This window comes from Devosia salina (assembly GCF_019504385.1).
GTDB classification, from domain to species: Bacteria; Pseudomonadota; Alphaproteobacteria; order Rhizobiales; family Devosiaceae; genus Devosia; species Devosia salina.
The window spans coordinates 571,970-626,934 of sequence record NZ_CP080590.1 but is presented as its reverse complement, the minus strand read 5'-3'; the positions used below and the strand labels follow the sequence as shown (position 1 = coordinate 626,934).

The following is a 54,965-nucleotide window of genomic DNA, read 5'->3' as shown; positions in this document are numbered from 1 at the left end:
AAATCTCCAACTTGGCGGACACGACATCCTAATGCGGCTTTTGCCGGCGCGGTAGCCTAGACAGAAAAACTGACGCCGGAGCGACTCTCAGGTAACCAATGCTTACGAACATCATCGATCATCGCAGACGGCCATACCGATGGGCGGCGATCACCGCGATTGTTGAAGCCACTAGTCATGACAATTCTGTCCCCGATGCCGACCAAGCCACGCGCGGTGAGCACGACACCGTCTATGACGAAATGCCCGTTGGTTCTCTCGCCGAGGCGATAGCCTGGGCCGATAGCTTTCCCGGACAGACCACGCTTTACCTTTACGACTTGGGTGATGGAGTGGCCTGACTGAAACTCCGATCTTGTGCCTGCCGGCTCACTCGCCCACCAAGACACATTTCATCGATGTAGAGTCACGCACCGAGATTGACGCCCCGGTGAATCTCCACCATGGTGCGCTCGACTGCGGGAGAGACTGGCCTTGGCGCCAGCGCCGAAGGAGCAACCGCCCCGGAAACTCTCAGGCCAACGGACCGCAGTCAGGTCAAACACTCTGGAAAGCAGGCTTGATAGCCTCTCCGAAGGAGCAACCGGCGCTCAGCCGGGAAATCTCTCAGGGCAAGGACAGAGGGGGCACGCATTTTCCGCCATAGGGCGGAGCCTTGTCGTGTCGCCTTTGAACCCGAGTGGTGCCCATGGCCGAAGCCAGTTCCGAAGACCTCAAGCAAACCCCGCTCTATGAGCGTCATGTAACGGCCGGTGGCCGCATCGTGCCGTTCGGCGGCTATGCGCTCCCCGTGCAATATCCCAGCGGCATCATGGCCGAGCACAAATGGACCCGCGAACAGGCGGGCCTGTTCGATGTCAGCCATATGGGCCCGAGCTTTCTCAGCCTCAACGCCCCCAGCGGCGACCCGGAGGCGGACCACGCCGCGATCGCCGCCGTGATCGAGCCCCTGATCTGTGGCGACATTGCCGGCTTGAAGCCCGGACAGATGCGCTACACGCTGCTGCTCAACGACAAGGGCGGCGCTATTGACGACCTCATGGTCGGCCGGCTCGCCGACAGCCCCGGCACGCTTTATGTCGTGGTCAATGCCGGAACCAAGGACGGTGACTTCGCGCTGATCGCGGCGGCCGCTGGTGACAAGGCCGACCTGCGGCGCGTGGACGATGACGGTCTCCTGGCCCTACAAGGGCCAGAAGCCGTCGATGTCATGGCGACGCTGGTTCCCGACGCCACCCAGCTGGGCTTCATGCAGGTGCGTGAATTCGACTGGAATGGCGTGCCCGTTACCATTTCCCGCTCCGGCTATACCGGCGAGGACGGGTTCGAAATTCTTGTGTCCAACCACATGGCCGTGGCGCTGTGGGATGAATTGCTGGTCGATCCTCGCGTCAAGCCCATCGGCCTGGGCGCACGCGACAGCCTCCGACTCGAAGCGGGCCTGCCGCTCTACGGCCACGACCTCGACGAAACCACCTCCCCCATCGAAGCCGATCTCGGCTTTGCCGTCTCCAAGCGCCGCCGCGAAGCCGCCGACTTCCCGGGCGCCAGCCGCATCCTGGCCGAGCGCGAGGGCAAGCTTGCCCGCAAGCGTGTCGGCCTGATCGTCGACGGCGCTCCCGCCCGTGAAGGCGCCGAAATCCTCGATGCATCCGGCACGGCCATTGGCGTCGTCACCAGCGGCGGCTTTGCGCCCTCGTTGGGGAAGGCCATTGCGCTGGGCTTTGTCCCGCCCGACCATGCCGCCATCGGCAACAAGCTTCAGGTCTCGGTGCGCGGCCGCGCCCAGCCGGCCGAGATCGTGCCCACCCCGTTCGTCCCCCATCGCTATTTCCGCAAGTCAGCCTGAGGCCCTTCCCATGACCACCAAGTTCACCCCCGATCACGAATATATCCGCGTCGACGGCACCACCGGCGTTGTCGGCATTACCAATTATGCCCAGGAGCAGCTGGGTGACATCGTCTTTGTCGAACTGCCCAGCGTGGGCAAGGTGCTCAAGAAGGGCGACGAGGCCGCCGTGGTCGAAAGCGTCAAGGCCGCCTCGGAAATCTACGCCCCCGTGGCGGGCACCGTGACTGAGGTCAATGAGGCGCTGACCGGCGAACCGGGCCTCGTCAACGCCGACCCCGAAGCGGGCGGCTGGATGTTCAAGATCGCCATTGCCGATGCTGGCGAGGTCGATGGCCTTCTCGATGACGCGGCCTATGCGGATCTGACGAAATAATCATGCGCTACCTTCCCCATTCCGACCACGAACGCGCCGACATGCTCGGCGTGATCGGCGCCAGCGATATCGACGCGCTGTTCTCCGCCGTGCCGAAATCGGCGCTGAAGAGCTTCGAGCTCGACCTGCCCGCCCACAGCCCCGAATTCCTGGTCGAGGCGCATATGCGTGCCCTTGCCAACCAGAACCACGCGGCGGGCGATGGCCCGTTCTTTGTCGGTGCCGGCGCCTATCGCCATCACGTGCCGGCCACGGTCGATCACTTGATCCAGCGGTCCGAATGGCTGACGGCCTATACGCCCTATCAGCCGGAAATCTCGCAGGGCACCCTGCAGATGCTGTTCGAATTCCAGACCCAGGTGGCCAAGATCACCGGCATGGATGTGGCCAACGCTTCGCTCTATGACGGCTCGACCGGCACCGCCGAGGCGGTGCTGATGGCCCGGCGCCTCACCCGCCGCAACAAGATCGTGCTCTCTGGTGGCCTGCACCCGCATTATCGTGACGTGGTCAAAGCCTATCTCAAGGACGACCCGCATCTCGAATGCCTCTCCCCCTCGCCCGAGGGCCAGGGCGACATTCTCGACCATATCGACAGCGACACCGCCGCCATCGTCATCCAGACCCCGGATTTCTACGGCCATCTGCGCAATGTCGAGGCGGCAGCCGAAGCCGCCCATGCCAAGGGCGCGCTGCTGATCGTGGTCATCACCGAAGTGGTGTCGCTGGGGCTTCTGGAGGCTCCCGGTGCGCTGGGCGCCGATATCGTGGTGGCCGAGGGCCAGTCCATCGGCAATGCGCTCAATTTCGGCGGGCCGTATCTGGGGCTGATGGCGACCAAGAAGGAATTCATCCGCCAGATGCCGGGCCGGCTCTGCGGGGAGACCGTCGATGCCGACGGCAATCGCGGCTTCGTGCTGACCCTGTCCACCCGCGAGCAGCATATCCGCCGCGAAAAGGCGACGTCCAACATCTGCACCAATTCGGGTCTCTGCGCCCTGGCCTTCTCGATCCATATGGGTCTTCTGGGCGAGGCGGGCTTCGTCCGGTTGGCGCGGCTCAACCACGCCAACGCGATTCTGCTGGCCGATGCGCTCGAGGGCGTGCCGGGCGTCACGGTCCTCAACAAGACCTTCTTCAACGAGATGACCATTCGCGTCACCCAGCCGGCCGCCGCCCTTGTCGAACGGCTCGCCCAGCGCGGCATCCTGGCCGGCGTCCCGGCCGGCCGTCTCCTCCCCGGTGATCCGGAGGTCGAGAACCTCATCATCCTGGCGGCGACCGAGTTGACCACCGAGGGCGACATCGCGGCCCTCTGCGCCGCGCTGACGGAGGAACTGGCATGAGCATGAACAATCAAGGCCGCCCCACGGGCGTGGGCACTGCCGGCACCTCGGCCTCCGGCTCTGCCTTGCTGCCCGATGAGCCGCTGCTGTTCGAAATCGGCGACACCGAGCATTCCGGCGTCGATCTGCCTGAGGTCAAACTCGCTGCAGACCGTCTCGGCGGCTTTGCCCGCAAGAGCAAGCTCGATCTCGCCGGTCTCACCGAGCCCGAGGCGATGCGCCATTATGTGCGCCTTTCGCGCCTCAACCATTCGATCGACAGCGGCATGTATCCGTTGGGTTCGTGCACGATGAAGCACAATCCGCGCCTCAACGAGAAGATGGCGCGGCTGCCCGGCTTTGCCGATATCCACCCGCTGCAGCCGGTCTCGACCGTGCAGGGGGCGCTGGAGCTGATGAACCAGCTGTCCTACTGGCTGATGACGCTCACCAACACGGCCGCCGTCGCCCTGTCGCCCAAGGCGGGCGCCCATGGCGAACTGCTCGGTATGATGGCCATCAAGGCCGCACAGGAGGCCAAGGGCGAGGCACATCGCACCATCGTGCTCGTTCCCGAAAGCGCCCATGGCACCAATCCGGCGACCGCGGCCTTCCTCGGCTACACCGTCAAGCCGATCCCGGCCCGCACCGACGGGACGGTAGACGTGCAGGCGGTCAAGGACGCGCTGTCGCCCGAAGTCGCGGCCATCATGCTGACCAATCCGAACACCTGTGGGCTGTTCGAGCCGCAGGTGATCGAGATTGCTCAGGCCGTGCATGATGCGGGTGCGTTCTTCTACTGCGACGGCGCCAATTTCAACGCCATCATGGGCGTGGTCCGTCCGGGTGACCTCGGCATCGATGCCATGCACATCAACCTCCACAAGACCTTCTCGACGCCACATGGCGGCGGCGGGCCGGGCGCAGGCCCGGTCGTGCTGTCCGAGGCGCTGGCACCCTTCGCGCCGGTCCCCTTTGTCCGCAAGGGTACCGAGGGGCTGGAGTTCGTCGAACATATCGAGGGCAATGCCCTGGGCCGCGTCACCGCCTTCCACGGACAGATGGGCATGTATGTGCGCGCCCTGACCTATATGCTGAGCCACGGCGCCGACGGGCTGGCCCAGGCGGCCCAGGATGCGGTGCTCAACGCCAATTACGTCAAGGCGCGGCTACAGCACCTGTTCTCGGTGCCCTTCCCCGACTATCCGACCATGCATGAGGCGCTGTTCGACGACAGCTTCCTCAAGGGTACGGATGTCACCACGCTCGATTTCGCCAAGGCGCTGATCGACGAGGGCTTCCACCCCATGACCATGTATTTCCCGCTGGTCGTGCATGGCGCCATGCTCATCGAGCCCACCGAGAGCGAGAGCAAGCAAACGCTGGATCGCTTCTGCGATGTCATGGCCGAGCTCGCGACCGAAGCAAAGTCGGGCAATGCCGAGCGCTTCACAGCCGCGCCGATGAAGGCGCCACGACGGCGCCTCGACGAGACCCGGGCTGCCCGCCAGCCCATCCTCAAATGGGAACAGCCGGCCGATCTGCCCAAGGCGGCCGAATAAAGCAAAAAGGCCCGGAGCGCGCTCCGGGCCTTGTTCATCAAGAGGGTCCAGGACTAGCCCCGGGTGTCGAAGCCGACCCAGATGGTGATGGTCTCCCCGCCCAGATAGGGGATGGTAACGTTCTCCACCACCTTGACGAATTCGGCCGTCTGGCTGGGCGGCACGATCGGCACGGCGAGGGTGTATTTCTCCGAGAAGATGGCCTGGCCATCGCGCTCGACCGCAAAGCGGATGGGGGCATTAACCGAGCTCTGCGAGCCCGCCGGACCGAGCAGGACGCGGCCGGTAACGCCCATATTGACGGTGATCTGGCCGTTCGAGACCACGCAATTGCGCGACGTCTCGTCGATAACGCCCTGATATTGCAGCGCCTTTGGGTCACCCACCCGGCCACCGCCATAATAGTACATGGCCTCGCCGCCCAAGCGCACCTTGATGGGCGGGCATTCGGTGGCGATCACCGGCAGGGCGCTGGTCTGCGCCTGGGCGACGGCCTGCGGGGTTGCGGTGGCGTTCTGCAGGTCGGCATTGGTGGCGGTGCCGCCGCCGAACATCGAGCCCATGGAGCAGCCGGCCAGCAGCACAGCAAGCCCGGCCAGGGCGGAAAGGCGAAGGGTGGACGTCAGGGTCAGGGTCATGTGGCGATCGGCTCCTGGCGATTAGGCGGCGGCTTCGAGAGCCATGAGAATGGCAGGGGCGCCACTGGCCGTAACCCCCGGCGCATCCTCGACAAAAACGGCGTCGACAACGCCATCGCGGATGATCATGGCGGCCCGCGCGAAGCGCTTGCCCATGCCGGCACCCGAGAGGTCCTTGGCGATGCCCATGGCCTCGGCCAGGGCACCATTGCCGTCGGCGAGAAAGTCGATTTCGTCCAGCGCACCGGCCGCTTCGCCCCAGGCCTTCATCACGTGATGGTCATTGGTGGCGGCGCAGACGATCCGATCGACGCCGGCCGCGCGCAGCTTGGCGGCATTGGCCACGAAGCCCGGCAGATGGTTGACATGGCAGGTGGGGGTGAAAGCACCCGGCACCGAAAACAGCACGATTGTGCCCTGCCCCAGTGCCGCATCGCTCATGGTGTCTTCGACACCGGCCGCAGTCACGAGCTTGATCCCGACAGAGGGGACCGGATTGCCGCGTTCGATCATTGGTGGAAATAGCCCCATTCTTGGCGGCCCTGCCGCCCTACTCCAAAACACAAGCCCCTGCGATATGCGGCTTTTTCCACGGGCACAAGGCCGGGGGGCCTACTGGCCCAGCGCGTCAACACTCGCTTCGGTGCCGGCTTCTATTGTCCGGCTGACTTCATAGGCACCCATCGCAGTCATGAAGGACAGGTCAACCTGCATGCCCTCAAGAGCACTATTGTCGGTTTTGCCCATGATGGGAAGCAGCACTAGGTTCTCTTGAGGGCTTTTTTGCGGCACTCCGAAGAGCGGCGCACCCGGCGGGCCGGAGACAATGAGACTGCCAGGTTCGATGACGTCGCTGTCGATCTCCACCGCAAGAGCCGAGCCGTCCTCGAGAATTTCGACCGCGCCAGCCGGTTCCTCGCCCCGATCCCAGGCAATCGGCACGTCGGCCAAGGCCTGGCGAATGCGCAGCGCATGGGCTGGATCATTTGCGTCCCCACCCAGTGGCAGCACCAGCCGCGCCTGGGCCGGCACGCAGACATCCGAACAAACCCCGAGGGTCGCGGACACGTCCACCCGACCGGCCGGGTCGGTGACGTCGAGCTCGAAAGGCAGCACCGTGTGCCCATAATAGACATAGTCGAGATAGCCCCCGCTCTGGTCTCGCAGCGGATAGGGCCAGTGGATGGTGTGCCCGGCAATGCCGGTCGATGCGGAGAAGTCGAGTTCGGTGGGCAGGCCCGTTTCGCCAGGCACGCGCCAATAGGTCTTGGTGTCGTCCGGCATGTCGATTTCCAGCGCCAGCAGCGCCTTGCCGTCCGTATCGACGGGTCCGGCGCTGATCAGCCGGATGGAGACACCCGGGGCGAGCTCCTGCCATGGGGTTTCTCCCGCATGGGCAGGCAGGCCGGCAGCGAAAAGACACAGGGCGAGGGCAGGCTGGATACGCATGAGCAGGCATTAGCGCAGCAAATCATGAACGACCAGATAGCGCCGCTTCATGCCTTCGTGATGGGCCGGCGCCCTGCCGCGCTTGGCAGCGGGGCGAGGCAGGCCTACAATTGAGTTATGAACAGCCTCGAAGGACAATTTCTGGTCGCCATGCCCGACATGGCCGATGAACGCTTCGCCGAAAGCGTCATTCTTGTTGTTGGCCATGGCGAGGAGGGCGCCATGGGGCTGGTCGTCAACCACGAACTGGCCAATCTGCGCTTTGCCGATATTCTGGACGAACTCGACCTGGGTGATCCGGACGCCGTCATTCGCCTGCCCGACACGATCCGCGATCGGGCGGTGATGCGTGGCGGCCCGGTCGAAAGAGGGCGCGGCTTTGTGCTGCATTCCGGCGACTACCATAGCGGCAACACCTACAAGGTTACCGAGGATATCGGGCTGACCGCGACGCTCGACATTCTCAAAGCCATGGCGTTCGGCCCGGCGCCGCGTGCGGCCTTGTTCGCCCTGGGATGCTGCGGCTGGTCGCCGGGGCAGTTGGAAGACGAAATCGCCGCCAATGGCTGGCTGACCATCCCGTTCAACCGCGAGCTGTTGTTCGAGGTCCCGGTGGACCGTCGCTATGACCAGGCCCTGGCCAGCCTTCACATCACGCGCGCCACGCTGAGCTCGGAAGCCGGACACGGCTGACAGCCGCCATTCGAGCCTTGTTCGCTCAAATCTCTCCTAGCCTTCTCACCTCAGATCGCTCTACCGGAGCGATCTGCACGTGGACGGCTCGGAGCTATTTCCCCATCTGTGCGGCGAGCTTCTTGCCCAGTTCAGCCCCCACCATGGCTGCACCGAAGGCAAAGCCCTGCGCGTAGCGGCAGTTGAGCTGGCGCAGCCGCTCGATCTCGTCGAGGCTTTCAACGCCTTCGGCCACCACCATCAGGTCGAGATCATTGGCCAGCGCCACAATGGCGCGAATGATCGGCGCCTGGGTGTGGGCAATGCCGTTGTCGGTTCCCAGCCGCACGAAGGGTGCGGGAATTTTGATGGTGTCGAACGGGAAGCGGTGCAGATAGCTCAGTGATGAGTGACCGGTGCCGAAATCGTCGAGCGCCAACCCCAGCCCCATATTGCGCAGGGCCTCGAGCATATAGGCGGAGTGCTCGGGATTGGTCATCACCTGGCTTTCGGTGATCTCGAGCTTGAGATGGCCGGCCAGGTCGCGGTCCTGGGAGACCAGGTTGCGCATGTCGGCCAGGAGGGTTTCGGTCGCGAGCTGGCTTGGCGAGAGATTGACCGAGATGAAGAAGCCCTCGGGCAGGCCGATGGTGGTCATCCAGTCCTTGGCCTGGGCGGCCGCCTGTTCGAAGGCCAGCCGGCCCAGCTTCTCGATCTGGCCCGAGCGTTCGGCCAGCGGCACGAATTCTTCTGGCGTCACCATGCCGCGCGTCGGATGGGTCCAGCGCATCAGCGCCTCGGCGCCGGCAATCTGACCGGAATGGATATCCATGACCGGCTGGAACTGCACATGCAGTTCGCCCTGCTTCAGGCCACGCTCCAGGTCCTCCTCGCTGGCCTTGTTGTAAGAGGCGATGGAGCGGGCAGAGGCGCGATAGGCCTCGATACGGTCGCCGCCAAGGCGCTTGGCATAGTACATGGCGAGTTCGGCATCGCGCAGCACGTCGGCGGCGGTGGAGGGATTGCTGTCATAGATGGTGACGCCGATCGAGGCCGTCAGCACCAGATCGCGGTCGCCAAAGTTGAACGGCGCCTTCAATGCCTTGCGGATCTGTTCGGCGGTCTCGGCGATCTTGGCGGCCGCCTGTTCGGACGAGAGAATGACCGCGAACTGGTCGCCGGCAATGCGGGCCACGGTGTCGAGCGGGCGCATGACGCGTGAGATGCGTCGCGAAATGGCCAGCAGCACCGAATCGGCCGCCGAATGGCCGATACGTTCCTCGAGTTCCATGAAGCGGTCGATGTCGATCAGGAACACAGCCGGCTTGGTGCCGCCCGGTGTACGGGCGCGCACCAGCGCGCGTTCGAGCCGGTCAAGGAAGAGCTGCCGGTTGGGCAGGCCCGTGAGGCTGTCATGCACCGCATCGTGGAGCAGGCGTTCGCGCGCGGCGCGGTCCTCGGTCACGTCCTGCAGCGTGCCGACGATGCGATTGACCTGCCCGTCGCCGCCGAGCACCGGTTTGACGCGCATCCGGAAGGTGCGGAAATTGCCGTCGTGCCCGGCGACGCGCATATCCGCCGAAACCTTGCCGCGGCGCAGTTCCACCAGCGTATCGAAGGCGGTGCGGAAGCGGTCGCGATCGTCGGGATGGACGCGGTCGAGCCAGCGCTTGATGGCGCCGCGCAGGGCCCCACGCTTTTCCCCCAGCCGCGTCGCCAGTTCGTCGCTGACGGTGACGCGGTCGCGCTCGATGTTCCAGTCGAAGACGAAATCGCCCGAGCCGGTCAGTGCAAGGGCGCGGCGTTCCACCTCGCTTAGCGTGCCGATGGACACCTGCCCCTCCGAGAAGGCGTGCTGCACCGCAGTGAATCCAAGCAGCATCACGATAAGCACCAGGCCCCCGCCGACGGCGGGCTGGGCCACGTCATTGGTCACCTGGCCTGAGATCACCAGCCAGGAATAGAACAGCCAGGCGATGAAGATGATCCAGGTGGGCACCAGCAGAACGGCGCGGTCATAGCCGCGCAGGGCCAGCAGCAGGATGAGGAAGAAGCCCGAGACACCCAGCAGTGCCAGCACCAGCCGCGCGATGGTGGCGGCTATGGCCGGCTGGAAGAAGGCGAACAGGAACAGCGCCAGGAACAGCGCCGCCAGGCCAAGCGCCAGATGGATGAAGCGCAGGTGCCAGCGGTGCAGGTTGAGATAGATGAACAGGAACCCGGCCAATGTGGTCGCAATACCCGCCTCCGCTGCGGCGCGCCAGGGCTGCATGCCGTTGGCCGACAGCCCCAGGATGCGCCCCAACAGTCCGAAATCGATGAGCAGATAGGCCAGAACGGCCCAGGCGAAGGCGGCCGTCGCCGGGAAGACGCCTCGACCCTTGACCACGAACATGATGGTGAGGAACACCGCAGCCAGCGAGGCGACGCCGAGAACCACGCCGCGGAACAGGGTGAAGGAGTTGACGTAGTCGCGATAGGCGCTCGGTTCCCAGAGGTAGAGTTCGGCAAGGTCGTCGCCCGCCAGTTCGGCGATCACCGTCATGGTCGCGCCGGGGTCGAGCGTCACCTCGAACACATCGGCTTCCGGATCGCTCAATCGTACCGGGCGAATGCCGGCGCTGGGCGTGACTGCGGTGATGCGACTCTCGCCCAGGTCGGGCTGGAACACGCCCGAGCCCGGCAGGCGGAAGAAGGGCGCCACCAGCAGGCGCTGGATCTGCTGGTCGCTGTCATTGCGCAGCGCAATCAGCGCGAAATTGGGGTTGGTTTCCGTATCGCTGGCCAGCACCTCAATGCGGCGGATGATGCCGTCGGCGTCCGGTGCGGTGGACAGCTGAACGCGCCCGCCCTGCCCCGGCACCACCTCGACGACGTCGGACAGATTGACGGCATTGACGTCCTCGGGAACCGAGATGACCTCGAAGCCCAAAGCGGGCGCAAGGCCGAACAGCGCGAACGCAAGACAGATCGCGAGTGCAAACAGTTGACGCATCGGGGGCAGTTATATCCTGCGCTAGGCTTCATTATGGCGGCAGTTCGGGAACATGCGCGAAGCCCGGACAAGCCCTTGTCTTCTTGATCCTCCAGCGGAGCGCTAACTTGGTACGAGAGATTGACGCTTGCGACAAGGACCATGGGCTGTTGCAGGCGCGCAACACACAGGGATTTGTCCCTCAGGCCACCCAGTGCCGCTGTCCCAACCGGGCTGCGGCCCAGCGTTCCTCGGTCAGGCCCATCAGTACGTGGTCTTCCCAGCGGCCATTGATCTGCAGGTAGCGCTCGGCAAAACCCTCTTCGACAAAGCCGTTCTTTTCCAGCACGCGGCGCGAAGCGGTGTTGGTGGGCAGGAATGCGGCGTGCACGCGGTGCAGGTCCAGCGTTTCGAAGATGAAGGGCAGCGTCACCGCCACGGCCTCCGTCATCAGGCCGTTGCCCGCGTAATTCTGCCCCATCCAATAGCCCAGATTGACGAACTGGGCGGCGCGGCGCCGAATATTGGACAGGGTAATGCCACCGGCCAGCACGTCGCCCCCGTCCTGCCTGAGGAAGACGAAGAAGGTGAAGTCGGTCCCCTCTTCGGCTTCCTGACGGGCGCGGCGTACCCGCATGGCAAAGACTCGGCGGGTCAGGTCAAGTTCGGTCCAACGTGGCTCGAAGGGCCTGAGAAAATCCTGGCTGGCGCGCCTTAGGCTATGCCAGGCCTCATAATCGCGCATCTCCGGCAGGCGCAGCAGGACGCGCTGCCCGCGCAGGGTGACCAGTGGCGCCGGCGAAGACCAGGGCCAGAACATGGGTCAGCGCAGCAGGGTCTCGCCGATGCTTTCGACATCGGCAAGGCGGCTGATGGGACCGATTCCGGCCAGAGTTGGCGTTCCGGTGGTGAAAATCTGCTCGGCCACGTCGCGCACACGCTGCGCGGTGATGCGGTTGATGCGCTCCACCGTTTCGGCCATGGGGATCGGGCGCCCCCACAGGATCTGCTGGCGGGCCAGCTGGCCAGCCCGCGCCGACGGGCTCTCGAGCGACATCAGAAGGCCGGCGCGAATCTGGTTGCGGACGCGCACCACCTCTTCGTCGGTGATGGTTTCGGTGGCTCGACGCAGCTCATCGAGCACCACGGGCACCAGTTCGCTCACCTCATCCTCGCCGGTGGCCGCCGCAACCCCGAAGACGCCGCTATCGGCAAAGGCCCAATGAAAGGCATAGACCGAGTAGCAGAGGCCGCGCTTTTCACGGATTTCCTGGAACAGACGCGAGCTCATGCCCCCGCCCAGGATCGAGGCCAGCACCTGGGCGGCATAGAAGCCGTCCGAATTATAGGCGCGCCCTTCGAAACCGAGGACGATATGGGCCTGCTCGTGGTCCGAGATCAGCCGTTCCTGGCCGCCGCGATATTCGGCGCGCTGTGGATCGGGGGCACCATTGGGGGCGAGATCGGCATAGCGTTCGCGCGCCACCTCGACGAGGCCTTCATGGTCCACATGGCCGGCGGCGGCGATCACCATGTGGTCGCCCACATAGTTGCGGCGCATATATTTGCGCACCGTCTCGGGGGAAAAGGCGCGCACTGAATCCACCGTGCCCAGAATGGTGCGGCCGATCGGCTGGGTGGGATAGGCGGCCTGCTGGAACAGGTCGAAGACGTGGTCGTCGGGATTGTCGCGCGCGGCGCCGATCTCCTGCACGATCACCTGCTTCTCGCGGGCCAGTTCGTCCTCGTCGAAGGTCGAATTCTGCAGGATGTCGGCCAGGATATCGGCCGCCAGCACCACGTCATCCTTGAGAACGCGGGCAAAATAGCCGGTATGCTCGATGGAGGTCGCGGCGTTGAGATCTCCCCCGACATTCTCGATGGCCTCGGCAATCTGCAGGGAAGACCTGGAACTGGTACCCTTGAACGCCATGTGTTCGAGCAGGTGCGAGATGCCATGCTCGGACTTGCGCTCGGACCGTGCACCGGCCTTCACCCACACGCCCAGCGAGGCGCTCTCCAGATGCGGCATGTCATCGGTGAGCACCACCATGCCGTTCTCAAGGGTCGTCGATCGTACGCTCACACGGGTCCTCCCGAACCGTCGGCCGAAACGACCGCGGCTTTGTTCGTGTCGTTCAGGCGCGGCTGCGGGCCGCTATGAAGTCTTCAATCTGGCGCTGGTCGTTTGCCAGCACCGTGACCCGTTCGGGTCGTTCGTACAAGTCGGCCAGCCAGGCCGGCAGTGCCGGTGCGATGCCCGAGGCCTCCGCCACCGCGGCGGGAAACTTGGCCGGGTGCGCCGTCGCCAGCGTGATCATCGGGACGCCCGAATGCGGCTGCCGGCGCGCGACGCCGACGCCAACGGCCGTATGCGGGTCAAGCAGATAGGCCGAGGCCTTCTGCGTTTCGGCAATCACCCGGCGGGTATCTGCCTCGTCGGTCGTACCGGCGGCAAAGTCGCGGCGGATCGCGGCAATGGATTGCTCGGGCAGGTCGAAACCGCGCGACTGCTTGAGCGCTGCCATCATGCGGTTGACGGCATTGGCGTCCCGGCCAGCGCTTTCGAACAGCAGGCGCTCGAAATTGGAGGAAATCTGGATATCCATTGAGGGACTGATGGTCGGGGCGACGCCCGTCATCTCGTACCGCCCGGTCTCCAGGGTGCGGCGCAGGATGTCGTTGGCATTGGTGGCAATCACCAGCTTGTCGACCGGCAGACCCATCTGCCGGGCGCAATAGCCGGCAAAGATATCGCCGAAATTCCCGGTCGGCACGGTGAAGCTGACCTTGCGGTGGGGCGCCCCCAGCGACACGGCGGCGGTGAAATAATAGACGATCTGCGCGACGATGCGGCCCCAGTTGATCGAGTTGACGCCGCTGAGGCGCATGCGGTCGCGGAAACCATGGTTGTTGAACATGGCCTTCACCGCGTCCTGACAATCGTCGAACGTGCCTTCGAGCGCGATATTGTGGACATTGTCGTCCAGCACCGTGGTCATCTGCCGGCGCTGCACCTCGGAGGTGCGCCCCTTGGGATGCAGAATGAAAATGTCCGTCGTGTCGCGGCCGCGGAAGGCCTCGATGGCCGCCGATCCCGTGTCCCCGGAGGTAGCGCCGACGATGGTGGCCCGGAGCCCCCGTTCGGACAGGATATGGTCCATGATGCGGCTCAGGAACTGCATCGCCACGTCCTTGAAGGCCAGCGTCGGGCCATGGAACAGCTCGAGCACGAAATGGCCCGGCTCCAACTCCACCAGCGGCGTCACCGAGGGGTGCCGGAACGTGGCATAGGCCTCCTCGATGATGGCCTTGAGCCGGCCTGCCGGAATTTCGTCGCCGGTGAACCGCGAAATGATCGAATAGGCAACGTCTGCATAGGGCTTGCCGGCAAAATTCGCGATCTCGTCGGCGCTGATCTGGGGCCAGCTGGCCGGAACATAGAGTCCGCCATCGGAAGCCAGGCCGGCCAGAACTGCATCGGAGAAGCCGAGCGCGGGCGCCTGGCCGCGCGTGGAAACAAACTGCATCGAGGGGAGGTGCCCTTTTAGAATTGTTGCAACCTAGTCAAACCGGACGGTGCCTGCAAGGTTTTGGGCCCATCAGGCTGACTGCACCGGCCGGCGGATCTGGCGCCAGAGCCAGAAGCCGAGCATCACTACCGCCACGATGGCAAAGCCGTACCAGGTCAGCGCATAGCCGAAATGGTTGTTGGAAAAGCTGACGACTGTTTCCCCACCCTGCGGGAGATCGCCGGCGCCGCCGGCCGGCAGGTCGACATAGAAGGGGGCGATTGGCGCCAGGGCCGGGTCGACCATGGCCGCCAGCCGCTCCGGATTGCGGACCCATTCGATGCGATCCGACATGTCCGGTTCCGGGGCCATGAAGCCGACCTGTTCGCCGGGGCGGAAGAGACCCGTGATGGTCACGATGCCGGGATCGTCGCCATGGAGATCGCCGAGGGCCGCCTGCTCCTGCAGCTCCTGGGGCACGAAGCCCCGATTGACAAAGACGGTGCCGCCGCCCTCCAGCTCAAATGGCGTCACCACCCAATAACCCGGCCCGGAGAAGCGGCCGCGTGCGTCGGCGAGGCTGGTGAAGACGGTGACCGTCTGGGTATAGCGATAGGTGCCGGTGAGCGTCACCGGCTGAAAATTCCAGGCCTCGAGATCAAGGCCTGCCCATTGGTCGGCGCCGGGAGCGGAGACGGGAGCAGAAGAAAGGCGGCTGTCGACGGCCGCCATCAAGGCTTCCTTTTCTCCCAGCCGCGCCATCTGCCAATTGCCCAGCCACAGGCAGGTGACGGCGAGGATGAGCATCAGGATGGCAAAGAGCGCATCGGTCCAGCGCAGGCCGTGCCGCTTGGTCTCGTTCATGAACGCCCCTCATGGGCATCGTTGGCATATTGCAGGTTGATCAGCACGCCCTTGAAGGGTGGCAGCAGCGCGAGGCTGAGGATCACCGTGGTCGGCAACCACAGCACCAGGTGCATCCAGGGCTGGATGGTCCAGAGCGAGCCCACGACCAGCGCTAGGATGATGACGATGGGGGCGACGAGGAAGATTACGAATACGGCCGGTCCGTCGCCGCTATCGGCGAAGTCATAGTCGAGGCCACACTGGGTGCAGGCGGGAGCGAGCTTGAGATAGCCGTCAAAGAGCCGGCCCTTGCCACAGCGCGGGCACCGGCAGGCAAGGCCGGTGCGAATGGAATGGGAGGTGGTCATCCAGGTTGATCCCGCTGCCAAAGAAAAAGGGCGCAGCCATGCCGCGCCCCCCGTTTGCTTGCCCTGCCGGGCCTAGTGGTTCAGCGCCACGCCCCAGCTGCCCCACACATAGATGGAGGCGAACAGGAACAGCCAGACCACGTCCACGAAGTGCCAGTACCAGGCGGCAAATTCGAAGCCGAGGTGACGCTCGGGGGTGAAATGGCCCATTTCCGCGCGCACCAGGCACACGGCCAGGAAGATCGTGCCGATCAGCACGTGGAAGCCGTGGAAACCGGTCGCCATGAAGAAGGTGGCGCCATAGAGGTTGCCCGAGAAGGTGAACCCGGCATGGGTGTATTCGATGAACTGCACGCAGGAGAACAGCACGCCCAGCGCCACGGTGAGCACGAGGCCCCAGCGCAGGCCCTGGCGATCGCCTTCCAGCAGCGCATGGTGCGCCCAGGTCACGGTGGTGCCCGAGGTCAGCAGGATCAGCGTGTTGAACAGCGGCAGGTGGAACGGGTCGAACAGTTCGATTCCGGCCGGCGGCCAATGCGCGCCCGTGAAGGCAACGCGGGCATATTGCTCGACGTCGTCAAAGCGGAAGAAGCCGTCGAAATAGGCCCAGAACCAGGCCACGAAGAACATCACTTCCGAGGCAATGAACAACATCATGCCGTAGCGGTGGTGCATCTGCACGACCGGGGTATGGCTGACGCCGTCATTGGCTTCCTTCACCACGTCGGACCACCAGGCGTAGAAGGTGTAGAGCACGCCGGCCAGGCCGATGAAGAACAGCCACGGGGTCCATTCCTGCATCCAGGCAATGGCACCGATCATCATCACGAACACGGCGATCGAGATGACGAAGGGCCACGGGCTCGGTTCCACCATGTGGTAGTCGTGGTTCTTTTCAATGGCGGACATGTTCAGCTTCCCTCACTGTCTGAAGCGTAGAAGGTATAAGAGAGCGTGATCTCTTTGATGGTGTTGAGTTCGCGGTTCTCGGCGATATCTGGATCGACGAAAAACACAATCGGCATTTCCACGGTTTCACCGGGTTGCAGGGTCTGCTCGGTGAAGCAGAAGCATTCGATCTTGTTGAAGTACAGCCCCGCCTGGTCCGGCACGACATTGAAGATCGCCTGGCCAGTGATCGGCCGGTCGGAATTGTTGGTGGCGATGTAGTTCACCGTGTCGACGCGGCCGATCTGGTCGGTGATCGAGGCCGCCGGCTTTACCGTCCAAGGCAAGCCGTGGTCGACATTGACGTCGAAGCGCACCTTCATCTCGCGGGCGATGACACCTTTGGGATTGTCGGTCGCCACCTGGGTGGTGCCGCCATAGCCGGTCACGCTGCAGAAAATCTGGTAGAGCGGCACCGCCGCAAAGGCGAGGCCAACCATTCCCGCCACCAGGACGGACAGAACCAGCGCCAGCCGCTTGTTGCGGTTGCCGCTCGTCCGAGGCTGGTAGGGCGCGGTGGTATCAGCCATCACAGCGACCGATCGAACAGGCCGGGACCCATCTTGATGATGGTCAGCACATAAAAGGTCAGGGCGAAGAGCGCCAAGGCCCCGGCAAGGGCCAGGGAGCGGCGGCGGCGCTGCTTGCGGAACGCGGCCTCCTGCTCGGGGGTCATGCCATTGGGTGCCAGCTTGGCGCCGGTATGGGTGTCCATGTCAGATCACTCCCAGGCGCAGGGCAAAATTGTCGATGAGCAAGGCCAGGAACAGCACGAAGAGATAGCTCAGCGAGAAGGTGAAGAGGGACCGGGCCGCCCGGCGCATGTCGACGCCATCGGGCGCGCGCAGCAGGCGCAGGGCGAACCAGACGAAGCTCAGGCCGGTGACCACGGCAACGGCGCCATAGATCCAGCCCGAAAAACCAAGCGCCAGCGGCAGCAGGCTTGCCACCGCCAGGATCACCGCATAGGCGAAAATCTGTCGGCGCGTCGAGCGCTCGCCCGCGACATTGGGCATCATGGGAATGCCGGCAGCGCCATAGTCGCCCTGCTTGTAGAGCGCCAATGCCCAGAAATGCGGCGGGGTCCAGAGAAAGATGATGAGGAAGAGCGCCAGGCTCTCCCAACTCAGCGTGCCGGTCACGGCGGCCCAGCCAACCATGGGCGGGAAAGCCCCGGCGGCGCCGCCGATGACGATGTTCTGCGGCGTCGAGCGCTTGAGCCACATGGTATAGACCACGGCGTAGAAGAAGATAGTGAAGGCCAGGAACCCACCGGCAACCCAGTTGGTGGCAAGGCCCAGCAACGTCACTGAAAACACCGACAGCACCAGGCCGAAAGCCAGTGCTTCGCCGCGGGTCATGCGACCGGCGGGAATGGGACGATTGAGCGTGCGGCTCATGATCGCGTCGATATCGGCATCGTACCACATATTGAGGGCGCCCGAGGCGCCGGCACCGATGGCGATGCAGACGATGGCGATCATGCCCACCAGCGGATTGATGCCGACGGGCGCGATCAGCATGCCGACCAGTGCCGTGAACACCACCAGCGACATGACGCGGGGCTTGAGCAGCGCGAGGTAATCCTCCACGCGTGCACCGCCGGCATAGGCGGAAGCTTCCCTGCTGTCGTCAACTAGAGCCACTGGTTGTTCCTTTGGAGAAGCAGACCGCGCCGGAGCGCGATCCGCAGATCTTGTCATCGAAGGCCCTAGTGGGCGTCCTTGGAGTCGATCTTGGGCAGGGTCGAGAACTGGTGGAACGGCGGAGGCGAGCTCAGGGTCCATTCCAGCGTGGTCGCACCATCACCCCAGGGGTTGTCGCCGGCAGGACGCTTCTTCCGGCTGGCTTCCCAGGTGGCGTAGAAGAAGATCAGCATGGCCACGAAGGTCACATAGTAACCGATCGAGGAGACGCGGTTCCACATCGCAAAGGCATCGGGGTAGTCGATGTAGCGGCGCGGCATGCCGGCGAGGCCCAGGAAGTGCTGCGGGAAGAAGATCAGGTTCACGCCGATGAACATGACCCAGAAGTGCAGCTTGCCCAGGAACTCGTTATACATGTAGCCGAACATCTTGGGGTACCAGTAGTACCAGCCCGCAAAGATCGAGAACACGGCACCCAGCGAGAGCACGTAGTGGAAGTGCGCCACCACGTAATAGGTGTCGTGCAGGGCACGGTCCGCACCGGCATTGGCCAGCACCACACCGGTCACGCCGCCAACGGTGAACAGGAAGATGAAGCCGATGGCCCAGAGCATGGGAATGCGGAAGGTGATCGAACCGCCCCACATGGTGGCGATCCAGGAGAAGATCTTCACGCCCGTGGGCACCGCGATGACCATGGTGGCGGCCACGAAGTAGCGCTGCACGTCAAGGCTGAGGCCGGTGGTGTACATGTGGTGCGCCCACACCACGAAGCCGACAAAGCCGATGGCCACCATGGCATAGGCCATGGCCATGTAGCCGAAGACCGGCTTGCGGCTGAAGGTCGCCACGATGTGGCTGATGATGCCGAAGCCCGGCAGGATCATGATGTACACTTCGGGGTGACCGAAGAACCAGAAGAGGTGCTGGTAGAGGACCGGGTCGCCACCGCCTTCGGGCGAGAAGAAGGTGGTGCCGAAATTGCGGTCGGTCAGCATCATGGTGATGGCGCCGGCCAGCACCGGCAGGGCCAGCAGCAGCAGGAAGGCGGTCACCAGCACGGACCAGGCAAACAGCGGCATCTTGTGCAGCGTCATGCCCGGGGCGCGCATGTTGAGAATGGTGGTGATCAGGTTGATGGCACCCAGGATCGAGCTCACGCCGGCAATGTGCAGCGAGAAGATCACGAAGTCGGTGGCCGGGCCCGGATGACCGGTGGTCGAGAGCGGCGGATAGGCGGTCCAGCCACCACCGAAGCCAAGCGCACCCGCCGGACCCTCGAAGAACATCGAGAGGACGGTGAGCAGCAGGGCCGGCGGCAGGAGCCAGAACGCCACATTGTTGATGCGCGGGAAGGCCGTATCGGGCGCACCCACCATCAGCGGCGCGAAATAGTTGGCAAAGCCGCCCATGGTCGCCGGCATCACGGTGAAGAACACCATGATCAGCGCGTGCGCGGACACGAAGACGTTGAACATGTGCTTGCCGGCGTCGAGCGCAGCATCGCCTTCGACGCCATAGGCCATCGCAGCCAGGCCGTGGAAGATCTGGATACCCGGCTCCTGCAGCTCCATGCGCATGGCGCCCGAAAGCAGGCCGCCGATGATGCCGGCGACGATGGAGAACACCAGGTACATGATCCCGATGTCTTTGTGGTTGGTCGAATAGACCCAACGCCGCCAGCCCGTGGGGGTATGGTGCTCGTGGCTGGCGTGGTCGTGCCCGGTGGCGTGGGCTTCGAGGTTTGCAGTATTTGCCATTTTGGTTTCCTCTGACCCTTTTCTTACAGCGCCGGCAGCGCGGCGGCTGCGGCAGCGTAGTCTCGGCTGTCTTCGAAGGCCTTGATGAAGGCGTCGAATTCCTCGGCGGTCACGACGCGGACGGCGATCGGCATGAAGGCATGGTCCTTGCCGCACAGTTCCGAACACTGGCCATAATAGATGCCGGTCTCGCGGGCATTGAACCAGGTTTCATTGAGGCGCCCCGGCACCGCGTCCACCTTGATGCCGAAGGACGGCACCGCAAAGGCATGGATCACGCCGGTGGGGCTGGCCGTAACCTGCATGCGCACCGTCGTATTCACCGGCACAACCAGCTCGTTGTCCACGGCGAGCAGACGCGGCTGGTCGGGCTTGAGGGTCGGGCGATCAATGCCGGTACTGCTGGTTTCGCCCAGAATATTGGAATCGAAGCCTACACCCTGATCCACATACTCATAGTTCCAGTACCACTGCTCGCCGGTCGCCTTGACGGTCAGCGCCGCCTCGGGGACGTCCACCTCGCCGAGCGAGAAGATGTTGGCGCCTAGGTATTTGCGTTCGCCATCGGGCACGGTCAACTGGTCGGACAGCACGCCGAAGGACGGGATGGCGATGATCACCAGGATCAGGATCGGCACGACGGTCCAGATGATCTCGACCAGGGTATTGTGGGTGAAACGCGCCGGCACCGGGTTGGCCTTGGCGTTGAAGCGCACCATGACGATGACAAGGAGCGCCAGGACAAACAGCACGATCAGGGATATGGTCCACATCAGGATGCCATCGTGGAAGGCCGTGATGGAGTCCATGATCGGGGTCACGGATTGCTGAAGATGGAACTGGCCCGGCTCAGGGTGGCCCCGGCCGATTTCCTGGGCTGCTGCCATCGCCGGCACCAGCGCCAGTGCGGCCGCCGAAACGGCGCCCATCTTCCTAAAGAACTGCCCGGTCACCATATACCCCCTATCGACATGTTCTGGCGGCGTGCACCGAAGGTGGAGGGGTTGATAGCGGCATAGCTAACGCCGCCCCGACTCAACTTCGGAGCGCAAAACTCGTCTTTGACCTAAATCACATTGCATTGCCCGAGTCTATTGCGCCCTTGCCGCCCGGCACTGCGGCAAATTGGTGCCCTTTTGCCGTGCCAATGCCTCACCCGCGCCGCACTTTGCCCTGAAAACCGGCCGGAAATCCGGGCTTTGGTTGACAGGCCCGGACACGTGTCGGAAACAGTCCGAATGCATGCGCGAGGCGTCGATTCGGCAGGAGCAGAGATAGAAGTGATGGTCTGGGCAAAGCGGCTGAGTGTGCTTGGTGCGATCGGGGTGACCCTGCTGACGGCCCCGGTCCTGGCGCAGGGTACGGTGCGCGCCGAATATGGCGACTGGCAGATGAGTTGCGACACCCCGCCCGGGGCCAGTTTCGAGCAATGCGCGATCATCCAGAACGTATTGGCAGAAGATCAGCCCAATGTGGGCCTGTCAGTCATCGTGCTCCGCACGGCAGACCGCGAGGCGCGGCTGCTGAGGGTCCTGGCGCCGCTCGGCGTGTTGCTGCCGAACGGCCTGGGGCTCAATGTCGATGGCACCGATATGGGGCGCGTGGCCTTCGTGCGCTGCCTGCCCAATGGCTGCATCGCCGAGGTCGAGCTGGACGATGATATCGTCAAGGTGCTCTCCGAGGGGACCAACGCCATATTCGTGGTGTTCAAGACACCCGAGGAAGGCGTCGGCATCCCGGTCTCCCTCAATGGCTTTGCGGAAGGCTTTGCCGCCCTGCCCTGACATCGAGGACTGCCGCCGTGAGCGAAGACCATCGCGACGCCCAGCGCCACCGCACCCTCAAGGGCGGCAGAATCGTGATCAATGATGGATTTTCCACCTTCGACTGCACGGTGCGGAACCTGTCGGAATCCGGCGCCAAGCTGGCGTTGAGCAGTTCGCTGACCATTCCGCACCGCTTCGAGCTGGCCATGCATGATGGCCGGCAGTTTTCCTGCGAAGTGGCGTGGCGCAACGAAACCGAGATCGGCGTGCGTTTTCTCTAGCCTGAGAACCCGGAAAAAAGCCGGACGCGTGCACTGCACGGCCCGGCAAGTTGTCAGGAAACGGGACCGGCGGCAAAACCGGCCCGGGAGATGGGACGCGCACCGGCAAAAGTGTTCGTCCCAACGGGGGAGGCAGCCGCCTGGGCGGCCGCAAAAAAGGATCAGCGCCGGGCGCTGCGGGCGCGGGCGGCACTGAGCACCATGCCCGCGGTACGCCCCTGGCCGGCCGCCATGGCATCGGCGATATCGGCCTGGGTGATGCCGAGATCCCGAAGACGCGCACTGTCCAGCTCAAGCAGGGACAGCAGGGCGGTTCGGCGGGCACGTGCAGCCTTGACCTGGGCGAACCAGGCAATGAGGGCGCGGAAAGGATTGACGTGCGAGCCAGCCGCGACCGACCGCTCGCCGGGCAGCGAGAGAGCCATTTCAAGTCTCCATGGTCATAAGGAAGCCGCCGGAGGGAGGCCGGCGGGGCATCGACTCACCTTTGCATCGACAACCAATGCAATAGCGCACTGGACTTCCATTCGTCTAACAAATAGATTTCATCTCAATGATCAATTTGGGTGATGGAAGATCATGACAGCTCCCCTCGATCTCGATCAGCTACAGAGCTTTTGCGCCATTGCCGATTGCGGCAGCTTCACAGAGGCGGCGCGGCGGGTGAACAAGACGCAGTCGGCGGTCTCCATGCAGATCAAGCGGCTGGAGGAACGGCTTGGCCATACGCTGCTGGCGCGCGATGGCCGCAGCGTTACGCTCACCCATCATGGCGAGCTGCTTTACGAGCGGGCGCGCAAGATGCTGCGCACCAATGCCGAGATTCTCGACCACTTCAATGACGGGGACCTGGCCGGGTCGATCCGCTTCGGCGTGCCGGACGATTATGCCGTGCGCCTGTTGCCGGTGATCCTGTCGAGCTTTCAGCGCACCCATCCCAAGATTGCCGTCGACGTCGCCTGCATGGCGTCAGAGCAATTGCTCGAGGGCATGAAGGCGGGTCGCTATGACCTGATCGTCTTTACCCAGGGCACGGACCACAATTTCGGCGAGCTGTTCCGCACCGAGAAGATGTTCTGGGTCTCGAGCCATGGCGGCAGGGCGCTGGCCAGCGAGCCGCTGGCCATTGCCTGCGGCCCCAATTGCTGCATCTGGCGCAAGGATGCCATGGAGCAGCTCGAGCGGACCGGGCTGGACTATCGCGTGGCCTATACTTCGTCCAATGCAACGGCGATTTCGTCGGCGGTCCTGTCCGACCTCGCCGTCGGCTTCCTGCCCGAAAGCGCATTGCAGCCGGGCATGCGTGTCATTGGCGAAGAATACGGGCTGCCGCGCCTTGCCGATGCACAGATCGCCCTGATGCGCGCCAGTCACGCCTATGGCGGCATCTATGATGCGCTGGCCAACCACATCGTGCAGTCCATGGGCAATCTCGAGCAGCCGGTACAGGCGGAAGCGGCCGAGTAGCGACTTGACCCTCATTCCGCTTTGGCGCACCAGAGGGTCTCGTTTTGTCGCGTTTCCGAAACGCAAAACCGTTGCCACTTTTGCTGGAAACGCTTGATGTCTCAGGTTCTGACCAATGCCGCCGAATTCACCGTTTCCGAGATCGCCCAGGCGGTAAAACGCACGGTCGAGGACGAGTTCGGCCATGTGCGGGTGCGCGGCGAAATCTCTGGTTTTCGCGGCCAGCATTCCTCCGGCCACTGTTATTTCACCCTCAAGGACGACGCGGCCTCCATCGATGCGGTGGTGTGGAAGGGCAGTTATGCGCGTCTCGCCTTCAAGCCCGAAGAAGGGCTCGAGGTGATTGCGACGGGGCGGCTGACCACCTTCCCGCGGTCGTCCAAATACCAGATCGTCATCGAGAATATTGAGCCGGCCGGGGCGGGCGCGCTGATGGCCCTGCTCGAGGAGCGGCGCAAGAAGCTCCTGGCCGAGGGCCTGTTCGCCCGCGAGCGCAAGCGCCCCCTGCCCTATCTGCCGCGTGTCATCGGCGTTGTCACCTCGCCCACCGGCGCGGTGATCCGCGATATCCTCCATCGGCTCGACGACCGCTTTCCCAGCCATGTGCTGATCTGGCCGGTACGGGTGCAGGGCGATACCTGCGCGCCCGAAGTGGTCAATGCCATCGAGGGCTTCAATGCGCTCCTGCCCGATGGCGCGATCCCGCGCCCGGACCTGCTGATCGTGGCACGGGGTGGCGGCTCCATCGAGGACCTCTGGGGGTTCAACGAGGAGGCGGTCGTCCGTGCGGTCGCGGCCTCGAATATTCCGATCATCTCGGCGGTTGGCCACGAGACCGATACCACGCTGATCGACTACGCCTCGGACATGCGGGCGCCGACCCCGACCGCTGCGGCCGAAGCGGCCGTGCCGGTGCGGGCAGAGCTGATCGCCTATGTCGAGGATCATGGCGCGCGCCAGCGCCAGGCGGCCCGGCGCAGCATCGCCAGCCTCAAGGACCGGCTACGTGCCGCCGGCGCCGGTCTGCCCCGCCCCGCCGACCTCGTCTCCACCCAGCGGCAGAGCCTCGATCTGGCATCGAGCCAGCTCTCCGGCGCCTTGCGGCATTTCGTGCAGGCGCGGCGTATCGCCTTTTCAAACCTGGCCTCGGCCATGCAGCCGCGCCTCGTACGGCAGCGCCAGGCCGAGCTTCATGAACGCCTCGCCAATCTGAGCCGGCGGGGGCAATCGGGCCTGGTAAAGTCGGTGGAGCGCGCCCGGCTGACCTTCGACCCACGCTCGCGGCAATTGCCCATCGCGGCCGCCACCTCGCTTGAGCGCAAGCAGGGGCTGCTCGCTCGCCTATTGCCGCGCCTGACCGTCCAGCCGCTGCGCGCCGACTTGCGGCACGCCTGGGGCCAACTCGGCCCGCTTGGACAAAGGCTGGATCAAGCCGGGGCACAGCTCGCCACCGGCCGACGGCAGCAATTGGCGCAATTGAGCAAGCTTCTGGAAACCCTCAGCTATCGAAACGTCTTGGCGCGGGGCTATGCGCTGGTACAGGACGAGGCCGGCAAGGTTGTCAGCAGCCAGGCCGCGGCCCGTCCGGGCGAGGCGCTGAAGCTCACCTTTGCCGATGGCGAAGTCGGTGTCACTGTTGCGGGGGCCCCGGCGGCGCGCCGCAAACCGGCCCGCTCCGGTCCGGATGACGGGTCACAGGAAAGCCTCTTTTGATGAGCTTTCCTGTCCGATATAGCTGCCGCACAGGCAAGGAGTGATGGCATGAATATCTTCGACAAGGGATTTGCTCCCGCGGAAGCCAGCCTGCGCTACCTCGATGGCGATTATGTCGTGCTCAAGCCCGGCAGCTTCGTGCGATGCGCCATCACCGGCAAGCCGATCCCGCTCGACGAGCTGTTCTATTGGAGCGTCGACCGGCAGGAGCCCTATGCCGATGCGGAGGCAGCCCACACGGCTTTCGAACGTTTCGGACGGGGCAGCTGAGCGTGGCCGAGGCGGCGCCGCGTCAGCGCTTCCTGGTCATTTCCAACGGACACGGAGAGGATGCCATTGCAGCCCAACTGGTGGCCCGCCTCCCCGCCAATGTGTCGGCCGATGCCTATCCAATGATCGGCAGTGGCAAGGCCTATGACGGCATCTGCCGCATCGTGGGCCCACGCGCCACCCTCGCCTCGGAAGGCTGGCGCAACGTCAAGGGCTCGCTGCGCCGCGACATCGTCAATGGGGGCCTGCTGACTGTCCCGCCGGCGCTCAAATTCCTGCGCGCCATGCGCGGCCATTACGACCGTGTGCTGGTGGTTGGCGACATGGTGGGCGTCCTGGCGTGCCTCGTGACCGGCCATCGCGATCTCATCTATCTCGACGTCTACAAGACCGGCGCCGCGCGGCTCTATTCCGGGCTGGAGCGCCAGGCCATCCGTCGCGCCTGCGCACTGGTCTTCTGCCGTGCCGACAACCTGGCCGCCCTGTTGCGCGAGAGCGGCGTGGATGCACGCGCGGCCGGCAATGTGATGATGGATACCATCCCCCATGGCGGCTACGACGCCGCCTCGCGCCGCACGCAGGCGCTTGCCGTCACCCTGCTGCCCGGCAGCCGGGCCCTGACCGGGGAGAGCTTTGCCCTCCAGATCGGGGCGCTCAAGCGCCTTGCGGCAGAGAAGCGGCCCGATGTGTTCGTCGCCGTGGCGGGCAGTGTCAGCGTCGAGGATCTGGCCAGGGCCGCCGGCTTGACGCGGGTGCCCATGCTCAGCAGCGAGCCCGATGATCTGGGGACATTGAGCGGTGACGGGCTGACGGTGCATCTGGCCCGCGGCCGGGCCATGGGCAATCTGCTCGCAGTGTCCGATGTGGTGCTGAGCCAGGCCGGTACGGCCAGCATTCAGGCGCTAGGGCTGGGCAAGCCGGTCATCACCTTCGTTAATCCACGCGACCGGCGGTCCCGCTTCGAGGACGAACAGCGCCTGTTCGGGCCCGCGCGCGTGGTGGTCGATGCAGAAATCGGCAATGTCGCGATGGCGCTGGGCGATCTGCTGGAGGATGCCGAAGAGCGGGCGCGCCTGGGCGCGATTGGCCGCGAACGCATTGGCGGGCCGGGCGCCCTCAGGGCCATATTGGAGGCCCTGGGGCTTGAAGCTGCCGGGGCCTGAGCCTATTCGGCCGCGCTTTCGGGGTCGAGCAGGCGGTGCAGGTGCACGATGAAATAGCGGGTCTGGGCGCTGTCGACGGTCTGCTGGGCCTTGGCACGCCACACCTTTTCGGCCGCCGCGTAATTGGGATAGACGCCGACGATGTCGACCTGGTCGAGGTCGGCAAAGGTCACCCCCTCGAGGCTCGAGAGTTCTCCGCCGATCACCAGGTGCAGCAGTTGCTTTTCGGTCTTGTCAGCCATCGGTCAGTCCCGCGTTTGAGGCAAATGTGAATCTGTCGGAGCGGCAGCGTCCCCGGGCACGGCCTCCCGAACCTCGGGACATCCGTAAACCTTGAGCAGTGCCGCGTGCACGAGGGGTTTTAGGCTCATGTCGCCCAAGGCCGCAAGCGCCCCATGGCGCACATCTCGTTTGTTCAATTGTGGGAACCCAGCGCAGACATCGGCAAAGTCCAGTCCGCATTCGGAGAGGATGACCGCCGCTCCCGCAATGTCCCAGTCCTGTGCACCACGGCGCGCAACCGCTGCATCGAGCCGGCCGGTCGCCACCTGTACCAGCCGGTAGGCCAGCGACGGATAAGCCGGGCCGCGGGTGTAGTCGAGGCCGGCGGCCTGCAGTTCCTGATGCACGGCGCCGGGCGCCGGGATCAAAGGCGCCGACCCGGCCCGCCGGGTCCGCGTCAGCGGCTTGCCGTTAAGACGCGCGCCGCCGCCTTGGTGGGCATCGTAGAGTTCGTCCAGCGCGGGGGCATAAACGACGCCGGCAACCGGCACGCCGTTCTCGACCACCGCCAGCGACACGGTCCAATAGTCCTCGCCGCGCAGGAAGGCGCGGGTGCCGTCGATGGGATCAACCACAAAAACCCGCTCGCAATCGAGTCGGCTGGGATTGTCCACCGTCTCCTCGCTCAGCCAGCCATAGCTGGGTCGCGCCTGCAGCAGGTTGGCGGCCAGGAACCGGTCCACCACGATATCTGCCTCACTGACCGGAGACGCATTGTCCTTGGTCCAGCTCTTGATGTCGCGGCGGAAATAGCTCGAGGCGATAATGCCTGCCGCTACCGCCGTGGAGCGGAGCAGATCCAAGTCATCGGAAAAAGGTGGGGCGAAAGCCGGCATTATGCGGGCCTTTTAGGCTTCACCCGGGCTTTCGACAAGAGCGGCGGCACCGACCCGGAAAATGGCAGGGTAAACGGCGCGGCAAGGGAAGCGGTTAACCGCTGATAACTGGGTGCAACACCCTGCTAACCCTCCGGGAAAACAACATAAACTTAACCGAACCGATTAAGGGGGCGGGTAAGGGGCTGGGGTAGATTGGTCTCATAAACGGAGCGCAAAAAAAGCAGCTCTCGAAGTTACAGGAAGGCATCAAAAATGGTTCATGGCGTTGCGATGGAAGGGTCGTCAGTCCTCCTGGCCTTCGGCCGCCCGGCCGTAGCCGAGCGCCGCTTCATGGCGGCAAACGACAATGGTCCGAAAGATCCGGTCAAGACCGTCACGGTCCGCAAGCAGCTCGAGCACAGCGGCGTCGCCGTCAAGATCAAGGTGCCCGTCACCGAATTCATCGGCGTTGCCGTGGCCACCTCCATCTCCGAAGAAGGCATGCTGACCAGTTCGATCGAACTGGTCCATTCCGATGCCGAGCTGAACTACAAGGTCTTCGAGGAAGAGGGCAACCACAACGTCGTCGCCGAATGGCAGAACTGGGGCAAGAAGCTGCGCCTGCCGCTGTTCATCAAGGCGGGCGACGGTGCCTATCTGCCCTATTCCCAGCAGGTCGATGGCGTCATGCTTGGCAGCCCGACCCCGCGCCGGAAACTGGCCGCCGATGCCTCGCGCCGCCCGCGTTTCCTCAATCGCCGCAAGCCCGGCCAAGACGTCGCTAACTGAATTCTTTGCCTCCAAAGCAAGCCGAAAAGGGTCGACCGGTGGTGCGGTCGGCCCTTTCGGCTTTCTGGCAGACCGCCGTCGTCACCACACCCAGTCGGCCAGGAGTGCCAGCGTCAGCGCCATGCCGACATAATGGTTGTTGTAGAATCGATTGAAGGGGTTGCGCGGGATATCCTTGTCCAGCGTCCAGAGCTGCCAGGCCATGAGCCCCGCCGCCACCAGCGAGATGGCGGAAAAGACCATGCCGCCGCCAGCCGTGAGCGATGCAATGTTCCAGAGCACGAAGGCGCCGGCATAGAGCGCCGCCACCGCCGGCCGCACATTGTCGCCGAAGAGGCGCGCCGTGGATTTCACCCCGACCAGCGCGTCGTCCTCGATGTCCTGCAGCGCATAGATGGTGTCGTAGCCGATGACCCAGAGAATTGTGCCGGCATAAAGCACGAAGGGCGCCCAGCCGAGGCTGCCGGTCTGGCTCGACCAGCCCACCAGCGCGCCGTAGGAAAAGGCGAGGCCAAGGAAAAGCTGCGGCCACCAGGTAATCCGTTTCATGAACGGATAGATGGCCACCAGCACCAGCGAAGCGATGGCGGCATAAACCGTGAAGCGGTTGAACTGGAACAGCACCGCCGAGGCCAATAGCGCCTGAGCGATGAGGAAATAGAAGGCTTCGCGCGACGTCACCTGACCCGAGGGAATGGGACGCGAGCGGGTGCGGGCCACCTTCATGTCGATGTCGCGGTCGACAATGTCGTTGAAGGTGCAGCCGGCGCCCCGCATGAGGATGGCGCCGATGAACATCAGGATCGCTGCCCACCAGTCAAAGCCCAGCTCGGGTTGCCGGACCGCCGCCAGCCCGATGCCCCAGGCGCAGGGCCAGAACAGCAGGTAGAAGCCGATCGGCCGGTCCCAGCGCGCCAGCCGTCCATAGGGTTTTACCGGCTCGGGCGCGTAACGATCGAGCCAGTTGTCCTTCTGCGCGTCCGCTACGGTGCCGGTGGGGTTTGGGGTGTTCATGAGCGCCTCTTGCAAGCCACCGATCTCCCCTCTCCCCTTGCGGGAGAGAGACAGATTCTCTGCGTTCAGCAGAAAATCAGGGTGAGGGGTTCTCTCCACGCATACAGTGTTTATGGTAGCGCGCAAAACCCCTCATCCGGCCCTTCGGGCCACCTTCTCCCGCAGGGGGAAGGGGAGAAGAACAGATGCCCCGCAGCCACGCCAGCCTTCCGCGCCTTTATGTCGAATTCGATCTTGCGGCCGGAACGTCGCTAACACTTGGCAAGGACCAGTCGCTCTACCTCGCCGCCGTCCTGCGCAAGGCGGTTGGCGACGACGTTGTCCTGTTCAACGGCAGGGACGGCGCCTGGCTCTGCCGGCTGACCAGCGACTCAAAGAAATCGGTGACGCTTGAGACCATCGAGAGAATCGCCCCGCAGACCCCGCCGTCCGATCTCTGGTACGGCTTTGCCCCGCTCAAGAGCGAGCGCCTGGATTATGTGATCCAGAAGGCGGTCGAAATGGGCGTGGGCACCATCCAGCCGGTGATGACCCAGTTCACCCAGCTCCACCGCCTCAAGCCCGAGCGCCTTTCTGCCAATGCCATCGAGGCGGCCGAGCAGTGCGAGGTGCTCAATGTCCCCACAATTGCCCCGGAAGTCGGGCTGGGCCCGCTCCTGGAGAGCTGGAGCGACGTTCACGGCGACCGCAAGCTGATCTTCGCCGATGAGGGGGAAGCGTCATCTTCGCCCGTGGCCGCACTGGAACAACTGCGCGGCCAGCGCATTGGCCTGATTATCGGCCCCGAAGGCGGTTTCTCCCCGGCGGAACGGGAAAAGCTGCATGCTCTGCCCTTCGTTATCCCCATTAGCCTGGGGCCCAGAATCCTCAGGGCCGACACCGCTGCGGTGGCCGCATTGGCGGTCATTCAGGCGATCATCGGTGATTGGCGATAAAAGGCGATTGCATTCCGCCTTGCTCTCGCTATTTTGCCGCTCCACTCTATTCCCTCACCAATGAGGACTTCATGGCCGGCGCCGACACTCCCTCGCCCCTCATCTCTTCGCGGGCAGACCTGATCGAGGCGATGGAACGCGGCGCCAAGCCGGCCGACCAATGGCGCATCGGCACCGAGCACGAAAAGCACGTGTTTCACACCAATCCGCTGCGGCCTGTCGCCTATGAGGGCGAGCAGGGCATCCGCGCGCTCCTTGCGGGCATCGAGAAAGAGACCGGCTGGCACCCCTTTTATGACGGCGAAAACCCGATCGGCCTCAGGAACGACGAGATTGCCGGCGGCATCTCGCTTGAGCCAGGCGGGCAGTTCGAGCTCAGTGGGTCCCCCATGGCGGATCTGCATGGCACGGCGGCGGAACTGAGCGAACATATGCGCGTCACCAAGAAGGTGGCTGCGCCGCTCGATATTCATTTCCTGGGTCTGGGCGTTACCCCGCTGTGGGCGGTGGACGAGATCAAGGCCATGCCCAAGTCCCGCTATGGGATCATGACCAAATACATGGCCGAGACCGGCACGCTGGGCACCTCGATGATGTATCGCTCGGCAACGGTGCAAACCAATCTCGACTTCTCGGACGAAGCCGACATGGTCAAGAAGCTGCGCGTGTCGCTGGCGCTGCAGCCGGTGGCCACGGCGCTGTTTGCCAATTCGCCCTTCGCCAATGGCCGCGAGACCGGCTATCTGAGCTTCCGCAGCGAGATTTGGCGCAATACCGACGACAACCGTACCGGCATGCTGCCCTTCGTGTTCGAAGAAGGGTTCGGCTTCGAGCAATATGCCGACTATGCCCTCGACGTACCGATGTATTTCGTCATCCGTGACCACAAATACGTCAATGTGGCCGGCGAGAGCTTCCGCGATTTCCTCGACGGGCGGCTGCCGCAGTTGCCGGGCGAAAAGCCGACCGTCAAGGACTGGGAGGACCATCTTTCGACGCTGTTCCCCGAAGTGCGGCTCAAGCAATTCCTCGAAATGCGCGGCGCCGATATGGGCGACGAGGCCCATGTGGTGGCGCTGTCCGCGTTCTGGACCGGACTGCTCTATGACGACATCTCGCTTGAGGCCGCCTGGGAGCTGGTGCGCAACTGGACCGATGAGGATCGCGAGCATTTGCGGCGTGAAGTGCCGCGCCTGGGCCTCGCTACCCCCTTCGATCGGTCCAGCATCTTCGACGTGGCGGCCCAGGCCGTCGGCATTGCCGAGGCAGGTTTGGTGCGCCGCAACCGCCTCAACGCCGCCGGCCAGGACGAGACCATCTATCTCGCCCCGCTCGAGGAAACCGTCCGCACCGGCAAATCCCCCGCCGAACGCTGGCTGGAGAAGTTCCACGGCGAGTGGGGCGGTGACGTGACCCCGATCTTCACCGAAGCCGAGCTCTAGCTACTGCTGGTTGTAGGGATCGTATTGCAGCAGCCAGGAATAGAGCCACTTCTCGCCGGCTCCGACTGAGGCAACGTCATCGACCTTCCAGCCCTCGACATGCACCATGGAAACGGTGAGTATGGTCGGCTGGCCGGCCCGTTCGAAGCTGACCAGGGCCACCGCGGTATCGCCCTGAACCACAGGCTCGCTGACGGCCAGCGCCTCGACCGGGCTCTCCGGGCCGTTGAGAAACGGATTGAAGGCCACGATGCCTGGGGCGTCGGGCTCGATCGGGGCACCGCTGTTGTCCACCACGTTGACCTGAAGATTGTAGGCCACCAGGTCCATCAGGTGGTCGGTGTAGTAGTCCTCGAGATTGATCTGCTGCCCGCTCTGCAATGGCTCATAGATTGCATCGAGCAGGGCGCGCGGCGAGTCGGCCGGGGCACCGCCGAAGATCATGGGCAAGAGGCCGAAAAGTGTCCAATCCATGCGCATCGCTCTCCCTGGGCTTGACGCGGGTGGATAGCGCATGAATGGCGCCAAAAGTGAGGCGGGGCGTATGCCGGCCCCGCCTCGCCGAGGTCTAGCGGCCGGCCTCCCGATCCAGCACGGCGATTTCCTCGTCGATGCAGGCTGCCGCGCGCAGATTGGCGCGGACCACCCAGGCGAGGAAGACGGCCGTCACCATTGCGGGCAGCAACACGGCCCAGATCGCGGCTGAGGGGTCGAGGAAGCTGGCGCCATAGATCAGGAGGAAGCCGGGCAGGAACGGGGCAATATACCAGGAGAACACCGAGCGCAGCGCGTCGCGCTGGCGCACCAGTTCGGCCCGGTAACCGCCAAGGGTTGATTGGGCCCCATCCGTCAGCGAGGGGCCACCGGTCTTGCGGCGCAATTGCAGCATCGAGACCGCCGTGCCGATGGCAAGGGCGACAAAGCCACTGCCGACCATCAGGTCTGGCCGCCCGGCCGGCCCGCCGAGCAGCAGCCAGCCCCCCAGCAAGAGCGAGACCAGGGCGGCAATGCCGCCGGCGATATATTCGAAGCGATTGCGGTTGCGAATGCGGTCGTCGAGCCGCCGCGACCGGGTTTCCAGCATGTGTGGGGTCATGGTCTGGGGTGTCATGTCCTGTCCTTTCCAGAGAGATTTGGGATCTGGCGCGTTCGAGTGGGGTGAGACCGTCATGCCGATGCCTCCGGGTGAAATCCTTGCGCCAGCAGCGCCTTGATGCGGTGGATGCGGGTTGCGACGGCGCCGGGCGACAGCCCGGTGACTTCGGCAATCCCTGCTGCGTCGACATCTTCGAGATAGAGCAGCACCACCTGCCGATCGATCGGCCGCAACCGGTCGATAAGGGTGTAGAGCCGCTCGAGTGTGAGGGCCGTGCCAGTGGCCTGTTCGGGCGTTGCCCGCTGGTCCTCGGGCTCGACGGCGCCGATGTCGAGCCAGGCACCGGCCGGACGGGACCGGACGGCCTTGTCGACATGGCGGGCACAGACATTATGGGCCACGCGATAGGTCCAGGTGGCCAGGCTGCATTGCTCGGCGAATTGCTCGAGACTGCGCCAGAGATGGAGGTGAATGTCCTGCTCCAGGTCCTGCCGCAGACCCGGGTCCTTTTCATAGGCCGCAGCGAGGCGCGCAATAGCTGCGCCATGTGACGCGGCGATGGTCCGGTAGTGTGTTTCCCGTCTTGCCTCGGGCATGAATGCTTTGCCTCTTGGTCTGCTCACAGGTCCAACAGTCGCGCCGGCGAAGGGTTTCTTACAAAAACAATTGCCTCATCCGCCCGTCTCGTGCATCACGCGCCCAAACAGGCACGGAGGCACGGCATGCGCGTAATGGTCATCGGTTCGGGCGGACGCGAACACGCACTGGCCTGGAAGATCGCGCAATCGCCACTGGTCGAAGCGCTGTTCGTGGCGCCGGGCAATGGCGGCACCGAGCGCCTGGCCACCAATATCGCCGTCGATATCACCGACCATGCCGCCGTGATCGCGGCGGCACGCGACAACCAGGTCGACTTCGTGGTCGTGGGGCCCGACGCGCAGGTGGTGGCTGGCTTGGGCGACGATGTCCGCGCGGCCGGCATCACCTGCTTCTGCCCCAGCAAGGCGGCCGGTCAGCTCGAAGGTAGCAAGAGTTTCACCAAGGCCCTGTGCGACGAGTTCGACATCCCCACTGCCGCCTATGGCCGGTTTGAGGACGAAGCCTCGGCGCTGGCCTATCTCTACACCCAGGGTGCACCCATCGTGATCAAGGCCGATGGATTGGCCGCGGGCAAGGGCGTCACCGTGGCGATGAGCGTCGAGGAGGCCGAGGAGGCCATCATCGACTGCTTCTCGGGCGCCTTCGGAGCATCCGGGGCGGCCGTGGTGATCGAGGAATTCATGGAAGGCGAGGAAGTCAGCCTCTTCGTGCTCTCTGATGGCGAGGCGATCCTGCCGCTGACCACGGCGCAGGACCACAAGCGCGCCTTCGATGGCGACGAGGGCCCCAATACCGGCGGCATGGGCGCCTATTCGCCTGCCCCGGTGATGAGCCAGGACATTTATGACGAGACCATGGTCCGCATCATCGAGCCCACGGTGCGCGGTATGGCGCAGCGTGGCACCCCCTATGCCGGCGTGCTCTATGCCGGTCTGATGCTGACCGAGGATGGCCCCAGGCTGGTTGAATACAATGCCCGCTTCGGCGACCCGGAAACGCAGGTAATGATGATGCGCATGCAGAGCGACATCGTGCCCCTGCTCCATGCGGTGGCCACCGGCACGCTGGCCGGCCACGACGTCACCTGGAAAAACGACTTTGCCTTGACCGTCATCATGGCGACCAATGGTTATCCCGGCGAGTATGGCAAGGGCAGCGAAATCCGCGGCGCCGACGGTCTGGATAGCGACACGCTGACGGTTTTCCACGCCGGAACAAAGCGCGACGGCAAGCGTTTACTGGCCAGTGGAGGGCGCGTGCTGAATATCACGGCGCTCGGGGCATCTGTCAGAGAGGCACAGGAACGTGCTTACAACGGCGTGGACGCGATTGATTGGCCAGAAGGCTTTTGCCGCCGCGACATCGGCTGGCGGGAAATCGCCCGCGAAAGCTGAACCTTTCTTCAATCTTAGGACGCTAAGCTCCCTCAGAACCGTCTTTGACGCGGCGACGCCGCAACGCCAGCCGACGCCTCTGGAAAGGCGTGGCATGGCGCTGGCGGACAAGCTGCGCCGGAAGGGTGCGGAGCGTGGCAGCATGAACACGACCAGCGGACCACGGATCGGCGTGGCACTGGGCGGCGGCTCGGCGAGGGGGCTGACGCATATTCCCTATATCGAGGCCATGGACGAGCTGGGCCTCAAACCCTCGGTGATTTCCGGGACCTCGATCGGGGCCCTGATCGGCTCGGGCTGGGCCGCCGGCATGACCGGCAAGGAGTTGCGCGAGCACTCCTTCGAGGTGCTGGGCACGCTGCGCACCATTGCCGCCAAGCTGTGGGCCACCCAGATTCGCGGCATTGGCGGACTGCTCAAGAACGGCATTTCGATGCAGCTGGACGCCACCAGCATTGTCGATGCCTTCATTCCCGAGAATTTCCCGCTTGAGTTCAAGGACCTCAAGGTGCCGCTCTATGTGGTGGCCACCGATTTCCAGTCCTGGCACCAGGTGGTGTTCAATTCGGGCCTGCTGCGCCCGGCCATTGCCGGCTCCCTGGCGATCCCGAGCTTCTTCAAGCCAGTTGCCTACAACAACCACATCCTGGTCGACGGCGGCGTGGTCAACCCGCTGCCCCTCGACCAGGCCGATATCGACACCGACTTTCTCATCGGCATCGACGTGGCCGGCGATCCCTCGGCCAATCTCACCAAGACCGACCACAAGGCCATCGATATCTGGTTCGGCTCCGCCCAGATCATGATGCACTCGCTGACCGCGCATATGATGGCGGCCTATCCGCCCGACATCTATATCCGCCCGCATGTGTCCAATTTCGGCGCCATGGAGTTCTGGCGGGTGCGCGAGATCATCACCCATGCAGAGGCGGAGAAGGACCGCTTCAAATGGATGGTGGAGCGCAAGATCGAGGCCTATATCCAGAACCAGATCCAGCCGATCGACAGCAATCCCGGCTAGCAGCGACCCGGCTGCCACTACGCCAATGGCCCGGCCGGAGCGGCGCACCATTCCGCTTGCCATGCCGCAGGCTCTTGCCGCTCAAACCCGCCCGAATGCCGGCCCTTTGAGGGATATGGGGGAGCATTTGGGAATACACATGGCGTGCAATGCTCCCCCATCTTCAGCCCGGTCCATGGACGCGAGGCCGTGCTGAACCTGCTGGCGCGCACCACGGGATGCGCCAGTCCTCCAAGTCAACACGACTGTACATCAAGAGCTGATTATAGAAAAGTGCCCTGTTGAGCTTCGTGCCTACTTCATCTGATAAGTAAAATCATCGGGAAATATCCCAATACGCTCAAGCAAGACTACAGCTACCCTCTCTATTCGGCCACCGCGATGACGATGCTGCCCCGTTTGCGGCCGGTATTGACATGGGCGTGGGCGGCCGGCAGGTCGGCAAAGGGATAGATGCGTTCGATATGCGGCCGATATAGCCCCGCCGCGGCCAGGCGTCCGAGTTCGACGATGTCCTCGATCCGCTCCGCGGCAGGTCCGGCAATCATCCGCTTGCCCTGCGGGCCCGGACGGAGGCTGCCCAGCATTTCGGCGAGGGCACCGGCAATGGCGAGATAGCGCCCCCTGGGCTCGAGCAGGCGCTGTGCCGTGGCAAAGTCCATGGCACCGACAGCATCGGCGACGATGTCGAAGCGGTCCGGAAGCGAGGCAATGTCGGTCGCGGTGTAGTCGATGACCCGGTCCGCACCGAGCCCCTTGACGAGCTCGATATTGCCCGTGCTGGTCGTCGCCGTCACCGCGGCGCCCAGATGCCGGCCCAGTTGCACCAGCGCCATGCCGACCGCCCCCGACCCGCCCAGAACCAGCATGGTATCGGCCCGCCTCAGCCCAGACCGGCGCAGGAACTGCAGCGCCGTGGTGCCGCCGAAGCAGAGGGCTGCGGCCGTGTGGAAGTCGAGACCCTCTGGCAGGTGGGCAAGCGGCCCGGCCTCGGGCAGAACGGCATATTCGGCATGGGCGCCCATCTTCGCGCCGGGAAAGGCATAGACGGCATCGCCCCGTGCGAAGCGGGTGACGCCCGGCCCCACGGCGTCCACCACGCCGGCCAGTTCGGTGCCGAGGATGGGCTGGCGCGGACGGGTCCATCCCAAGGCCAGGCGCCCCAGAAGCTTCGTGCCGCGCGGAAGATCGCAGCCGCGCACGCGCACATCACCGGAATTGACGGTTGTGGCATGGATGCGGACCAGCACTTCGCCCGGCTTCGGCGCCGGTTTCGGCGCCTCTTCGAGGCGCAGCACTTCAGGTCCGCCATAATGGCGGGCAAACCAGGCTTTCATGTCGGAGCTCCTAGCCCTGTGGTTTCTGGCCGGCCTTCCACTGGAAGACGTCGCCGATCTCGACACCGAAGACTTCGGCGATGCGGAAGGCGGCCTCCAGCGAGGGCGAATATTTGTTCTGCTCGATGGCCGCGACCGTCTGCCGGGTCATGCCGATGGCGTCAGCCAGTTGTTGCTGGGTCATCTCGCCATGGTCGAAGCGCAGGCGGCGGATCGAATTGGTGATGGGCGGCGGCGGAGGCATCAGGCATACCGCCGATACTGGATGATGACGATGATCTCGCGCACCACCCCCGCCGAAGCGGTGGCCAGCAGCACGAGATTGACGAGCATGACGGCGGTGGCCCCCGCGGGGTCGGCGGCATAGTCGGTTCGCGCAATATCGGTGACGGCCTTGCTCAGCAGGACAATACCCACCAGGGACACTTCAAGCAGCGCCAGGCCAAAGCGGTTGGCGTTGTTTTCGATGCGGATTTCCAGCTCGTCCGGGGGCGGATCGAATTGCTGCTTGCCCAGCCAGGCGGCCAATAGTGCCGCCGGCAGCATGATGGCGATGGCCAGTCCGGCGCACCAGAGGAAGCGCCAGAACAGCGCGTCGCCATCAAGAGCGCGTACCGCGTGGTCGGTCCAGACACTCCAGAAATACCAGCCGAAGATCGCCAGCGACACGGTCACCAGGATCCAGGCTGCCTTTTCGCGCATCGTCATTCGATGCCTCCATGGAAAGTTCACTTGGCGCTATATCGATCATTTCAAACATGATGTCAATAATTTCTAACATTATGTTGCATGTGACGAACATCGCTGCCGGACGAGGCGGGGTTAATCCCTGAGCTTCCTGAAGAAATCCACCAGCATGGCTTCCGCCCGCCCTGCCGAAAGGCCGCCAATCACCTCGGGCCGGTGGTGGCAGGTCGGCTGATCGAACAGGCGGATGCCGTTTTCAACCGCGCCGGCCTTGATATCCTCGGCAGCGAAATAGACCCGCCGCAGCCGAGTATGCGCGATGGCCCCGGCGCACATGGCACAGGGCTCGAGCGTCACATAGAGGTCGCAGCCGTCCAGGCGCCCGGTGCCCCTGGCCTCCAGAGCCGTGCGAATGGCGAGCATCTCCGCATGGGCGGTGGGATCGCCCAGCGCCCGCATGCGGTTGCGCTCGGCCGCCAGCACCCTGGTGCCGTCCACGATCACGGCGCCCACCGGCGCTTCGCCCCGTTCGGCCGCCTCGGCGGCGAGGGCGAGTGCCAGGTCCATGGGCTTGTCAGTGGTGGCGGGGGTCACTTGCGCTCACGGCGTAGTCGTCGGGGTTGATGGCCTGCTTCAGCGCGTCCAGTGCCGTCGGGGTCCAGCCTTGAGGCTGGGTGACGGCGGTCCAGGCGTCGATATAGTCGGCCGGGGCATAGACATGTCCGTAGCCCACCGGCGGGGTTTGCGCCAGCGCCGCGTCGAGCGCCAGCTGCAGGAAGGTGACCAGCGGATACCAGTTGAGCGCCGGCGACACGTCGGGGCCGCGCGGCTCGTCGAACCAGGCCGGGCGCCGCCAGTCCGCGTCGAAGGAGAAGAACACGATCGGGTCGCTGGCATATTGCAGGAAGACAATGCGCATCGGCCCCCAGTTCAACCCCTCCCATCCGGCGGCGCCCGACTGGTTCATGAAGCGGATGGCCGATGAATTGCCGAAACGCGGCAGCCAGGCGGGGGATCCTGGCTGGCGGTTCTGCGTCACGCGGCTCCAGATCGGGCTGGGGAAGGGCGGCCCCACCCAGAGCGCCCCATCGAACGGGTCGGCCAGCACGTCATAGACCGTGGTGGAATTCTGCGAGGCGAGCGCCCCCAGGCTCAGCCCATGCAGATAAAGGCGCGGCCGGTCGTCCTGGGGCAATTGGGTCCAGTAGCCATAGACGGCGTTGAACAGGGCCTGGGCCGTCTCGGTGCCCAGTTCGGGCTCGATCCACAGCGAGAGCACGCTGGTGAGATAGGAATATTGCACCGCCACGCTGGCGACGTCGCCGCCATGGAGATATTCCAGCGTGTCGATGGCCGCCGGGTCCACCCAGCCCGTGCCCACCGGCATCACCAGCACCAGCACCGACCGGTCGAAGGCGCCGATGCGCCTGAGTTCGGCCAGGGCCAGCGCTGCCCTCGCCTCGGCCGTTGGCGCCGAGCGCAGGCCGACATAGGTGCGCAAGGGCTCCATCGCCGGCCTGCCGGTCAGCGCCTCGATGGCCGCCGCATCGGGCCCGGATTGCACATAGACGCGCGAGTCGCGGCCAATCGTGTCCCAGTCGATCAGCGAGGCGGCGCTGCCGGTCTGGTACCAATGCGGCGGCGGCTCCGCCTCGGTCGACACCAGAGCATCGAGCCGCTCGTAGAAATTGTCTGCCGCGCGCAGCGCGGTGCGCAGGAACAGATTGTTGACCAGGATGCTGACCAGGGCGACCACCAGCGCGGTGGCCAGCACAAAGGCGGCGCGGCGCGGCAGGTGCGGCATCAGCCAGTGCCAGACCAGCCGGATCAGCGTCACCAGCAGTTTGCCCAGGATCAGCAAGCCCGCCGCCACCGGCAGTGCCATGGAGGCAATCACCAGCGGCTGGGATTGGTCGACCGGGGTCATGCCCATCACCGAGCGCACCGAATTCTGCCAGGTATTGGCATAGCTGAGCGCCACCAGCACCAGGGCGAGGCAGGCCAGCCCGGCCATTGCGCCCAGGGCGCGGGTGATCCGGCCCGGCGGCACCTTGAGGCCAAGAAAGCCCCAGAGCCAGTGGGCCAGATTGCCCAAGCCATAGCCCACGGCAAAACAGCCCCCCGAAAGGCCCCCCTGCACCAATTCGGTGCGCGGCAGCAGCGAAGGCGTCAGCGACAGCGCGAAAAATATCGCCCCCACCAACAGGCCGGGCGGCGAGAGATGATAGGCCACAGCGTCCCAGATGGCGTTGGCCCGTCGGCTCCAACTTCTGGCTGGGCCCGGCTGGATGGTCGTCATGGGGCTAGGTGAACCCGGTTGGGGGGACGGGTCAATGGTATTGGCATCTGCAGCTTCCGGGCCGTCACCAATCTCGCGCCAGACGCAATGCGCCCGCCCTTCTTGAGAGGAAGGGCAACCTCAAAAAGGGGCCGCTCGATGCGAGCGCAAGAAATCCTGATCGTGGGGAGCGGCTTTCGCCTCTTCTTCAATTTGACTGGCGAAAGCCGCTTTTCACCGTGCAACCGCAAGCCGAATGGCCGGGGCGGCAAATTGGCATGGGCACAATCTGCCAGCCGGGTCGGCAGGCCGTCCGCCCTGCCCTATATTGGCGCTCAGGAGAATCGCCCTTGCCCATCCGCCAGCTACCCGAAGACCTGATCAACCGCATCGCCGCCGGCGAAGTGGTCGAGCGCCCGGCCAGCGTGGTCAAGGAACTGGTCGAAAACTCCATCGATGCGGGCGCTCGCCGCATCACCGTCACCACGGCCAATGGCGGCATGGACCTCATCCGCATTGCCGATGACGGACACGGGATGGACCGCGACGACCTGCTGCTCTCGGTGGAGCGCCACGCCACCTCCAAGCTCTCGGCCGACGATCTCGACGACATCCGTACGCTGGGCTTTCGGGGCGAGGCGCTGGCGTCCATTGGCTCGGTTGCCCGCCTGTCCGTCGCCTCGCGCACGGCCGAGGCGGAAAGCGGATTGGTGCTCGTGGTCGACAATGGCCGGCGCTCCGGCCCCATGCCCCAGGCGATGAACCGGGGCACGGTGATCGAGGTCCGCGATCTCTTCGCCCAGGTGCCGGCCCGCCGCAAATTCCTCAAGAGCGCCCGCGCCGAAACCGCCGCCATCACCGATGTGATGAAGCGGCTGGCCATGGCCAATCCGCAAGTGCATTTCGTGCTCGAGGGTAGTGACCGCACCGCCTCGAACTGGCCGGCCGTCTCCGGCGAAGGCGCGCTCGGCGCCCGCCTCGGCCAGGTGATGGGCGGGGACTTCGTCGACAACGCGGTCACCCTGGCCACGGCGCGGCATGGCATTGTCGTGGCGGGCCTGGCCGGGCTGCCCACCTATACGCGGGCCAATTCGCTCTCCCAGTTCTACTTCGTCAATGGCCGCTCGGTGCGCGACAAGGTGCTGGTGGGCGCCGTGCGCGCCGCCTATGCAGACTATACTTTCCGCGACCGCTTCCCGGTGGTCGCGCTCTATCTGGCCATCGACCCGGCCGAGGTTGACGTCAATGTCCATCCGGCCAAGGCGGAGCTCAGGTTCCGCGATCAGGGCGCGGTGCGCGGTGCGGTCATCAAGGCCATCGGCATGGCGTTGGCGGCCGCCGGCTTCAAGGCCTCCACCAGCGTGGCCGAAGACATTCTGGGCGCCTTCTCGGCTCCGGAAATGGCCGAGCCTTCGGCCCCTGCGCCGGTTGCGCCGCCAACATCCAGCCATCGGCCGCAAGGCTTCAATGGGCCAAGCGAACGCGCAGCCCTCTATTTCGACCGGCGCCCGGGCCAGCTTTCCGGCTTCACCGAACCGAGTGCCCGGGTCGAGCCGGTGGATTTCGCCCCCGAGCCGGTGGATTACCCCCTCGGTACGGCGCGTGCTCAGATGTTCGACAATTACATCATCGCCCAGAACGGCACCGGCCTGCTGCTGGTCGACCAGCACGCGGCCCATGAACGTCTCGTCTATGAGCGGTTCAAGGCGCAACTGGCCGCCGGCCCGGTGCCGAGCCAGGCGCAATTGATCCCGGTGATCGTCGAACTGCCCGAGGAGGATTGCGCGCGCCTCGAAGAGGCGGCGCCTGAACTGGAGCGCTTCGGGCTCTATCTCGATCGCTTCGGTCCCCGTGCCATCGCCGTGCGCGAGACCCCTGCCCTCCTGGGCAATACCGACATATCCGGCCTTGTGCGCGACCTCGCCGATGGCCTCAGCGAATGGGACAGCGCCGCGGCGCTGACCGACCGCATGGATGCCCTGATCGGCCGCATGGCCTGCCATGGCTCGGTGCGTTCGGGCCGCCGGTTGCGGGTGGATGAAATGAACGCCCTCCTGCGCGACATGGAGGCCACGCCCCATTCCGGCCAGTGCATTCACGGCCGCCCCACCTATGTCGAACTCAAGAAGGGCGACATCGAAAGACTGTTCGGAAGGAGTCGTTAACGAATTTGACTTGACGCACCAGAACAAAAAGGCAACCGTTGCTTGGGAACAAAGGGGGTACGAAATGCGGTTTGTGTTTGGACTTGCCTGTCTTATTGCATCCTGCGGCGTGTCATCTGCGCATGATACAGCAGCGCTCCTGAGCCTTCGGCACGACCCGCAGATGGCCTTTGCCTATCTGCTTGCCGCCACCGCCGACTGCGAGAATTTGGGTCAGTCAGCCGGCAAGAAGCTCGAGAACCTGACAAAAGGGGACTTCGGCGTCCTTGATGAGCAGAACAATCTCTGGCTGCCCAAGGTCGAGCCGGTCGCCCGCGACCGCATTCCCTCCTATGGCCCATGCCTGTCATGAGCCGGAACCCCGGTGGCAATCGCGGTTCCGGCTCACTTGTGCCCGGCCTTGTGCGCCGTGGCATGATCGGGGTCAGGCCGCTTTGGGCCCCACATAGCGGGACTGGGGCCGGATGAGACGTCCGGTTTCGATCTGCTCCTGGGCATGGGCAATCCAACCACCGACCCGGCCGGCGGCGAAAACGCCGGTAAAGGCATCGCGTGGGAAACCGAGGGCTTCGAGCAGGAGCGCGGTGAAGAACTCGACATTGGTTTCCAGGGGCCGGTCGGGCTTTTTCTGCCGGAGCAGGGCCAGCGCCTCGCGCTCCACCGCTTCGGCCAGGGCCAGCCGCGTCGGGTCCATGCCGCCGGCCGCCCCGAGCCGCTGCAGGGCGCCTTTGAGGGCATCGGCGCGCGGATCGCGGACCCGGTAGATGCGGTGGCCAAAACCCATCAGCCGCTCGCCGCGCGCCAGGGCCTCGGCCAGCCAGGGGTTGGCATTGTCCGGCGTGCCCACGGCATCGAGCATGTCGAGCACGGGGCCGGGGGCGCCGCCATGGAGCGGTCCCTTGAGGGCCCCCAACGCCGCCAGCACCGCCGAGGCATAGCCGGCGCGAGTGGACGCAACGACGCGGGCGGTGAAGGTCGAGGCGTTGAGGCCGTGATCGGACACCGTCACCAGATAGGTGTCGAGCGCCCGCACCTGTTCGGCGCCCGGATGCGCGCCCCCGAGCATGGCCACCATGTCCTCGGCATGGGCCCGGCCCGCATGGGGCGGGATGGGCTTCTGTCCGGCCTTGGCCCGCACAATGGCCGGCACGAAGACCGCGGGCGCTGCAATTTGCAGCAGAGCCGCCGACTTATCCTCACCATCGGGAAGCCGCGCCATAAGGGCTCGAAGCGCCTCGGTGACGGAAAGGGAGACCAGGTCAGCATCCAGCCTTGAAACCTCCTCAAAGGCCCGAAGCCGCGCCTGCGCCAGTTCGGCCCTGATCGAAACCTCGCTGTCTGACACCAGATCGCCGAGCAACAGGGCCAGCACGGCCTCATAGCTCAAGCGGCCGGCGAGATCGTCCAGGCTATGGCCGCAGATGACCAGCCGACCCTGGACACCGTCCACTTCGGACAGGCGGGTTTCCGCGGCAATGACACTATCGAGACTAGACATGTTGCATCTCCTTGCTGTTTTGCCTTAGATCGAGCCAATCAAGATTGACGTCAATCTTGATGAAATTGATCAATGTGAGGCGCCTGTGAGCTGGATGACTGCCGAAGATGCCCTGGCGCGTTTGGGCACCAAGCCCCAGACGCTTTATGCCAATGTCAGTCGTGGCCGGATCGCCGCGCGGCCCGATCCCGGTGATCCGCGCAAGAGCCTCTACCGTGAGGAAGACGTGGACCGGCTGGCCAGCCGCAAACAGGGCCGACGCCCGGCGCGTGCCGTGGCCGCTGAAACCATCGCCTGGGGCGAGCCGGTGCTGGACACCGCGATTTCAACAATCCTCGATGACCGCCTGCTCTATCGTGGTGAGGACGCTGTCAAACTGGCAGAAACGGCGACGCTGGGCGCCGCGGCCCAGTTGCTCTGGGCCTCGGACCTGCGCCCGGACTTCGCCAACCGGGCGCAGGCGCGACAACCCGGTATCGCCGCGGCCTATCGCGCCATGGCCGAGCTGGCCGCCACCGAGATGCCGACAAGCGGACGGCACCGGACGGTGCTGATCGAGGATGCGGCAAGGGTCGTGTCCTATCTCGGCGGCGCGCTGGCGGCGCCGGGAACCGACCCCATGCATGAGCGGCTGGCGCGGCGGTGGCAGCGGCAAGATGCCGCCGATCCGATCCGCCGTGCACTGGTGCTGCTGGCCGAGCACGAATTGAACGCCTCGACCTTCGCGGCCCGCGTCACCGCCTCGACCGGCGCGCCCCTTGCTGCCGCCGTGCTGTCCGGGCTGGCAGCGCTGTCGGGGCCACTCCATGGCAATGCGAGCCAGAGCATGCGGGCGCTCGTCGATCAGGCGCAGCGGCAAGGGTCAGAATTGGCCATCGCCGCGCATCTGCGCCAGGGCGGCGCCCTGCCCTGCTTCGGCCACCGCCTCTACGCCGAGGGCGATGTGCGCGCCCGCGGCCTCATGGCGTCATTCACGGTGCCGCCGATCTTCGTCGAGTTGGCTGCGACTGGCGAGCGCCTCACCGGCGAAAAACCCAATATCGACTTCGCGCTGGCCGCGATGACCGCCGCCTTCGACCTGCCAGAGGACGCGCCGTTGCAGATCTTCGCCTTGGCCCGCAGCGTGGGCTGGATCGCCCATGCGCTGGAACAGGTTGAGGCGGGCGCGCTGATAAGGCCGCGCGCCCGCTATACCGGCCCGGGGCCCGAGATCAGTTGAAGACGCTCGCGCCCTTGTCCGCCACGCCGACGAGGCTGCGGAAACCGGCGAAGAGCTCTCGGCCCATGCCGAAATGCTGCGGACGCAGGTCCTCGGTCGCCGGGGTGCGAGAGAAGAACTCCTTCTCGTCGCCGAGGAAGGTCAGCGTGCCCTCATTGGCGTCGAGACGGATCATGTCGCCGTCGCGAATCTTGCTGATCGGGCCGCCGTCAATCGCCTCCGGGGTCATGTGGATGGCAGCCGGCACCTTGCCCGAAGCGCCGGACATGCGCCCATCGGTGAGCAGCGCCACCTTGAAGCCGCGATCCTGCAGAACGCCTAGCGCCGGCGTGAGCTTGTGCAACTCGGGCATGCCGATGGCCTTGGGACCGGAGAAACGGACGACCGCGATCATGTCGCCAGTCAATTCCCCCGCCTTGAATGCGGCCTGCAGGCCTTCCTGGCCATGGAAGACGCGTGCAGGCGCCTCGACCACCCGATGCTCCGGCTTGACGGCGGAGACCTTGATGACAGAGCGGCCGAGATTACCCTTCAAAAGCTTGAGGCCGCCAGTCGGCTGGAACGGTGCCTTGGTCCCAGTCAGCACCTTGGGCAGTGCGCTTTCGTCCGGGGATTGCTCGAAGCTGAGCTTGTCCTCGATCAGCTTGGCCTCGACGGTGTACCCAGAGAGCCCCGTGCCCCAGACGGTCTTGACGTCCTCGTGGAGATAGCCGTCGTTGAGCAGTTCCTTGATGAGGAAGCCCATGCCGCCCGCCGCGTGGAAATGGTTCACATCGGCAACGCCATTGGGATAGACGCGCGCCAGCAAGGGCGTGGCATCCGAGAGATCGCTCATGTCATCCCAGGTGACCTGGAGACCGGCCGCGGCGGCCATGGCGATCAGGTGCATGGTGTGGTTGGTCGAGCCGCCCGTGGCGTGCAGGCCCACAAGCCCGTTGACGATGGCCTTCTCGTCCATGATGTGGCCGATCGGGGTGTAATTGTTGCCCAGGCTGGTCAGTGACAGCGCGCGCTTGGTGGCCTCGCGGGTCAAGGCGTCGCGCAGCGGCGTACCGGGATTGACGAAGCTGGCGCCGGGCAGGTGCAGGCCCATGATTTCCATGAGCATCTGGTTGGAATTGGCGGTGCCATAAAAGGTGCAGGTGCCGGCCGAATGATAGGACTTGCTCTCGGCTTCGAGCAGTTCGGCGCGGCCGACCTTGCCCTCCATATAGAGCTGGCGAACCTTGCTCTTTTCGTCATTGGGCAGGCCCGAGGGCATGGGCCCGGCGGGAATGAACACTGCCGGCAGGTGCCCGAAGCTCAGCGCGCCGATGACCAGGCCCGGCACGATCTTGTCGCAGATGCCGAGATAGACCGCCGCGTCGAACATGTTGTGACTGAGCGAAATGGCCGTGGCCATCGCGATGACATCGCGGGAGAACAGCGAGAGGTCCATGCCCGGCTGGCCCTGGGTAACGCCGTCGCACATGGCCGGCACACCGCCCGCCACCTGTGCGGTGGCGCCAATCTCGCGGGCGGCTTCCTTGATGATGTCTGGATAGAATTGATAGGGCTGATGGGCGCTCAGCATGTCGTTGTAGGAATTGACGATGCCCAGGTTGAGCGTCTTGTTGCCGGCCAGGGCCGCCTTCTCGGCGGGCGAGCACGCAGCAAAGCCATGCGCCAGGTTGCCGCAGGACAGCGCAGCGCGATAAACACCCTGCTCCCGGGAGGTGTCGAGGCGGTTGAGATAGTCGCGACGACTGTCGCGGCTGCGGGCCGCAATGCGGTCGGTCACATCCTGGATGGCCTGGCGAACGGTCATGGCAAGTCTCCAATGCTGGGCAAGGGCGCGCCAGAAGGGGGCCGCTGGCGCGGTTGTCCTTGCGTTATCGACTGGTGCTCAAAGGCGGCCAGGGCGGTCAATTGGGGACCGCCCCAGGAGCCTTCAGGGGCACCAGTAAACTGTCACCGGCGCGCCCGAGCGCAGCACGGCACGGATCGGCATGTTTTCGACCGGCCCATCGCCCAGCGCTGCATCCAGGACGCTGGCCTTCTGGTCGCCTTCGATATGAAGGTAGAGGCCATCGGTCTCAAGCAGGCGCGGCAGCGTAAAGGTGATGCGCGGCTCGCCTGCGCCCGGGGCGCGGATTGCGAGGGTTGGCCCCGCTTCGGTCAGGGCCGCATTGAGGGTATCGCCGCCGGGAAAGAAGCTGGCCGTGTGGCCGTCATTGCCCATGCCCAGGATGACCGCGGCAAAAGGCTGCGGCAATTCGGCCATCAGCGCATTGGTCTTCGCTATGGCCTCGTTCGTGGGCTCGTCACCGCCCGAATAGAGCGGAAAGAAGCGGGCCGTGGCCGCCGGCCCCTGCAGCATCTTTTCGTTGACCAAGAGCGCGTTGGACCGGTCGCTGGTCTCGTCGACCCAGCGTTCGTCCACCAGGGTCACGATGACCTTGTCCCACTCGATGTCCCGGGTCTTGCCCAGGGCCTGGAAGAACTTGCCGGGCGTCGAGCCGCCACTCACCGCGATCGCGGCCGCGCCGCGCTCGGCAATGGCGGTGCGGATGCGATCGGCAACCGCTTCGGCCAGTTCCTTGGCCAGCGTCGGCTTGTCGGCGAAGCTGCGGCGTTCGATGGTCACGAGTTGTTGCCCTCATACCACGTGCGACCGTCACGCTCGATCAACGCCACCGCGCCACTCGGGCCCCAGGTGCCGGCCGTGTATGTTTGCGGCGGCTCGGAGGAACGATCCCAGGCCTCACGGATCGGATCGACCCAGCGCCAGGCCGCTTCCAGCTCGTCGCGGCGCATGAACAGCGTCTGGGAGCCGCGGACGACATCCATCAGCAGGCGCTCATATGCCTCGGGCGTGCGCTCGGTGAAGGTCTCGGCAAAGCTCAGATTGAGCGGCACCTGGCGCAGGCGCATGCCGCCGGGGCCCGGATCCTTGATCATCATCATGAGCTTGACGCCTTCATCAGGCTGCAGGCGGATGATGAGCTTGTTGGCCTTGGGGGCCCCTTCGGCATGATCGAAGATGGAATGGGGGATCGGCTTGAACTGGATGCAGATTTCCGAGACGCGCTCGGCCATGCGCTTGCCGGTGCGCAGGTAGAAGGGAACGCCGGCCCAGCGCCAGTTGTCGATCTCGGCCTTCATGGCCACGAAGGTTTCGGTGTGGCTGCCCTTCTTGTCCTCGGGCAGCTCGTCCTGATACCCGGCCACGGAGGTGGTCTCGGACGTGACGCCGCGATACTGGCCGCGTACCGTGAACTTGCTGACATCCCCATTGGTGATCGGCCGGAGGGCACGCAGCACCTTGAGTTTTTCGTCGCGCAGAGCATTGGCATCGTCGCTGGCCGGCGGCTCCATGGCCACCAGGCAAAGCAGCTGCAGCATGTGGTTCTGGATCATGTCGCGAAGGGCGCCGCTCTCATCGTAATAGCCGCGCGTGCCGGCCCCGACGCTCTCTGCGACCGTCAGCTGCACATGATCGATATGCGCCGAATTCCAGATCGGCTCGAACAGCGTATTGGCAAAACGCAGGGCGAGCAGATTCTGCACCGTCTCTTTGCCGAGATAGTGGTCGATGCGGTAGACCTGATCTTCCTTGAAGATCTTGGCCACGCCATTGTTGATCTCGATGGACGAGACCAGGTCATGCCCCAGGGGCTTCTCGATGACCACGCGGGCGTCACGGCGATAAACCTTGGTCTTGCTCAGCTGTTCGGCGATGGGCTCGAACAGGTCCGGGGCCACGGCGAGGTAAAAGGCGCGGACGATGTCGGGATCGTCGCGCAAGGCTTTCTTTAGGTCGCCCCAGCCGGCTTCGTCGGAGACGTCGTTGACCACATAGGAGAAGATGGAGAGAAACCGCTTGATGGTCTCTTCGTCCTGATAGTCCTTCTCAACGAACTGGGCGATGGCGTCGCTGGCCAACTTCTGGAATTCGGCATCACTGAGCTTGGAGCGCGAAACGCCGATAATGCGGCTCTGTTCGTCGAACTGGCCATCCTTGAAGCGATGATACAGCGCGGGGATCAGCTTGCGCTTTGTCAGGTCACCGGTGGCGCCGAACACCACATAGTCGAAGGGCTGGACGGGAATGATGCGGCTGGACAAATGCAAGGTCCTCAGTTTGACGCGAAATTCTGCCGGGCGAGGATCACCGCGCCATGCAGAGGTTCGTATTTGGGCAAGGCGACGAAGTCACCATAATGCTGCTGCAGGATGGGAAACAGGCGCTGTCCAAGGCCACCGACAATCGCCATGACCTGGGCACCGTGATTCTTGAACCATTTCACATAGGTGTCGATGTAGCCCAGCTCGATGGCAAGCAGCTTGCTGGCGACTGGATCGCCCTGTTCGAGATAGTCGAACCAGAGCGGCATGAGCCTGCCGAATTCGCCTGGCGCGCGGCCGATCAGCGCGTCATCACAGCCTTCCGAACCATCGCGGCTGAGAAGCTTGAGATCCATCTCGGTGGCGAAGGCCCAGGTCATGGCGGCCTGGTTGGAACCGCCGAGGGCCGCAATAACGGCTTTGGTCAGAGGCGACGCCTCGACAAGCCCGTCTTCGGCCTCCACCGCATAGCGGGCGAGCTCTCGCCCAAGAATGGCGCCGCTCATCTGGTCGCCGATATGGAAACCCCAGCCGCCGGCCTGATAGCGCTGGCCATTGACGATGGACATGGCGGCCGACCCCGTGCCGATGATGACGACGCCGCCCTCACCGCCACCCAAGGCGCCTGCATGGGCGATGTCGATGTCGTCATAGACCTTGACCCCGGCAAACGGCCAGGCGCGGGCAGCGAATTCCTCGCGCGCCGAATCCATGCGACCGCCGGCCATGCCGAAACAGGCATAGGTGTTGGCCGCCTCGGCAAAATCGATACCTGCGGCCTTGAACACATCGCGCGCACCGGCGCTGATCGCCTTGTAGGCCGGCTCGCCGTCGTCGATCTGCAGGTTCGAGCGGCCGTTCTTGACCTCGGCCAGCGTCTCGAGTTGCTCGTTGGCCAGTCGCACGCGGCAATTGGTGCCACCACCGTCAACGCCAAGGTAATATCGCGGCACGAAAGGCAACTCCGTCGGTGGGAGGGAAAGCGAACCCTGGCAACGCCGGCGCGGTTCGAACAGTCCCAGACTAGGGGGTCAATTCGGCGCGGACCATAATGCGAAAGACGCTAAGACGAAAGTAGTAGACCCAAGAAAATGCGGCCGTGACGTCACATCTTGCGCGCAGGGTACGCAGGCGGCGTTCGAAAGGGGAACGGCTTGCCCCCAGCCCTCGTTTGGGGCGAAGGTAGCTCGCAAGCATTTGGGCGGAGGCGGCGCCCGAAGAGGAACGCATTATGACACGACATTGCCTGGTTCTGGGCGGCGCGCGCTCGGGTAAGACCGCATTTGCCGAACGCTTGGCGCTGCACGCTGGCGCGCGCCCTGCCTATCTTGCCACAGCGGACATTCTCGATGGGGAAATGCGCGACCGGGTGACCAGCCACAAGGCGAGCCGGGGAGTGCGCTTCACCACGATCGAGGAGCCCATCGACCTATCCCACACCATCCTCAAGGCGGGAAACGACCATGACGTCATCCTGGTCGATTGCCTGACCCTGTGGATCACCAATCTGCTGATCGCCAATGAGGATGTGGCGACCGCCGTCGGGGAATTGAGTGCGACGCTGATGGAGTTCCGGCAGGCCAAGGTAATCCTGGTCAGCAATGAGGTGGGGCTCGGTATCGTGCCGGACAACGCCATGGCCCGCACCTTCCGCGACCTCGCCGGCTCAGCGCATCAGCGCCTGGCCGAGATTTGCGACGATGTCTATTTTGTTGCCGCCGGCCTGCCGCTGGCCATGAAGGGCGATGCGCCCCCGCCGCTCAGCTGACCAAAACCATTACCGCCAGGACGGTGCTTACCGCCAAAAGCACATCAAGCGTGCGTCGATAGAGCAGCAGCGCCAGCAGGATATCGCTCGGGCCCAAGACGGCCTTGCCATCGCCAAAGGCGGGCAGGTCGATGATTTCGCCTTCGTAGCTGCGAGGGCCACCGAGCTGGAAGTTCAGCGCGCCGGCAAAGGCGGCTTCGGGCCAGCCAGCATTGGGCGAATCGTGTCTGGGTGCATCGCGCCGCGCGGTCGCCCAGGCGTTGCCGGGGCTTGCACCGGGCACCAGGAAGCAGGCGGCGGTGATCAGGATTGCGCTGAGGCGTGCGGGTACCCAATTGAGCAGATCATCGAGCCTGGCCGCCGCCCAACCATAGTCGCGGTAGCGCTCGTCGCGGTGCCCTATCATGGAATCGGCTGTGTTGACGGCCTTGTAGAGCGCGATGCCGGGCAATCCGAGCAAAAGGAGAAAAAGCCACGGTGCGACGACGCCATCCGACGTGCTTTCGGCAAGAGTCTCGATGGCGGCGCGGGCAACTCCGGCCTCATCCAGGGCCTGCGGGTCACGCCCGACCACATGGCTGACGGCCTCGCGTCCGGCATCGAGCGAGCTGCGAAGCGCGTCGGAGACAGCAGCGACGGCTCGACCCAGCTCCTTCTGGGCCAGGAAGGCCGTGGCCAGCAACATCTCCAGCAGCCAGCCCAGCGGCAGCCAGGACAGAATAGTGCGAATGCCAACGGTAACGATCAGCACAGACAGGATGAGGAGACCCAAGGAGACAATGCCGGCCAGCTTGCGCTGCGCCGGACTGCGATCGGGCGTATTAAGGCGCGCCTCGCAAAAGCCGATCAGCTTGCCGAACCAGATGACCGGATGGCCTATCGTTTCGATGAGTCGCTGCGGGTAGCCAAGCTGGCGTTCAATGGCGAGCGCCAGCGGGGGAATCAGGGGGTCCATGTCTCAAACCTCGATCGGAGCGGCAAGGGCCAGAAGGCGGTCGATATCGATATGCGATTCAAGATGCTTCGCAAGCCCGTCGAGCGCTGCCTCCACGCTGGCCTCGAAGGCGAGGTCCGGACTCGCGGCATTGCCCAGAAAGGCCCGACGAAACTCGTCGGCGGCAAACAGGCCATGTAGATATGTGCCCATGACACGGCCGTCCTGGCTGACGGCACCTTCAGGGACGCGACCAACCAAGGCGAAGGGACGCGCCAGGTCTGCGCCCGTCGTGACGCCCATATGCATGTGATATCCCGAGACCAAAGCACCGGAACCGACATGCGTGGCGGTCTCGATCCGCAACTGCTTGGTAGGGCCCAATACCGTCTCGACGTCCAGCAGCCCAAGACCGGCGCTGCGGCCTGGCTCACCTTCGATGCCATTGGGATCGGCAATGGACTTGCCCAGCATCTGGTAGCCCCCGCAGATGCCGATTACCCTTCCGCCAGCGCGATGATGGGCCTTGATGTCGATATCCCAGCCATTGGCGACAAGGGCGGCAAGATCGGCACGCGTCGCCTTGGAGCCGGGCAGGAGGATGAGATCCGCGTCGCGCGGCATGGCCTCGCCAGGTTGCACGAGAGTCAGCCGGACACCCGGTTCGGCAAGCAGCGGGTCGAGGTCGTCGAAGTTGGCGATCCGGGGCAGACGCGGCACGGCGATGTGAAATGTGCCGCTGCCCCCCGAATAATCCTCCAGTGCCAGGGCATCTTCCGCCGGAAGCTTCGCAGCGTCGGGAAAATATGGAACCGGGCCAAAACAGGGCAGGTCCGTGCGCTCGGCAAGAAAAGCCCTGCCGGTTTCGAAGAGGCTAGCGTCGCCGAAAAACTTGTTGACCAGGCTGGCCCGCACAAGTGCCGCGTCGTCCGGATCAATCACCGCCAATGTGCCGACGATGGAGGCGATGACACCGCCACGATGGATATCACCAATCAGCACAACCGGCACCTTGGCGGCGCGGGCGAAGCCGAAATTGGCGATGTCGCCGGCGCGCAGATTAACTTCGGAGGCACTGCCCGCCCCCTCCACCAGCACATAGTCGGCGGTGGTGGCCAGCTCGGAGAAGGCGGCAAGCACTTCGGGCATGAGCTGGGCGCGGTCGGACCAGTACTGCCGGGCGGAAAGGCTCGTCCGGCGCTGGCCACGAACCACTACTTGCGACCCGGTTTCGCCCTCGGGCTTGAGCAGCACCGGGTTCATGGCGGTCACTGGAGCCCGGCGCGCGGCACGGGCCTGCAAGGCCTGTGCCCGTCCGATCTCGCCACCGTCTTCGGTCACGGCAGCATTGTTGCTCATGTTCTGGGGCTTGAAGGGCGCAACCGACAACCCGCGATTGACAAGTGCGCGGCAGAGACCCGCCACGATGAGTGACTTGCCCACATCCGAGCCGGTACCCATGAACATTAGTGCCTTGGTCATAGGGACCTTATGGCGCAGAGATGACGTGCGCGTAAGAGCCCATGACGCGCCCAAGCTGCGCGCCCATGGGCAATTGCCGGATGCCCTCGGCATCTAGCGCTTCGAACAGTGGTGACAGGCCGGTCTGTCTGGCCGATGAATAGTGGAATTCATGCCCATTGAGCCCGGCGGGCCAGGGCAAGGCGCTTTCATGCAGCAGGCGGCGATAGCCAAGGACGCGCTTGGGCCGGTCGATGCGTGTCACCACCGGCAGCAGACCCGACATGGCGTGGCTGACGCCACGCTTGTCGACCAAGGCCTCTCCCAGGGCCATGAACCCCCCGCATTCGCCATAGATCAGCGCGCCACTGTCGCGGGCGGCAGCGAGGCCGGCATGAAAGGCATTGGCTGTGGACAAAGCCGCCCCATGCAATTCCGGGTAGCCACCGGGCAGGAAGACGGCATCGACGTCACGCGCGGGCGCTTGGTTCGCCAGCGGCGAGAAAAAGCTCAGCTCGGCCCCGGCCGTGCGCCAGCCATCGAGCAGATGCGGGTAAAGAAAGGCAAAGGCTGCATCCTGGGCGATTGCCATGCGCTGTCCGAGGGGCGGCAGGTGTGCGGGGAGGCCGGCGGCTGCGGGCACGGGCGCAGCCAAAGGAAACAAGGCATCGAGATCGATGAAGTCGCCAATGGCCTCGGCGGCGGCATTGAGGAAGGGGGCAAAGCCGTCGATTTCGTCGGGCAGCACAAGGCCGAGGTGGCGCTCGGGCACTACCAGTTCGGCGCGGCGGGGGATTGCCCCGAGTAAGGGAATGCCGGTGGACCTCAAGGCAGAAACCAGCATGCGCTCATGCCGCGCGCTGGCCACACGATTGAGGATGACCCCGGCGATCCGCACGCCCGGCCGCCAGTGGGCAAAGCCGGCGACCAGCGGCGCAACGGACTGGCTGTGCCGGTCGGCATCGACGACGAAGACGACGGGAAGGTCGAGTGTCTCGGCAAGGTCGCCGGTGGAGCCCTGCCCGTCTGCCGCCGCGTCAAACAGCCCCATCACCCCTTCTACGATCAAGAGATCAGCGCCGGTGGCATGCTGTGCGGCCAGCGCCTGGAGCTGGCCGGGCGGCATGGCCCAGGGATCGAGATTGATTGCCTCGCGACCGGCGGCCCGTCCCAGAAAAACCGGGTCGATATAGTCCGGACCGGTCTTGGCTGGCGCGAGGACCAGGCCACGTTTGCGCAATGCGGCCAGCAGGCCAAGCGTAATCAACGTCTTGCCAGACCCCGATCGCGGGGCGGCGACCACAAGGCCCTTAGCCAAAGACATGTCTCCGTACTTCGTCAACATACCAGTCGAGCTGGTCCCGATACTGTGCCACGGGGCCGAGCACGACGATGGCCGGTGTCGGTACGTCGCGCAGGTCCGCTGCGTTACCCAGCGTGGTTTCGAGCACGCTTTGGGTCGGGCCGGCGATATGCGACACGATGGTCAGGGCATCGCCGGGCTGTCGTCCCGCCGCCAGGAGTTTGCCTGCAAT

The 54,965-nt window shown here is 64.6% G+C and carries 57 protein-coding genes and 1 riboswitch (1 of these 58 cut by a window edge); of the genes, 21 read left to right on the top strand and 36 right to left on the bottom strand.

Features of this window, described 5'->3' with window-relative positions; genetic code table 11:
• Positions 1 to 98: 98 nt before the first annotated feature.
• The 5 genes from K1X15_RS03065 to gcvPB all read left to right on the top strand — a co-directional run bounded on the left by K1X15_RS03065 (position 99) and on the right by gcvPB (position 5,112).
• Positions 99 to 341: a hypothetical protein gene (locus K1X15_RS03065; RefSeq protein WP_220306027.1), complete on the top strand. Its 243-nt coding sequence runs from the start codon at positions 99 to 101 to the stop codon at positions 339 to 341.
• Between the two features lie 108 nt (positions 342 to 449).
• Positions 450 to 539: riboswitch (glycine riboswitch) on the top strand.
• A gap of 149 nt (positions 540 to 688) precedes the next feature.
• Positions 689 to 1,849 (top strand): glycine cleavage system aminomethyltransferase GcvT, encoded by a 1,161-nt coding sequence (gene gcvT, locus K1X15_RS03060; RefSeq protein ID WP_220306026.1) that lies wholly within the window; start codon positions 689 to 691, stop codon positions 1,847 to 1,849.
• A gap of 10 nt (positions 1,850 to 1,859) precedes the next feature.
• Positions 1,860 to 2,225: a glycine cleavage system protein GcvH gene (gcvH, locus tag K1X15_RS03055; RefSeq protein ID WP_220306025.1), complete on the top strand. Its 366-nt coding sequence runs from the start codon at positions 1,860 to 1,862 to the stop codon at positions 2,223 to 2,225.
• Between the two features lie 2 nt (positions 2,226 to 2,227).
• A complete protein-coding gene (gcvPA, locus tag K1X15_RS03050) occupies positions 2,228 to 3,571 on the top strand; it encodes an aminomethyl-transferring glycine dehydrogenase subunit GcvPA (protein ID WP_220306024.1) in 1,344 nt (447 codons plus the stop codon).
• Positions 3,568 to 5,112 (top strand): aminomethyl-transferring glycine dehydrogenase subunit GcvPB, encoded by a 1,545-nt coding sequence (gene gcvPB, locus K1X15_RS03045; protein ID WP_220306023.1) that lies wholly within the window; start codon positions 3,568 to 3,570, stop codon positions 5,110 to 5,112. Before gcvPA ends, gcvPB begins: the two co-directional genes overlap by 4 nt.
• Positions 5,113 to 5,165: 53 nt before the next feature.
• Here gcvPB and K1X15_RS03040 read toward each other — a convergent pair whose 3' ends face one another.
• The 3 genes from K1X15_RS03040 to K1X15_RS03030 all read right to left on the bottom strand — a co-directional run bounded on the left by K1X15_RS03040 (position 5,166) and on the right by K1X15_RS03030 (position 7,199).
• A complete protein-coding gene (locus K1X15_RS03040; protein WP_220306022.1) occupies positions 5,166 to 5,750 on the bottom strand; it encodes a hypothetical protein in 585 nt (194 codons plus the stop codon).
• A gap of 21 nt (positions 5,751 to 5,771) precedes the next feature.
• The gene (locus tag K1X15_RS03035; RefSeq protein ID WP_220306021.1) at positions 5,772 to 6,263 is read right to left on the bottom strand and encodes a peroxiredoxin; all 492 of its coding nucleotides are present in this window, start codon (positions 6,261 to 6,263) and stop codon (positions 5,772 to 5,774) included.
• Positions 6,264 to 6,362: 99 nt separating this feature from the next.
• A complete protein-coding gene (locus K1X15_RS03030) occupies positions 6,363 to 7,199 on the bottom strand; it encodes a protein-disulfide reductase DsbD domain-containing protein (protein ID WP_220306020.1) in 837 nt (278 codons plus the stop codon).
• A gap of 117 nt (positions 7,200 to 7,316) precedes the next feature.
• Here K1X15_RS03030 and K1X15_RS03025 point away from each other — a divergent pair, with 117 nt between their 5' ends.
• Positions 7,317 to 7,892, top strand: a complete 576-nt coding sequence (locus K1X15_RS03025) for a YqgE/AlgH family protein (protein WP_220306019.1) — start codon at positions 7,317 to 7,319, stop codon at positions 7,890 to 7,892.
• 94 nt (positions 7,893 to 7,986) lie between these two features.
• On the opposite strand, the gene K1X15_RS03020 is transcribed toward K1X15_RS03025, so the two are convergent.
• The 12 genes from K1X15_RS03020 to coxB all read right to left on the bottom strand — a co-directional run bounded on the left by K1X15_RS03020 (position 7,987) and on the right by coxB (position 20,854).
• Positions 7,987 to 10,866 (bottom strand): EAL domain-containing protein, encoded by a 2,880-nt coding sequence (locus tag K1X15_RS03020; protein WP_220306018.1) that lies wholly within the window; start codon positions 10,864 to 10,866, stop codon positions 7,987 to 7,989.
• Between the two features lie 181 nt (positions 10,867 to 11,047).
• Positions 11,048 to 11,665: a GNAT family N-acetyltransferase gene (locus tag K1X15_RS03015; protein WP_220306017.1), complete on the bottom strand. Its 618-nt coding sequence runs from the start codon at positions 11,663 to 11,665 to the stop codon at positions 11,048 to 11,050.
• A gap of 3 nt (positions 11,666 to 11,668) precedes the next feature.
• The gene (locus K1X15_RS03010) at positions 11,669 to 12,931 is read right to left on the bottom strand and encodes a M16 family metallopeptidase (protein ID WP_220306016.1); all 1,263 of its coding nucleotides are present in this window, start codon (positions 12,929 to 12,931) and stop codon (positions 11,669 to 11,671) included.
• 52 nt (positions 12,932 to 12,983) lie between these two features.
• The gene (gene thrC / locus K1X15_RS03005; protein ID WP_220306015.1) at positions 12,984 to 14,375 is read right to left on the bottom strand and encodes a threonine synthase; all 1,392 of its coding nucleotides are present in this window, start codon (positions 14,373 to 14,375) and stop codon (positions 12,984 to 12,986) included.
• A 72-nt stretch (positions 14,376 to 14,447) separates the two neighbouring features.
• Positions 14,448 to 15,221, bottom strand: a complete 774-nt coding sequence (locus K1X15_RS03000; protein WP_220306014.1) for an SURF1 family protein — start codon at positions 15,219 to 15,221, stop codon at positions 14,448 to 14,450.
• Positions 15,218 to 15,571 (bottom strand): DUF983 domain-containing protein, encoded by a 354-nt coding sequence (locus K1X15_RS02995; protein ID WP_220306013.1) that lies wholly within the window; start codon positions 15,569 to 15,571, stop codon positions 15,218 to 15,220. Before K1X15_RS02995 ends, K1X15_RS03000 begins: the two co-directional genes overlap by 4 nt.
• A 72-nt stretch (positions 15,572 to 15,643) precedes the next feature.
• Positions 15,644 to 16,480, bottom strand: coding sequence for a cytochrome c oxidase subunit 3 (locus K1X15_RS02990; protein ID WP_220306012.1), 837 nt, complete (start codon positions 16,478 to 16,480; stop codon positions 15,644 to 15,646).
• Positions 16,481 to 16,482: 2 nt separating this feature from the next.
• A complete protein-coding gene (locus K1X15_RS02985) occupies positions 16,483 to 17,049 on the bottom strand; it encodes a cytochrome c oxidase assembly protein (RefSeq protein ID WP_220306011.1) in 567 nt (188 codons plus the stop codon).
• Entirely contained in the window at positions 17,049 to 17,234 is a 186-nt protein-coding gene (locus tag K1X15_RS02980) for a hypothetical protein (RefSeq protein ID WP_220307660.1), read from the bottom strand. The genes K1X15_RS02985 and K1X15_RS02980 overlap by 1 nt, the downstream gene beginning before the upstream one ends.
• 1 nt (position 17,235) lies before the next feature.
• Positions 17,236 to 18,222 (bottom strand): heme o synthase, encoded by a 987-nt coding sequence (locus tag K1X15_RS02975; protein WP_220306010.1) that lies wholly within the window; start codon positions 18,220 to 18,222, stop codon positions 17,236 to 17,238.
• Positions 18,223 to 18,230: 8 nt separating this feature from the next.
• Entirely contained in the window at positions 18,231 to 19,925 is a 1,695-nt protein-coding gene (gene ctaD / locus K1X15_RS02970) for a cytochrome c oxidase subunit I (RefSeq protein ID WP_220306009.1), read from the bottom strand.
• A gap of 23 nt (positions 19,926 to 19,948) precedes the next feature.
• Complete coding sequence (gene coxB / locus K1X15_RS02965) at positions 19,949 to 20,854, bottom strand: cytochrome c oxidase subunit II (protein ID WP_240549641.1); 906 nt, start codon at positions 20,852 to 20,854, stop codon at positions 19,949 to 19,951.
• A gap of 354 nt (positions 20,855 to 21,208) precedes the next feature.
• Between coxB and K1X15_RS02960 the strand changes: the two genes are divergently transcribed.
• Both K1X15_RS02960 and K1X15_RS02955 read left to right on the top strand, forming a co-directional pair.
• On the top strand, positions 21,209 to 21,709 hold the full coding sequence (locus K1X15_RS02960; protein ID WP_220306007.1) for an invasion associated locus B family protein: 501 nt from the start codon (positions 21,209 to 21,211) through the stop codon (positions 21,707 to 21,709).
• Positions 21,710 to 21,726: 17 nt separating this feature from the next.
• The gene (locus K1X15_RS02955) at positions 21,727 to 21,972 is read left to right on the top strand and encodes a PilZ domain-containing protein (RefSeq protein ID WP_220306006.1); all 246 of its coding nucleotides are present in this window, start codon (positions 21,727 to 21,729) and stop codon (positions 21,970 to 21,972) included.
• 161 nt (positions 21,973 to 22,133) lie between these two features.
• Here the strand turns inward: K1X15_RS02955 and K1X15_RS02950 are convergent, their stop codons facing one another.
• Positions 22,134 to 22,397, bottom strand: coding sequence for a YjiS-like domain-containing protein (locus tag K1X15_RS02950; protein ID WP_220306005.1), 264 nt, complete (start codon positions 22,395 to 22,397; stop codon positions 22,134 to 22,136).
• A gap of 154 nt (positions 22,398 to 22,551) precedes the next feature.
• On the opposite strand from K1X15_RS02950, the gene K1X15_RS02945 reads away from it, so the two are divergent.
• The 4 genes from K1X15_RS02945 (at position 22,552) to K1X15_RS02930 (ending at position 26,585) form a co-directional block, all read left to right on the top strand.
• Entirely contained in the window at positions 22,552 to 23,439 is an 888-nt protein-coding gene (locus tag K1X15_RS02945; RefSeq protein WP_220306004.1) for a LysR family transcriptional regulator, read from the top strand.
• A 96-nt stretch (positions 23,440 to 23,535) separates the two neighbouring features.
• Positions 23,536 to 25,152 carry an exodeoxyribonuclease VII large subunit gene (gene xseA / locus K1X15_RS02940; RefSeq protein ID WP_220306003.1) on the top strand — a complete coding sequence of 539 codons (1,617 nt, stop codon included), beginning with the start codon at positions 23,536 to 23,538 and terminating at the stop codon, positions 25,150 to 25,152.
• A gap of 48 nt (positions 25,153 to 25,200) precedes the next feature.
• Complete coding sequence (locus tag K1X15_RS02935) at positions 25,201 to 25,422, top strand: DUF2093 domain-containing protein (RefSeq protein WP_220306002.1); 222 nt, start codon at positions 25,201 to 25,203, stop codon at positions 25,420 to 25,422.
• A 2-nt stretch (positions 25,423 to 25,424) separates the two neighbouring features.
• Positions 25,425 to 26,585: a glycosyltransferase family protein gene (locus tag K1X15_RS02930; protein ID WP_220306001.1), complete on the top strand. Its 1,161-nt coding sequence runs from the start codon at positions 25,425 to 25,427 to the stop codon at positions 26,583 to 26,585.
• A gap of 2 nt (positions 26,586 to 26,587) precedes the next feature.
• Here K1X15_RS02930 and K1X15_RS02925 read toward each other — a convergent pair whose 3' ends face one another.
• A complete protein-coding gene (locus K1X15_RS02925) occupies positions 26,588 to 26,827 on the bottom strand; it encodes a DUF4170 domain-containing protein (RefSeq protein ID WP_220306000.1) in 240 nt (79 codons plus the stop codon).
• Between the two features lie 3 nt (positions 26,828 to 26,830).
• Positions 26,831 to 27,703: a 3'(2'),5'-bisphosphate nucleotidase CysQ gene (locus K1X15_RS02920; RefSeq protein WP_220305999.1), complete on the bottom strand. Its 873-nt coding sequence runs from the start codon at positions 27,701 to 27,703 to the stop codon at positions 26,831 to 26,833.
• 255 nt (positions 27,704 to 27,958) lie between these two features.
• Here K1X15_RS02920 and K1X15_RS02915 point away from each other — a divergent pair, with 255 nt between their 5' ends.
• Positions 27,959 to 28,474 carry a DUF6101 family protein gene (locus K1X15_RS02915; protein WP_220305998.1) on the top strand — a complete coding sequence of 172 codons (516 nt, stop codon included), beginning with the start codon at positions 27,959 to 27,961 and terminating at the stop codon, positions 28,472 to 28,474.
• 81 nt (positions 28,475 to 28,555) lie between these two features.
• Here K1X15_RS02915 and ubiA read toward each other — a convergent pair whose 3' ends face one another.
• Positions 28,556 to 29,488: a 4-hydroxybenzoate octaprenyltransferase gene (ubiA, locus tag K1X15_RS02910; protein ID WP_220305997.1), complete on the bottom strand. Its 933-nt coding sequence runs from the start codon at positions 29,486 to 29,488 to the stop codon at positions 28,556 to 28,558.
• Between the two features lie 185 nt (positions 29,489 to 29,673).
• On the opposite strand from ubiA, the gene K1X15_RS02905 reads away from it, so the two are divergent.
• Positions 29,674 to 30,423, top strand: coding sequence for a 16S rRNA (uracil(1498)-N(3))-methyltransferase (locus tag K1X15_RS02905; RefSeq protein ID WP_220305996.1), 750 nt, complete (start codon positions 29,674 to 29,676; stop codon positions 30,421 to 30,423).
• A 71-nt stretch (positions 30,424 to 30,494) separates the two neighbouring features.
• Positions 30,495 to 31,865, top strand: coding sequence for a glutamate--cysteine ligase (locus K1X15_RS02900; protein WP_220305995.1), 1,371 nt, complete (start codon positions 30,495 to 30,497; stop codon positions 31,863 to 31,865).
• Here the strand turns inward: K1X15_RS02900 and K1X15_RS02895 are convergent, their stop codons facing one another.
• From K1X15_RS02895 to K1X15_RS02885, 3 genes are all read right to left on the bottom strand, one after another.
• Positions 31,866 to 32,339: a hypothetical protein gene (locus tag K1X15_RS02895; RefSeq protein WP_220305994.1), complete on the bottom strand. Its 474-nt coding sequence runs from the start codon at positions 32,337 to 32,339 to the stop codon at positions 31,866 to 31,868. It abuts the gene before it with no gap.
• Positions 32,340 to 32,433: 94 nt separating this feature from the next.
• Positions 32,434 to 32,976 carry a hypothetical protein gene (locus tag K1X15_RS02890; protein ID WP_220305993.1) on the bottom strand — a complete coding sequence of 181 codons (543 nt, stop codon included), beginning with the start codon at positions 32,974 to 32,976 and terminating at the stop codon, positions 32,434 to 32,436.
• A gap of 56 nt (positions 32,977 to 33,032) precedes the next feature.
• Complete coding sequence (locus K1X15_RS02885) at positions 33,033 to 33,557, bottom strand: RNA polymerase sigma factor (protein WP_220305992.1); 525 nt, start codon at positions 33,555 to 33,557, stop codon at positions 33,033 to 33,035.
• 126 nt (positions 33,558 to 33,683) lie between these two features.
• On the opposite strand from K1X15_RS02885, the gene purD reads away from it, so the two are divergent.
• Together purD and K1X15_RS02875 are read left to right on the top strand one after the other, a co-directional pair.
• Entirely contained in the window at positions 33,684 to 34,955 is a 1,272-nt protein-coding gene (gene purD / locus K1X15_RS02880) for a phosphoribosylamine--glycine ligase (RefSeq protein WP_220305991.1), read from the top strand.
• Positions 34,956 to 35,097: 142 nt separating this feature from the next.
• Positions 35,098 to 35,976 (top strand): patatin-like phospholipase family protein, encoded by an 879-nt coding sequence (locus K1X15_RS02875; protein ID WP_220305990.1) that lies wholly within the window; start codon positions 35,098 to 35,100, stop codon positions 35,974 to 35,976.
• A 365-nt stretch (positions 35,977 to 36,341) separates the two neighbouring features.
• Here K1X15_RS02875 and K1X15_RS02870 read toward each other — a convergent pair whose 3' ends face one another.
• The 5 genes from K1X15_RS02870 to K1X15_RS02850 all read right to left on the bottom strand — a co-directional run bounded on the left by K1X15_RS02870 (position 36,342) and on the right by K1X15_RS02850 (position 40,299).
• Positions 36,342 to 37,313 (bottom strand): NAD(P)-dependent alcohol dehydrogenase, encoded by a 972-nt coding sequence (locus K1X15_RS02870; RefSeq protein WP_220305989.1) that lies wholly within the window; start codon positions 37,311 to 37,313, stop codon positions 36,342 to 36,344.
• Between the two features lie 10 nt (positions 37,314 to 37,323).
• Positions 37,324 to 37,557, bottom strand: coding sequence for a helix-turn-helix transcriptional regulator (locus tag K1X15_RS02865; RefSeq protein ID WP_220305988.1), 234 nt, complete (start codon positions 37,555 to 37,557; stop codon positions 37,324 to 37,326).
• On the bottom strand, positions 37,557 to 38,021 hold the full coding sequence (locus K1X15_RS02860) for a hypothetical protein (protein WP_220305987.1): 465 nt from the start codon (positions 38,019 to 38,021) through the stop codon (positions 37,557 to 37,559). Before K1X15_RS02860 ends, K1X15_RS02865 begins: the two co-directional genes overlap by 1 nt.
• 114 nt (positions 38,022 to 38,135) lie before the next feature.
• Positions 38,136 to 38,567, bottom strand: a complete 432-nt coding sequence (locus K1X15_RS02855) for a nucleoside deaminase (protein WP_220307409.1) — start codon at positions 38,565 to 38,567, stop codon at positions 38,136 to 38,138.
• 7 nt (positions 38,568 to 38,574) lie between these two features.
• Positions 38,575 to 40,299: an alpha/beta hydrolase gene (locus tag K1X15_RS02850; RefSeq protein ID WP_220305986.1), complete on the bottom strand. Its 1,725-nt coding sequence runs from the start codon at positions 40,297 to 40,299 to the stop codon at positions 38,575 to 38,577.
• Between the two features lie 329 nt (positions 40,300 to 40,628).
• Between K1X15_RS02850 and mutL the strand changes: the two genes are divergently transcribed.
• The gene (mutL, locus tag K1X15_RS02845) at positions 40,629 to 42,443 is read left to right on the top strand and encodes a DNA mismatch repair endonuclease MutL (protein WP_220305985.1); all 1,815 of its coding nucleotides are present in this window, start codon (positions 40,629 to 40,631) and stop codon (positions 42,441 to 42,443) included.
• A gap of 10 nt (positions 42,444 to 42,453) precedes the next feature.
• On the top strand, positions 42,454 to 42,795 hold the full coding sequence (locus K1X15_RS02840) for a hypothetical protein (RefSeq protein ID WP_220305984.1): 342 nt from the start codon (positions 42,454 to 42,456) through the stop codon (positions 42,793 to 42,795).
• Positions 42,796 to 42,867: 72 nt separating this feature from the next.
• On the opposite strand, the gene K1X15_RS02835 is transcribed toward K1X15_RS02840, so the two are convergent.
• Positions 42,868 to 43,941, bottom strand: a complete 1,074-nt coding sequence (locus tag K1X15_RS02835; protein WP_220305983.1) for a citrate synthase/methylcitrate synthase — start codon at positions 43,939 to 43,941, stop codon at positions 42,868 to 42,870.
• An 85-nt stretch (positions 43,942 to 44,026) separates the two neighbouring features.
• Between K1X15_RS02835 and K1X15_RS02830 the strand changes: the two genes are divergently transcribed.
• A complete protein-coding gene (locus tag K1X15_RS02830; RefSeq protein ID WP_220305982.1) occupies positions 44,027 to 45,160 on the top strand; it encodes a citrate/2-methylcitrate synthase in 1,134 nt (377 codons plus the stop codon).
• Here the strand turns inward: K1X15_RS02830 and edd are convergent.
• The 4 genes from edd to K1X15_RS02810 all read right to left on the bottom strand — a co-directional run bounded on the left by edd (position 45,153) and on the right by K1X15_RS02810 (position 50,220).
• A complete protein-coding gene (edd, locus tag K1X15_RS02825) occupies positions 45,153 to 46,967 on the bottom strand; it encodes a phosphogluconate dehydratase (protein WP_220305981.1) in 1,815 nt (604 codons plus the stop codon). The genes K1X15_RS02830 and edd overlap by 8 nt on opposite strands.
• Positions 46,968 to 47,090: 123 nt before the next feature.
• Positions 47,091 to 47,786, bottom strand: coding sequence for a 6-phosphogluconolactonase (gene pgl / locus K1X15_RS02820; protein WP_220305980.1), 696 nt, complete (start codon positions 47,784 to 47,786; stop codon positions 47,091 to 47,093).
• Entirely contained in the window at positions 47,783 to 49,267 is a 1,485-nt protein-coding gene (gene zwf, locus K1X15_RS02815; RefSeq protein ID WP_220305979.1) for a glucose-6-phosphate dehydrogenase, read from the bottom strand. Before zwf ends, pgl begins: the two co-directional genes overlap by 4 nt.
• Before the next feature lie 11 nt (positions 49,268 to 49,278).
• Positions 49,279 to 50,220 (bottom strand): glucosamine kinase nucleotide-binding domain-containing protein, encoded by a 942-nt coding sequence (locus K1X15_RS02810; protein WP_220305978.1) that lies wholly within the window; start codon positions 50,218 to 50,220, stop codon positions 49,279 to 49,281.
• 278 nt (positions 50,221 to 50,498) lie between these two features.
• Between K1X15_RS02810 and cobU the strand changes: the two genes are divergently transcribed.
• A complete protein-coding gene (gene cobU, locus K1X15_RS02805; RefSeq protein ID WP_220305977.1) occupies positions 50,499 to 51,035 on the top strand; it encodes a bifunctional adenosylcobinamide kinase/adenosylcobinamide-phosphate guanylyltransferase in 537 nt (178 codons plus the stop codon).
• Here the strand turns inward: cobU and cbiB are convergent.
• The 4 genes in view from cbiB to cobA are tightly spaced (at most 7 nt apart) and all read right to left on the bottom strand, a layout consistent with a single transcriptional unit that may run on beyond the window.
• Positions 51,028 to 51,990: an adenosylcobinamide-phosphate synthase CbiB gene (gene cbiB / locus K1X15_RS02800; RefSeq protein ID WP_220305976.1), complete on the bottom strand. Its 963-nt coding sequence runs from the start codon at positions 51,988 to 51,990 to the stop codon at positions 51,028 to 51,030. The genes cobU and cbiB overlap by 8 nt on opposite strands.
• A 3-nt stretch (positions 51,991 to 51,993) precedes the next feature.
• Positions 51,994 to 53,451 (bottom strand): cobyric acid synthase, encoded by a 1,458-nt coding sequence (locus K1X15_RS02795; RefSeq protein WP_240549640.1) that lies wholly within the window; start codon positions 53,449 to 53,451, stop codon positions 51,994 to 51,996.
• 7 nt (positions 53,452 to 53,458) lie between these two features.
• On the bottom strand, positions 53,459 to 54,748 hold the full coding sequence (locus K1X15_RS02790) for a cobyrinic acid a,c-diamide synthase CobB (protein WP_420828360.1): 1,290 nt from the start codon (positions 54,746 to 54,748) through the stop codon (positions 53,459 to 53,461).
• On the bottom strand, positions 54,741 to 54,965 hold the final stretch of the coding sequence (cobA, locus tag K1X15_RS02785; RefSeq protein WP_220305974.1) for a uroporphyrinogen-III C-methyltransferase. It continues 594 nt past the right edge of the window; only the last 225 of its 819 coding nucleotides appear in the window; its start codon lies off the right edge, out of view; it ends in the stop codon at positions 54,741 to 54,743. The genes K1X15_RS02790 and cobA overlap by 8 nt, the downstream gene beginning before the upstream one ends.

Excerpts from the sequence above, each read along its gene's own strand:
- K1X15_RS03065 (WP_220306027.1), top strand. The coding sequence starts at position 99 with ATGCTTACGAACATCATCGATCATCGCAGACGGCCATACCGATGGGCG.
- gcvT (WP_220306026.1), top strand. The coding sequence starts at position 689 with ATGGCCGAAGCCAGTTCCGAAGACCTCAAGCAAACCCCGCTCTATGAG.
- gcvH (WP_220306025.1), top strand. The coding sequence starts at position 1,860 with ATGACCACCAAGTTCACCCCCGATCACGAATATATCCGCGTCGACGGC.
- gcvPA (WP_220306024.1), top strand. The coding sequence starts at position 2,228 with ATGCGCTACCTTCCCCATTCCGACCACGAACGCGCCGACATGCTCGGC.
- gcvPB (WP_220306023.1), top strand. The coding sequence starts at position 3,568 with ATGAGCATGAACAATCAAGGCCGCCCCACGGGCGTGGGCACTGCCGGC.
- K1X15_RS03040 (WP_220306022.1), bottom strand. The coding sequence starts at position 5,750 with ATGACCCTGACCCTGACGTCCACCCTTCGCCTTTCCGCCCTGGCCGGG.
- K1X15_RS03035 (WP_220306021.1), bottom strand. The coding sequence starts at position 6,263 with ATGATCGAACGCGGCAATCCGGTCCCCTCTGTCGGGATCAAGCTCGTG.
- K1X15_RS03030 (WP_220306020.1), bottom strand. The coding sequence starts at position 7,199 with ATGCGTATCCAGCCTGCCCTCGCCCTGTGTCTTTTCGCTGCCGGCCTG.
- K1X15_RS03025 (WP_220306019.1), top strand. The coding sequence starts at position 7,317 with ATGAACAGCCTCGAAGGACAATTTCTGGTCGCCATGCCCGACATGGCC.
- K1X15_RS03020 (WP_220306018.1), bottom strand. The coding sequence starts at position 10,866 with ATGCGTCAACTGTTTGCACTCGCGATCTGTCTTGCGTTCGCGCTGTTC.
- K1X15_RS03015 (WP_220306017.1), bottom strand. The coding sequence starts at position 11,665 with ATGTTCTGGCCCTGGTCTTCGCCGGCGCCACTGGTCACCCTGCGCGGG.
- thrC (WP_220306015.1), bottom strand. The coding sequence starts at position 14,375 with ATGCAGTTTGTTTCCACGCGCGGCCAGGCGCCCGCGCTCGGCTTCTCC.
- K1X15_RS03000 (WP_220306014.1), bottom strand. The coding sequence starts at position 15,221 with ATGAACGAGACCAAGCGGCACGGCCTGCGCTGGACCGATGCGCTCTTT.
- K1X15_RS02995 (WP_220306013.1), bottom strand. The coding sequence starts at position 15,571 with ATGACCACCTCCCATTCCATTCGCACCGGCCTTGCCTGCCGGTGCCCG.
- K1X15_RS02990 (WP_220306012.1), bottom strand. The coding sequence starts at position 16,480 with ATGTCCGCCATTGAAAAGAACCACGACTACCACATGGTGGAACCGAGC.
- K1X15_RS02985 (WP_220306011.1), bottom strand. The coding sequence starts at position 17,049 with ATGGCTGATACCACCGCGCCCTACCAGCCTCGGACGAGCGGCAACCGC.
- K1X15_RS02980 (WP_220307660.1), bottom strand. The coding sequence starts at position 17,234 with ATGGACACCCATACCGGCGCCAAGCTGGCACCCAATGGCATGACCCCC.
- K1X15_RS02975 (WP_220306010.1), bottom strand. The coding sequence starts at position 18,222 with ATGACAAGATCTGCGGATCGCGCTCCGGCGCGGTCTGCTTCTCCAAAG.
- ctaD (WP_220306009.1), bottom strand. The coding sequence starts at position 19,925 with ATGGCAAATACTGCAAACCTCGAAGCCCACGCCACCGGGCACGACCAC.
- coxB (WP_240549641.1), bottom strand. The coding sequence starts at position 20,854 with ATGGGCGCCGTTTCGGCGGCCGCACTGGCGCTGGTGCCGGCGATGGCA.
- K1X15_RS02960 (WP_220306007.1), top strand. The coding sequence starts at position 21,209 with ATGGTCTGGGCAAAGCGGCTGAGTGTGCTTGGTGCGATCGGGGTGACC.
- K1X15_RS02950 (WP_220306005.1), bottom strand. The coding sequence starts at position 22,397 with ATGGCTCTCTCGCTGCCCGGCGAGCGGTCGGTCGCGGCTGGCTCGCAC.
- K1X15_RS02945 (WP_220306004.1), top strand. The coding sequence starts at position 22,552 with ATGACAGCTCCCCTCGATCTCGATCAGCTACAGAGCTTTTGCGCCATT.
- xseA (WP_220306003.1), top strand. The coding sequence starts at position 23,536 with ATGTCTCAGGTTCTGACCAATGCCGCCGAATTCACCGTTTCCGAGATC.
- K1X15_RS02935 (WP_220306002.1), top strand. The coding sequence starts at position 25,201 with ATGAATATCTTCGACAAGGGATTTGCTCCCGCGGAAGCCAGCCTGCGC.
- K1X15_RS02925 (WP_220306000.1), bottom strand. The coding sequence starts at position 26,827 with ATGGCTGACAAGACCGAAAAGCAACTGCTGCACCTGGTGATCGGCGGA.
- K1X15_RS02920 (WP_220305999.1), bottom strand. The coding sequence starts at position 27,703 with ATGCCGGCTTTCGCCCCACCTTTTTCCGATGACTTGGATCTGCTCCGC.
- K1X15_RS02915 (WP_220305998.1), top strand. The coding sequence starts at position 27,959 with ATGGTTCATGGCGTTGCGATGGAAGGGTCGTCAGTCCTCCTGGCCTTC.
- ubiA (WP_220305997.1), bottom strand. The coding sequence starts at position 29,488 with ATGAACACCCCAAACCCCACCGGCACCGTAGCGGACGCGCAGAAGGAC.
- K1X15_RS02905 (WP_220305996.1), top strand. The coding sequence starts at position 29,674 with ATGCCCCGCAGCCACGCCAGCCTTCCGCGCCTTTATGTCGAATTCGAT.
- K1X15_RS02900 (WP_220305995.1), top strand. The coding sequence starts at position 30,495 with ATGGCCGGCGCCGACACTCCCTCGCCCCTCATCTCTTCGCGGGCAGAC.
- K1X15_RS02895 (WP_220305994.1), bottom strand. The coding sequence starts at position 32,339 with ATGGATTGGACACTTTTCGGCCTCTTGCCCATGATCTTCGGCGGTGCC.
- K1X15_RS02890 (WP_220305993.1), bottom strand. The coding sequence starts at position 32,976 with ATGACACCCCAGACCATGACCCCACACATGCTGGAAACCCGGTCGCGG.
- K1X15_RS02885 (WP_220305992.1), bottom strand. The coding sequence starts at position 33,557 with ATGCCCGAGGCAAGACGGGAAACACACTACCGGACCATCGCCGCGTCA.
- purD (WP_220305991.1), top strand. The coding sequence starts at position 33,684 with ATGCGCGTAATGGTCATCGGTTCGGGCGGACGCGAACACGCACTGGCC.
- K1X15_RS02875 (WP_220305990.1), top strand. The coding sequence starts at position 35,098 with ATGAACACGACCAGCGGACCACGGATCGGCGTGGCACTGGGCGGCGGC.
- K1X15_RS02870 (WP_220305989.1), bottom strand. The coding sequence starts at position 37,313 with ATGAAAGCCTGGTTTGCCCGCCATTATGGCGGACCTGAAGTGCTGCGC.
- K1X15_RS02865 (WP_220305988.1), bottom strand. The coding sequence starts at position 37,557 with ATGCCTCCGCCGCCGCCCATCACCAATTCGATCCGCCGCCTGCGCTTC.
- K1X15_RS02860 (WP_220305987.1), bottom strand. The coding sequence starts at position 38,021 with ATGACGATGCGCGAAAAGGCAGCCTGGATCCTGGTGACCGTGTCGCTG.
- K1X15_RS02855 (WP_220307409.1), bottom strand. The coding sequence starts at position 38,567 with ATGGACCTGGCACTCGCCCTCGCCGCCGAGGCGGCCGAACGGGGCGAA.
- K1X15_RS02850 (WP_220305986.1), bottom strand. The coding sequence starts at position 40,299 with ATGACGACCATCCAGCCGGGCCCAGCCAGAAGTTGGAGCCGACGGGCC.
- K1X15_RS02835 (WP_220305983.1), bottom strand. The coding sequence starts at position 43,941 with ATGTCTAGTCTCGATAGTGTCATTGCCGCGGAAACCCGCCTGTCCGAA.
- edd (WP_220305981.1), bottom strand. The coding sequence starts at position 46,967 with ATGACCGTTCGCCAGGCCATCCAGGATGTGACCGACCGCATTGCGGCC.
- cobU (WP_220305977.1), top strand. The coding sequence starts at position 50,499 with ATGACACGACATTGCCTGGTTCTGGGCGGCGCGCGCTCGGGTAAGACC.
- cbiB (WP_220305976.1), bottom strand. The coding sequence starts at position 51,990 with ATGGACCCCCTGATTCCCCCGCTGGCGCTCGCCATTGAACGCCAGCTT.
- K1X15_RS02795 (WP_240549640.1), bottom strand. The coding sequence starts at position 53,451 with ATGACCAAGGCACTAATGTTCATGGGTACCGGCTCGGATGTGGGCAAG.